We start from the raw sequence: 57,671 nt of genomic DNA, 5'->3' as shown, positions 1-57,671 counted from the left end.
ATCCGATGATCGATGGGTTGAGCCAGGAGCAACGCTTCTTCATGAACTGGGCCACGGTCTGGCGTCGCAGCTTCACTCCGGGTGAGCTCAAGGTGCGGCTCAACACCGATTCGCATGCGCCGGCACCGTTCCGCGCCGTGGGTGCGCCGTCCAACATGGACGGCTTCGCCCGGGCCTTCAACTGCACGGCCGGCGATGCCATGGTGCGCCCGGACGACGTGAAGGTCGTGATCTGGTAGGCGATCGTCGCGGCGGCTGTCCCGCAAGGCAGCCGCCGCGCCAGCGCGCCGCGGTCCGATCGCGGTCGCGCGTCGAACTCAGTGCGCCGACACCACGTCGCAGCCTTCGATCTGATAGCGCTCCCAGAGGCGCAGCGCGATGGCGGCGGCGCGTTCGTCGGCCTCCCGCTTGAGGCGGCGGTTGCCCAGCTCGGCGGTGGTCTGGCCGAACAGCTCCAGCCAGCGCCGGAACAGCACCGGCCTCAGCCCGGGCAGCGCCATGTGCTTGGCCATGGGTGCACCGCGGAAGCGGCGCGTGCCGCGCAGCGTGGCCGACCAGAAGTCGACCAGATTGGCCAGATGCGCGTCCCAGTCGCGGATGTGGCGCTCGAAGATCGGCCCCAGCAGCGCGTCCTGGCGCACGCGGGCGTAGAAGCGATGCACCAGGGCGATCACTTCGTCTTCGGAGCAGACGGCCGCGGGGGCGGCATCGCCGTGGGCGGGGATGCTGGCGGTCTGGTTCATGTCACCGGCCTGCGTTTCATCGCCGCATCGTCCCGCGGCGGCGGGGCGCGGGCCGTGATCCAGGTCAAGCGCGCAGCGGCACGCGCCAGGATCGGTCAACCCGGTTCCGGGTTAAGCTTCCGCGATGCTTTATCTCGCCTCCCGATCCCCGCGCCGGCACCAGCTGCTGGAACAGCTCGGCCATCGTTTCCGCTGCCTGGACGTGGATGTCCCGGAAGTGCGCGCACCGGACGAATCGCCGCGCGACTACGTGCTGCGCGTGGCGCTCGACAAGGCCCGCGCCGGCCTGGCGCGCTGCGCGGACGATCCGGTCGCGGTGGTGCTCGGGGCCGATACCGAAGTGGTGCTCGATGGCCGCGTCTTCGGCAAGCCCGCCGACGCCGCCGATGCCGCCGCGATGCTGCAGCGGCTCTCCGGTCGCACCCACGAAGTCATCTCCGCGCTGTGGCTGGTGGACGGCGAGCGCGAGTCCTGCGCGGTGAACGTGACCGAGGTGACGTTCGCGCCGCTCACCCCGGCGCAGATCGCGGAGTATCTGGCCTGCGGCGAGGCCTTCGGCAAGGCCGGTGCCTACGCGATCCAGGGCCGCGCGGCGGCCTTCATTCCGCGCCTGGCGGGCAGCCATTCGGGCGTGATGGGCCTGCCGCTGCATGAAACCGCCGCGCTGCTGGCACGCTTCGGCATCGCGCCGGCGGCTTCTTTTTCCTGAACATTTCCGGCAGGGCCACGCATGTCCGAAGAAATCCTGATCAACGTCACCCCGCGCGAGACGCGCGTCGCCGTGGTCGAGAACGGCATGCTGCAGGAGGTATTGATCGAGCGCTCCAGCCGGCGCGGCTACGTCGGCAACATCTACAAGGGACGGGTGCAGCGGGTGATGCCCGGGATGCAGGCCGCCTTCGTGGATATCGGGCTGGACCGCGCCGCCTTCCTGCACGCCTCCGACATCCTGCGCCCGGCGGTTCCCGAGCCGCTGGACGGCGAAGAACCGGCCCCGGTGCCGACGACGGCGATCGGCGAGCTGCTGCGCGAAGGGCAGGAGGTGATCGTGCAGGTGGTGAAGGACCCGATCGGCACCAAGGGCGCGCGCCTCACCACCCAGATCAGCATTCCCTCGCGCTACCTGGTGCTGCTGCCGCACGGGCGCGTGCTGGGCGTGTCGGCGCGCATCGAGGACGAGGACGAGCGCGCGCGGCTGAAGGCGATGATGGGTGAGCTGAGCCTGGATGCGCCGATGGGTTACATCGTGCGCACCAACGCCGAAGGCCAAAGCCAGGAGGCGCTGGCCAAGGACGTGGTGTATCTGGACAAGGTCTGGAACGCGGTGCGCGCCGGCATGGCCGAAGCGCGCGTGGGCACCTGCATCTACGAGGACCTGTCGCTGATCCTGCGCTGCGTGCGCGACTACATGCGCGAGGACGTGGAAAAGGTGCGGGTGGATTCGCGCGAGTCGTTCGAACGCATTCAGCGTTTCGTGACCCGGTTCATCCCGGAGTTGGCCGAGCGCGTGGAGCATTACCCCGGCGAGCGCCCGATCTTCGACCTCTATGGCGTGGAGGATGAAGTCCTGCGCGCAATGCAGAAACAGGTGCCGCTGAAATCCGGTGGCTACCTCGTCATCGATCAGACCGAGGCCATGACCACCGTGGACGTGAACACCGGCGCCTTCCTGGGGCACCGCAACCTCGAAGACACGGTGTTCCGCACCAATCTGGAGGCGGCGCAGTCGATCGCGCGCCAGCTTCGCCTGCGCAACCTGGGCGGCATCATCATCATCGACTTCATCGACATGCAGGATGCCGAACACCGCCGCCAGGTGCTGCGCCAGCTCGAAAAATCGCTCGCGCACGACCACACCAAGGCCACGGTCCACGAGTTTTCCCCGCTGGGCCTGGTGGAAATGACGCGCAAGCGCACCACCGACAGCCTGGTGCGCCAGCTGTGCGAACCGTGTCCGACCTGCGCCGGGCGCGGCAGCATCAAGACCGCCGAAACCGTGTGCTACGAGATCTTCCGCGAGATCACCCGCGCGGTGCGCCAGTTCGAGGCGGAAAAGCTGCTGGTGCTGGCGTCCGCGCGCGTGGTCACGCGCATTCTGGAGGAGGAATCGGGCGCGGTGGCCGAGCTGGAGGAATTCATCGGCAAGACCATCCGCTTCCAGGCCGACGAGCAGTATGCGCAGGAGCAGTACGACGTTGTCCTGCTCTGACGGCGGCGTGCGGCGGCCGGCGGCGGCCATCCGGATGCGCGCATGAGCGGCCGGGCGCACGGGCGGATGCGGCGCACGCTCAGGCGCGCCCGCCGCATGCTGGGCTGGAGCCTGCTGGCCGTCGTGATCCTCACGGCGCTTGCGGTGGGGCTGGCGAGCCAGCTCCTGCCGGTGCTGACGCGGCATCCCGATGCCGTGGCGCGCTGGCTGTCGGACCGCATTGATGCGCCGGTTGCGCTGGGGGCCGTCCAGGCGCAATGGAATCGCGCCGGGCCGCGGCTTTCGCTTTCCGGCCTGCGCATCGGGCAGGCACCGGAAGTGCTCGACATCGACCGCGCCCAGCTCCAGGTGAACATCTATTCCGGCCTGTGGCCGGGCATGCCGCTGACCGAGCTTGCGCTGGACGGCCCCGAACTTGAGCTGCACCGCGATGCCGACGGGCGCTGGCGGCTCGACGGCTTCGGCCGCGGTGCGCCTGCTGCCGCGAATCGCTCGCAGTTCCAGCAGCTCGATCGCTTCGGCGCGCTGGAAGTGCGCGCGGCGCGACTGCGGTTCCGCGATGCGATCACCGGACGCCAGCGCGTCGTGCCGCGCATCGACGCGCGCATGCAGCGCGCCGGCGGGCAGCTGCGCCTGGGGGCCTACGTCCATGGCGAGGTGCCGGGCGCGATGCTGCGGCTCGGAGCGGATTTGAGCCCGGACGGGCGGACGGGCACGGCCTATCTTGAGGGCCGCGCGCAGGACTGGGCGATCTGGCTGCGCGAACTGACGATGGGGCAGGTCGGGCTGTCGCAGGCGCGCGGCGACCTGCGCGTGTGGCTGGATTTTGCCGAGGGAGAGCCGATCGGCGTGCAGCTGGATGCCTCCATGGCCCCGTTCGCGCTGCATGCGGCGATCGAAAGCGGAGAGGACGACGGGCGCATCGTCGAACAGTCGGCGCGGTTCGCGGTCTGGCAGATGCAGGCGCGGGTGTGGCGGGAGGGCGGCTCCGGCTGGCGCGCGGTGGTGCCTTCGTGGCAGGTGGTCGATGAACTAGGCAGCCGCTCGCTCGAGGTCGTGCGCCGGGGACATGCGCAGCGCGATGGCTCCGGGCTGGTGCGCGTGGAAGCCGATGCGCTGGCTCTGGGGCCGCCGCTGGCGCTCGCGCGGCTGGTTCCGGCGATGCCGGCGCGGCTGCGGCACTGGCTGGGCGAGGCCGCGCCGCACGGCACGCTGGAGTCGCTGCGAGCGGCCTGGTTCGATGCCGGACGCTACCGGTTCGAAGCGCGTCTGCTCGATGCCGGTTGGCAGCCGGTGGGCGGCATCCCGGCTTTCCAAGGCGTTTCCGGGGTGCTGGGCGGCGATGCGCGCGCGCTGCGCCTGGACGTGGCTCCCGGCGTCTGGACCGTGCAGGCCCCTGGCGTGCTGCGCGCCCCGTTCATGCCGCGCGTTGCCGGAGAGATCCTCGCCTTCGATCCAGGCGATGGCTGGCGCATCGATACGCCGGGATTGCGGCTCAACGAGGACGACTACGCCATCACGCTGGCCGGCGGTGCGCAGTTTCCCGATGGCGGTGGCGTGCTGCTGGACCTGCGCGCCGACGTCGGCGAAGGTCCGCTGGTTGTGGCCAAGCGCTTCTGGCCGGTCAACGTGATGTCTGAAGCGGCCGTGCGCTGGCTCGATACCGCGCTGCTCGGCGGCCGCGTCGCGCGCGGCAGCGCGGTGGTGCGCGGCAATGTGCGCGACTGGCCGTTCCCCGAGGGCGAGGGGCGCTTCGAGGCGCTGGCTGAGCTGGAGGACGCCCAGATCGCCTATCACCCGGACTGGCTGCCCGGGCACCGCGTGCGCGGCACGGCGCGCTTCATCAACGTGTCGATGGAGCTTGATCTGGCGGGCGAGGTGGGCGCTGCGCAGGTGGCCAGCGCGCGCGGCGGCATCGCCGACTTCGGCGATTCGATCCTTGCGCTGGATGTGCATGGGAACGGCAGCGGCTCGGCGCTGCTGCAGGTCCTGCGCAAGAGTCCCCTGCATGAAGCGCACGGCGAACTGCTGGATGGCGTTTCGCTCGGTGGCCGCGGCGAAGTGGCCCTGGCGCTCCACATCCCGCTGGAGGATCACCTGGGCGAGCCGAAGGTCGATGGACAGGTGGACCTGGCGCGCATGGACCTGCGCGATGCGAACTGGGGGCTGGATTTCGAGGGCGCGAGCGGGCGGGTGCGGTTTTCCGACCGCGGATTCCTTGCCGATGAGCTGAGCGTCGGGTTCGGCGGGACGCTGGGCGCGCTCAGCATCGCCGTGGGCGACTACACCTCGCAGCCCGAACACCTCGCTGAAGCCAGCCTGCGCGGGCATTTCCCGGCGGCGCGGCTGGTCCAATCCAATGCGCGCAGCCGCTGGCTGACGCCGTGGCTGGGCGGCGAGTCCGACTGGACCCTGCAACTGACCGTGCCCGAGCCGGACGGCGCTGTCCGCGCCGCGCCCCAGCTGCGGGTGCGCTCGGATCTGGCGGGCGTGTCGATCCACCTTCCGGCCCCGCTGCGCAAGGATGCCGCCGACCGGATGCCGCTGGATCTGGACCTGACCCTGCAAGAGCCGGACGTCGGCATCGACCTGCGCCTGGGCGGACTGCTGCGCCTGCACGGGCGTTCGGGCGTCGATGGCTTCAGCGGCACCGCGCTGTTCGGCGACGTCGTGGACGCCGCGCCGCCGCCGCGCGGCCTGCACGTCGCCGGGCAGATCCCGGTGCTCGATGCCGCGGCCTGGGGCGGCGTCGCCGCGGGGTTGGGGGATGGCGAAGCGGCGCTGCACCTGGCCTCGGCGGACTTGTTCATCGGCGAACTGAACCTTTTTGGCCGGCCGTTCCGCGAAACCCGCGTCACGATGCAGCGCGATGCGGAGCGATTCACCTTCGGCTTTGCCGGCGATGCGCTGGCGGGTGAGCTGTCGGTGCCGCTCGATGGGCTTGCCCAGAAGGGCATCACCGCGCGCCTTGATCGCCTGCACTGGCCGGAGACGGATGCGGCGGACGCCGGGCAGGATGCGGCGACAACGCAGGTGCTTTCCGCGCCCGGCCTGATCCCGCCGATTCACCTGGAGTCGGCCGATACCCGGTTTTCCGGCGCGCACCTGGGCAACGTCTGGCTGGAGACCTGGCCTACCGCCACGGGCCTGCACGTCGAGCGGTTCGATGCCCACTCGGCGGCGCTCGATCTCAAGGCCAAGGGCGATTGGCAGGTGGTGGAAGGGCGCGAATCAACCGCGCTGGCGCTGGATTTTTCCTCGCGCGATGCCGGCGCGATGCTGGAGGCGCTGGGCTTCTCGCGCCTGATCGAAAGCAGCGGCACCCACGGACGCCTGATGCTGGCGTGGCCCGGTGCCCCCGGCGCGTTCGATTGGGCGGTGGCCGATGGCAGGCTCGATGTCAGCGTCGGGCAGGGGCGCGTGCTGGAAGTGGAGCCGGGTGCCGGCCGCCTGTTCGGCCTGCTCAGCCTGACCGAAATCCCGCGCCGGCTGAGCCTTGATTTCAGCGATTTCCTGAAGTCCGGGTTCGCGTTCAACCAGATGGCCGGCAGCTTCCGCATCGAGCGCGGCGACGCCTTCACCGACGACTTCCGGATCAATGCGCCCTCCGCGGAAATCCGCCTGCGCGGGCGCACCGGCCTCAAGGCGCGCGACTACGACCAGACCCTGGAGGTGCTGCCCAAGGCCGGCAGCGTGCTGCCGGCGATCGGCGCGATTGCCGCGGGTCCGGCCGGTGCGGCGGTCGGCGCGGTGGCCCAGGCCGTGCTGCGCCAGCCACTCAAGGACATGACGCGCACGGTGTATCGCGTCACCGGAGCGTGGGATGCGCCGACGATCGAGGCGGAAGCGGCTGCGCCGCGCGACCCCTCACCCTGACGATCGCTGCCCGGCGCGTTCGGCGGCGGCAGCAGCCGGCAGATGGGTTTTCCACAGGCCCTCAGCGCAGCAGCGCCAGGGTCTCCAGCACCGATTCGCCGTAGCGCTCCAGCTTGGCCACGCCGACCCCGGAGACGGTCGCCAGTTCGTCCAGCTCGTTCGGATCGGCCTCGGCGATGCCGCGCAAGGTGGCGTTGCCGAAGATCATGTAGGCCGGCAGGTTCTGTTCGCGCGCCAGCGCCGTGCGCAGCTCGCGCAGTGCCTCGAAGCGCAGCCGCGCCGCGTCACTGAGGGCAATCTCCTCCGTGGCCGCGCCGCGCCCGCGCTCGGACCTGCCGCGCCGGCGCGCCGCCGGCGCGTCGCGGCGCAGGGTCAGGTGGCCTTCACCGCGCAGCAGCGGGCGCGCGGCTTCGGTCAGGCGCAGCGCGCCGAAGCGGGTGTGATCGATGTCGAGCAGCCCGGCGGTGACCAGCTGGCGGAATACACCGCGCCAGGCGATGGCCTCCAGCTCGGCACCGATGCCGAAGGTGCTGAGCGTATCGTGCCCGTGCTGGAGAACCTTCTCGGTGCGGGTGCCGCGCAGCACGTCGATCAGGTGCCCCGCGCCAAAGCGCTGGCCGCAGCGCCACACGCAGGAGAGCGCCTTGCGCGCCGCCTGCGTGCCGTCCCAGGTGGGCGGCGGTTCCAGGCAGTTGTCGCAGTTGCCGCAGGGGTCCGGGTAGGTCTCGCCGAAGCTGGCGAGCAGCGTCTGGCGGCGGCAGCGGATGGTTTCGGCATAGCCCAGCAGCACGTTGAGCTTGTGCCGCTCCAGGCGCTTGCGCGATTCATCCGCCTCGCCCGCCTCGATCATCTGCGAGAGCGTGGCGACATCGCCCATGCCCCAGCACATCCAGGCCTCGGCCGGGTCACCATCGCGCCCGGCGCGGCCGGTTTCCTGATAGTAGCCCTCGATGGATTTGGGCAGGTCGACATGCGCCACGAAGCGCACGTCGGGCTTGTCGATGCCCATGCCGAAAGCGATCGTGGCGCACATCACGATGCCTTCCTCGCGGATGAAGCGGCGCTGGTTTTCGGCGCGCGCCGCGGTCGCCATGCCGGCGTGGTAGGGCAGGGCCGACACGCCGTGCCCGACGAGAAACTCGGCGGTGTCCTCGACCTTGCGCCGCGACAGGCAGTAGACGATGCCCGATTGCCCGGCGCGCATGGCGAGGAAATCGAGCAGCTGCTTCTTGCCGTTGGCCTTCTGTTCCACCCGATAGCGGATGTTGGGGCGGTCGAAGGAACTGACGAACCAGCGCGCCTCGTCCAGCGCCAGGCGCTCGGCGATTTCCGCGCGCGTGGGCGCATCGGCGGTGGCGGTGAGCGCGATGCGCGGCACCCTCGGCCAGCGCTGGTGCAGCACGTCGAGCTGGCGGTACTCGGGCCGGAAGTCGTGGCCCCACTGCGAAACGCAGTGGGCCTCGTCGATGGCGAACAGCGCGATCGGCAGCGCGTCGATTCGATCCATGAAGCGTTCGGTGAGGAAGCGTTCGGGCGAGACGTACACCAGATCCAGCGCGCCGGCGGCGAGCGCGCGTTCGGTGTCGAGCGCCTCGCGCGCCTCCAGCGAGGAATCCAGGCGCGCCGCGCGCACGCCGAGCTGGCGCAGCGCGTCGACCTGGTCCTGCATCAGCGCGATCAGCGGCGAAATCACGATGCCCGTCCCCTCGCGCAGCAGGGCAGGAAGCTGATAGCACAGCGACTTTCCGCCGCCGGTCGGCATCAGCACCAGGGCGTCGCGGCCGGCGACCAGGTGATCGATGATCGCCGCCTGCTCGCCGCGAAAGCTGTCGTAGCCGAAGACGCGCTTCAGCAGTTCAAGAGGTGTCTCGGGCATCGGCTCAGGATAGCCGATGCGCCGCGCCGCTCAGCACACGCCCTGCGCCAGCATCGCGTCGGCCACCTTCACGAAGCCGGCGACGTTGGCCCCCTGCACATAGTTGATGCTGCGGTCCGCGCGGGTGCCGTGGCGCACGCACAGCGCGTGGATCTCCATCATGATCGCGTGCAGCCGCGCGTCGACTTCGGCGTGCGTCCACGACAGGCGCAGCGCGTTCTGGCTCATTTCCAGCCCTGACGTGGCTACACCGCCGGCGTTGGACGCCTTGCCCGGTGCGTAGAGGATGCCGGCCTGCTGGAACACCTCGACCGCCTCCAGCGTGCTGGGCATGTTCGCGCCCTCGGCCACGCAGACCGCGCCGTTGTGCACCAGGGTGCGCGCATCGTTTCCGTCCAGCTCGTTCTGGGTGGCGCAGGGCAGCGCGATCTCGGCCGGGATGTGCCAGGGGCTGCGGCCTTCGAGGTACTCGAAGCGCGCGTCGCCGGCCAGCTCCGACAGCCGCCCGCGTCGCACGTTCTTCAATGTACACACCTCGGCCAGTGCGTCCTCGTCGAAGCCATCCCTGGCGTACAGCGTGCCGCCCGAATCCGAAAGCGTCAGCACCCTGCCGCCGCGCTCCATCGCCTTGATCGCGGCGAACTGCGCGACGTTGCCGGCCCCGGAAATCAGCACCCGCGCGCCGTGGGTCTCGCGCCGCGCGTAGTGCAGCATCTGCTCGACGAAGTAGATCAGGCCGAAGCCGGTGGCCTCCGGACGCATCAGGCTGCCGCCGTAGGCCAGCCCCTTGCCGGTGAAGACGCAGGCGGCCTGGTTGGAGAGCTTCTTCATCATGCCGGCCATGTAGCCCACTTCCCGCGCGCCCACGCCGATGTCGCCGGCCGGCACGTCGGTATCCGCGCCGATGTGGCGATACAGCTCGAACATCAGCGCCTGGCAAAAGCGCATCACCTCGGTTTCGCTCTTGCCCTTGGGGTCGAAGTCCGAGCCGCCCTTGGCACCGCCCATCGGCAGCGTGGTCAGCGCGTTCTTGAAGGTCTGCTCGAAGGCGAGGAACTTGAGGATCGACGCGTTCACCGAGGGGTGGAAGCGCATACCGCCCTTGCAGGGGCCGATGGCGGCGCTGTGCTGCACCCGCCAGGCGCGATTGACGCGGGTCTGGCCGCGATCGTCGAGCCAGGCCACCCGGAACTGCAGGAGGCGCTCGGGTTCCACCAGCCGCTCCAGCAGGCCCTGACGGCGGTACTGCGGATTCTGATCGAGGAACGGCCACAGGCTTTCCATGACTTCACGCACCGCCTGCTGGAACTCGGGCTGGTGCGGGTCGCGGCGCGCGACGGTATCGAGAAAGGACGACAGCGTGCAGTCGTTCATGGCGACGGTTCCCCGGAATCTGGCGATATTGCACCGCAACAATCTGGAGTGTAAGCACAAAAAAGGCCGGGAACGCAATTCCCGGCCTTCGCGTGTGCGAACCGCTGCGCATCATTCCAGCAGCGAGCGCAACATCCAGGCGGCCTTTTCATGCGCCTGCAGGCGCTGGGTGAGAAGGTCCACGGTGGGCTCGTCGCCGGCCTGCGAGGCGGTGGCGAGCACCTTGCGCGCGGTGCGGCACACCGCTTCGTTGCCCGCCACCAGCTGCCTGACCATCTCCTTCCAGTCCGGCACCTCGCCTTCGCGGCCGGGCTCTTCGGCGATGGACGTGAGCTTCACGAACTCGCCATAGGAACCAGGCGCGGGGAAACCGATGGCGCGGATGCGTTCGGCGATCTCGTCCAGCGCCGCCCACTGCTCGGTGTACTGGGTCTCGAACATGACGTGCAGCGAGTTGAACATCGGCCCGGTCACGTTCCAGTGGAAGCTGTGGGTCTTGAGATAAAGCGTGTAGGCGTCGGCGAGGAAGTGCGAGAGGCCATCGGCAATTGCCTTGCGGTCCGCAGACTTGATCCCGATATCGATTTTCATGTCGAACTCCTTGCGTGGTGAATGATGGCGGTTACCCTACGCCGCTTTTCCGGGAGCAGGAAGTTGATTCTCCCGCAGACTTCAATAGATGGGGGCTATGGCCGCTGACATCAACCCGAGCGTGGCGCGCGGCCGCGCGCCCGATGCGCTGTCGCACGCACTCAGCCGCGACCGCGGGCGGCTGCTGCGCCTGCGCGGGCGCGTGCGTGCGCAGGCGCAGGATGCCGCATTGCGCGCCGAGTACGAGGCCGCGCTGGCCGCATCCGTCGCCGCCTGCGAAGCGCGCCGCGCGCGGCTGCCCGTGCCCACTTTCGATGAGACCCTGCCGGTGGCGCGCGAGGCCGCGCGCATCGTCGAACTGATCGAGCGCCATCAGGTGATCGTGGTGGCCGGTGAAACCGGCTCGGGCAAGACGACGCAGCTGCCCAAGATGTGCCTGGCCGCCGGGCGCGGTGCGGCGGGCCTGATCGGCTGCACCCAGCCGCGCCGGATCGCCGCGCGCGCGGTGGCCCATCGTGTCGCACAGGAGCTGCAGGTGGAGCTGGGCGGCGCGGTGGGCTACCAGGTGCGCTTCACCGAGCGCACCTCGGAGTCCGGCTGCATCAAGTTCATGACCGACGGCATCCTGCTGGCCGAGATCCAGTCCGACCGCTACCTCTCCGCTTACGACACGATCATCGTCGACGAGGCGCACGAGCGCAGCCTCAACATCGACTTCCTGCTGGGGTACCTGAAGACGCTGCTGAAGAAGCGCCCGGACCTCAAGCTCATCGTCACCTCGGCCACGATCGACACCGAGCGCTTCTCCCGCCACTTCGACAATGCGCCGGTGGTGGCGATCGAGGGGCGCAGCTATCCGGTGGAGATGCGCTATCGGCCGCTGGATGGGGGAGAGCACGCGGATGACTCCACTCACCCATCGCGGATGGGAGAACGAGCGAAGACTCGTGTCCCGTCGCGGATGGGGGACCAGGGCATGGGCGTTCTCGACGCCCTCGTGCGCGCGGCGGACGAAGCCACGCGCGAGGATCCGATGGGCGACATCCTCGTGTTCCTGCCCGGCGAGCGCGAGATCCGCGATGCGCACCAGGCGCTGGAGCGGCGCAAGTACCGTGAAACCGAAGTGCTGCCGCTGTATGCGCGGCTCTCCGCGCGCGATCAGGACCGCATCTTCTCGCCCGGCCCGAAGCGCCGCATCGTGCTGGCGACCAACGTCGCGGAAACCTCGCTCACCGTGCCGCGCATCCGCTACGTGATCGATCCGGGCTTCGCGCGGGTCAAGCGCTACAGCCCGCGCGGCAAGCTCGAGCGCCTGCACGTCGAGCCGATCAGCCAGGCCAGCGCCAACCAGCGCGCCGGTCGCTGCGGGCGCGTGGCTGCGGGGGTGTGCTTCCGGCTCTATTCGCAGGAGGATTTCGACGCCCGCCCGCGCTACACCGATCCGGAAATCCTGCGCGCCTCGCTCGCCGGGGTGATCCTGCGGATGCTCTCGCTTGGCCTCGGGCGGCTGGAGGAGTTTCCCTTCCTCGAAGCCCCCGATCCGCGCGCCGTCGCCGATGGCTGGCAGCAATTGCAGGAACTGGGCGCGGTTGATCGCGAGCGTCATCTCACCGACATCGGCCGCACCATGGCGCGCTGGCCGGTGGACGTGGCGCTTTCGCGCATGCTGATCGCCGCGCGCGGCCACGGCGTGCTGCGCCAGGTGCTCGCCATTGCCGCCTTTCTCGGCATCCAGGATCCGCGCGAACGCCCCGCCGACCAGCGCCAGGCCGCCGACCAGGCGCACGCCGAATTCGCCGACCCGCACTCGGAGTTCGTCGGCATCCTCAAGCTCTGGGACGCCTACCGCCAGGCCCACGAGGACTTGAGCCAGTCGAAGCTGCGCGACTGGTGCGAAAAGCACTTCCTCGGCTTCCTGCGCATGCGCGAGTGGCGCGAGCTGCACCGGCAGCTGGTGCTGCTGTGCCAGGAGCTGGGTTGGGCGCTGGAAGAGCGCGTCGGGGACATCGCTCCGACCTACGAGAATCCCGCCGCAGGTCGGCCCTGCGCGGCCGACGGCAAGCCCCGGCGCGTCGGGGACGTAGCCCCGACCTACGAGAATCCCGCCGCAGGTCGGCCCTGCGCGGCCGACGGCACCTACACCCTTCTGCACCGTGCCCTGATCGCCGGCCTGCCTACCCATATCGGGCAGAAGAACGACAAGGGCATCTTCGAAGGCCCGCGCGGGCGGCGTTTCCAGGTGTTTCCCGGCTCGGCGCTGGCGCGCCAGCCGCCGCGCTGGCTGCTGTGTGCGACCTTGCTCGACACCCAGAAGGTCTGGGCGCTGACCTGCGCGCGGATCGAGCCGGACTGGGTCATCGCCGAACTTCCCCACCTGCTGGCGCGCCGCCACTTCGATCCGCACTGGGCCAGGTCGCAGGGGCGGGTGACGGGCTTCGAGCAGATCAGCCTGTTCGGCCTGGTGCTCGCGCCCAAGCGGCCGATCCATTACGGCGGGCTGTATCCGCTGGAGGCGCGCGACATCTTCATCCGGCAGGCGCTGGTGCCCGGCGAGATCGATACGCGCGCCGGCTTCGTCGCGCGCAACCTCGCCACCCTGGAAAAGGCGCGCGAGGAAGAAGCCAAGCTGCGCCGCGCCGGGCTGGTGGCCGACGAGGACTGGCAGGCGCGCTGGTACCTCGACCGCATCCCGGCCGACATCAACAGCGCCGCCGGGCTGGATGCCTGGTATCGAAAGCTGTCGGGAGAAGAACGGCGTCGGCTCGAATGGCCGCTGGCCGAACTCCTGCCGGGCGAGGGCAGCGATGCGGAGCGGTTCCCGAAGTACTTCCCGCTGGGCGATGCGCGTCTGGCGCTGCACTACCACTTCCTGCCCGGCGCCGAGGATGACGGCGTCACCCTCGACGTGCCGCTGCATCTGCTCAATGCGCTCGACCCGGCGCGGCTGGAGTGGCTGGTGCCGGGGCTGGTGGAGGAAAAGGCCACCGCGCTGATCCGCGGTTTGCCCAAGGCGCAGCGACGGAATTTCGTGCCCGCGCCGGATTTCGCCCGCGCCTTCGCGCAGGCCTGGCCCGCGCCTTCGGCCGACAGCCTGCGCGGCGAACTGGCGCGGTTCCTGGCCAAGGTCACCGGCGCGCCCATCGCCGCCACCGACTTCGATGAGGCGGCGCTGGAGCCGCACCTGCGCCTGCGGATTCGCCTGCTGGAAGGAAAGGAGCGCTTGCTGGCCGAATCGCGCGATCTCGACGAACTGCGCCAGCGTTTCGGCGACCGTGCGCGCGAAAGTTTCGCCGCGCGCGCCGGGCGCGACCTGGCCGACAGCGGCCTGACCGAATTTCCCGAAACGCCGGTGCCGCTGCAGGTGTCCGGCGAAGCCGGCGTACCGGCGTTTCCCGCACTGGTCGACGAGGGCGAGTCCGTCGCGCTGCGCGTATCCGCCCGCCGCGATGAAGCCGATGCGGCGCATCGGGACGGCGTGCGCCGCCTGCTGCACCTCGCCCTCGCGGATCGCGCGAAGCAGGCGCGCAAGCAGCTTCCCGTCTCGCCCAAGATCGGACTGCTGTACGCTGCCATCGAAACCCAGGAACGCCTGCGCGAGGATATCGTCACCGCCGCCCTGCGCGCCGTGGAAGGCGACGACCTCGGCGCGATCCGCGACCGCGCCGCCTTCGTGCAGCGCGCGGCCGAGGCCGGCAAGCGCCTCTTCGGCGAAGCCGTGCGCCGCCTGGAGCTGGCCGAATCCATCCTCCAGCGCGTGGCCGAACTGCGCCCGAAGCTCGAATCGCCGCTGATGGGCTGGGCCAAGGGCAACCTCGACGACCTGCGCGCCCAGCTCGACGGCCTGGTGCATCCTGGCTTCCTGCGCCACACGCCGCCCGACGCGCTCGCGCACTTCCCGCGCTATCTCGATGCCATGCTCCTGCGCGCGGAGCGCGCCCTGCGCGATCCGGCCAAAGACCAGGCGCGGATGCTGGAGCTGACGCCCTTCGTGCAGGCGCTCGACGCCGCGCGCGCCACCCCGGCCTTCGCCGATCCGCGCTGGCAGGCGCTGCGCTGGGAGCTGGAGGAACTGCGCGTCTCGCTCTTCGCCCAGGAACTCGGCACTGCCATCCCGGTCTCGGCCAAGCGACTGGCGCGACAGCTCGAGCTGCTGCGCGCAGGCGCGGCGCAGCCGTAGGGTGGGAAAAGCCCATTCCATTGGAACCGCCGAAGGCGATTCCATTCCGCCATCGTGCCGTCCCATTGCGCCTTGCCGCCAGGACCGGCGAAGCCTTCACCGTCGCACCCGCGCAGGCGCGCGAGCGTGGGCACAGGCGCGCCCCGGCGACTTCGGCCTGCGAAATTGCGGGGCGGGGCCTCCGGTGACGCGGCTCGCCGCGCCCGGTTTGCCGGTCACAGCCCCCAGCCGGCCGACCGTCGTCTTTCGGAAAAGTTCACGTTCCACTTGACATTCGTGGGCTACAATCAATCAGATGGACGCGCCTTGCGCGCGGCGCGGGTGTCTCCTGCGGTCAGCCCGACCGCATGTTCAAGGCGATGGAATGACGCAATTTTCGCAACGGCTGGACTCGGCCAATCAGTCAAGGAGTGACAGAGTGATGGATGCGATCTGCAATCCCGTGCGCAGCAGGAAGCGCTTCAAGACAAGCCTGCTCGCGCTCGCCGCCCTCGCGGCGGTTGGCATGAGTGGCTCGACCCTGGCCCAGGCGCTGGAGTTCGCGTCCATGGAGCCGCAAGCGCTCGCCGCAGTTCCCGGCGATCGCCTGTGCACCGCCGGATTCAATCCCGACTATGGCTGGTTCGACGTCGCCAGCATCGGTTTCGGCGTGCTGGAGTTCCCCGGCGCGCTGAGCCCGGGGAATTGCGTCAAGGCCACGCCGGCCGGGCTGGGGGTGCAGATGGGTGGCTTGACGCTGCCCTTGGCCGAGCAAGCCGTCTATGCCTTGGGCGTCAATCCGCCGACGCTGAGTCTTTCCCTGCTCGAACCGGCCCTGTGCGAGGACTATTACGCGGGGGCCGCAGGCTCGGGCAACTGGAAGCTTTCCGTTGGCGATGCCAACGGCGAGATCATGCATTTCAACACCGGGCTTGGCTCTGAAGCCATGCCCGGCGTCACGGCGCTGAACTACGTGCTGACCAGCGGCGCGCTGGTGCCGCAGCGCGTCGATGGCGGCGTCCAGTGGCTGCGCTGCCATGCCGGCCTGGCTCCCAATGCCTTTCCTCCCACCACCGGCCCCGGCACGGCAGGCTATCTCTTTGCCGACGGTCTCGAGCCGTCGATGGCGGATCTGCGGGTCGAATTGCTCGATGCGCAGGGCAACCCGATCGTTGGCGACGTGCTGCAGCAATCGACCACCGGCAACGTCACGTTCAAGCTGCGCGTGTCCAACAAGGGCACGGCGGCGGCAAACAACGTGCGCATCCGCGAGTTCGTGCCCACGGCGTCGACGCTGATGGGGCCGACGGTCAGCCGTATTTCGTGTTTTGACCACGGTGCCGGATCGGCCTGCAACAGCGGGTCCGGGTCTTCGAAGCTCGTCGAGAACATCGGCACGCTTGCCGCCGGCGCGCAGCGCGAGTACACCCTGACGCGCAAGTCGTCGAGCGTCGACACCAGCATCAACCAGTCCCTGGCGCTGATCCAGGTCGCGGCCTTCTCGGCCCCGGACAGCTCGCCCGACAGCAACCACGCCGACAACAGCCGCAGCCTGCGGATCGAGGTGGTGGACCAGGTGCAGGTGGCGCGTGCCGTGTCCACCAACAACACGCCCGGTGACGGAACGGGCGGATCGATCACGCGCGTTTCCGCCCCGGCCGGCTGTTCTGCGGAGGCGGGGACGGTAACCACGTGTCCGCCGGGCACGTCCGGGCTGGTGTACAGCGCCACAGCCAATTCGGGTTATACGTTCACCGGTTTCACCGGCTGCGCCGGTACCGCATCGGGTGTGAGCGAAACCGGCGGTACGCTCTCGACGACCTCGACGAGCTCTTGCACCTTGACGGCGAATTTCCAAGGTATGCCGACGGTTACGGCCAGTGTTGTCGGCAGCAACGGAACGATCTCGCCGCCCAGCCAGGTGATTCATTACAACCAGCCTGCGGAGCTGACGGTCGCCCCGAACACCGGTTACGCGGTCGATACGATCACGGGCTGCGGTGGTGTCACGCACGACAGCGGATTGATCTGGAAGACGGCGCCGGTGACGGGTAGTTGTGCGGTAGCTGTGACGTTCAAGGCAAAGACCTCCACCGTGACGGTCAACTCCGGCCCGAATGGCACGGTCACCTCCCAGAATCCGCTGCAAGTCACCTATCCGATGCAGCAGGCGGTATTCACCGCATTGCCCAATACGAGCCACCAGGCCGTGATCCTGCCAACGAGCACCTGCCAGACCAGCGGGCCGGTATCCAACCCGTTTGGCGCGGGGGTTATGTTACAGGCCGAGAATGTGCTGGATGATTGCCAGATCGACCTTGCTTTCAATCTCGTCCAGCACCAGGTGCACGTCGCCAGTGGAATCAATTACGGATACATCACACTGGATGACGACGGCATGGTCGAGGACGGACAGTTTGCAACGTTCACCCTCGAGCCTCAGACCGGCTACCACCTTGTGCCGGGAAGCGTGGAACAGTTGAGCTCTGCCGAGTGCGGAACCATTACGATGACCGGGAACACCGGCACGGCAGGGCCGATCACCAGCGGCGACTGCATACTTTCGGCGGAATTCGAGATCAACCAGTACTCCGTCACGGTGTCCGTTGCGGATCCCTCTGGCACGCATGGCACCATTGGCGCGCAAGGTGCGACCAATGGCGGCGTGAATCCGGTGATCGTAACTCCGGTTCCGCATGGCACCAGTGCAGAAGTCTGGACATTCCCCGAGACTGGCTACCACGCTGATTTCCCGGTGAACCAGAATTGTCAGTTCGCATATGCAGGCATCGCACCGGGTGGGATCATCAAGTACAAAGCAGCCTCTGTTACTGCTGACTGCAATTTGTCGGTGCAATTCTTGCCGGATTGAAGGAGCGTCGGAGCGATTGGGGACGCCATGGATTGGTGCGATCAGCCGCCGCAAGCCTTCTGAGGAATTGACCTGATCACCGTTCCACCGACGCCGGGGACTTCCCCGGCGTTGTCATTTGTAGTGCACTATCGACATGAACCCTCAAGCCCACCGCGTGGACACGCTGGCCGAATGGCTGCGCCTGCCGGCGCGGGCGCAGGCCGGGCTGGTCGAGCCCCTGCCGGCGCTGATCGCGGCGCGGGCGCTGCCCGCTGCGCAGGAAGCGGCGCTGGTGTACACGCTGCGGGTGCTGGAAACGCTCGGCGCCGATTCGGCCACGCTATCGGCTGCGGCGGCCTACCTGGCCCTTCCGGCCGAGGTGATTCCCGCCGGGGTGCCGGCCACCCTCATCGAGGGCCTGCACGAGGCGGAGAAGGTGTGGTCGATCTACGGCGAGCGCGGCGCGCGCACCGGCTCCGAGGGCCTGCGCCGGCTGCTGCTGGCGATCGTGCGCGACCTGCGCGTGGTGCTGATCCTGCTGGCGCGCCAGCTGGTGCGACTGCGCGACTTCAAGACCCTGCCTCCGGACGATCAGCGCCGCCTCGCCGAGCTCACCGCCGACATCCACGCGCCGCTGGCCAACCGCCTCGGGATCTGGCAGCTCAAGTGGGAGCTGGAGGACCTGATCTTCCGCATCCTGCAGCCGGAAACCTATCACCGCCTGGCCGCGCAGCTAGCGGAGAAAAGGGTCGACCGCGAGCGCTACATCGAGGAGACGATGACCGCGCTGCGCGAAGCGCTGGACGGCAGCGGCGTGCGCGCCGAGGTATCGGGACGGCCCAAGCACATCTTCAGCATCTGGAAGAAGATGCAGAAGAAGAAGCTCGCCTTCGACGACCTTTACGACCTGCGCGCGCTGCGGGTGCTGGTGGATGACCTGGGCGCCTGTTACACCGCGCTGGGCATCGTGCACAACCTGTGGCCGCCGATCACCAGCGAATTCGACGACTACATCGCCAACCCCAAGCCCAACGGCTATCGCTCCCTGCACACCGTGGTGCTGGGTCTGCAGGGCAAGGCGATCGAGGTGCAGATCCGCACCGTCGAGATGCACCGGCAGGCCGAACTGGGCGTGGCCGCGCACTGGCGCTACAAGGAGGGTGGCGCGGGCGACAGCGAATTCGAGCGCAAGATCGCCTGGATGCGCCAGCTGCTGGAAACCAGCCGCGAGGACGAGGGCGACGAGCCGCTGCTGGCCGGGCTTTCCACCGAGCTGGTGGAGGATCGCGTTTATGCGCTCACCCCGCAGGGCAAGGTGATCGACCTGCCGCAGGGCGCGACCGTGCTCGACTTCGCCTACCAGGTGCACACCGAAGTGGGGCACCGCTGCCGCGGCGCGAAGGTCAACGGACGCATCGTGCCGCTCAATCACCGTATCGCCAGCGGCGACCGCGTGGAAATCCTCACCGGCAAGGTCTCCGAGCCGCGGCGCGACTGGCTGGTGGCAGGCTCCGGCTTCCTCGCCAGCCCGCGCTCGCGCGAGAAGGTGCGCGGCTGGTTCAACCGCATGGACTTCGCGCGCAACGTGCAGGCCGGGCGCGAGCTGCTGGAAAAAGACCTCAAGCGCACCGGCCAGCACCAGCTCGACCTCGCCCAGGTGCTGCCGAAGCTGCGGCTGGCCAAGCTCGATGATCTCTACGTCGCGGTCGCGCTGGGCGACGTCAGCAGCGGCCAGGTCGCACGCGCCCTGCACGAGGTGACGCGAGCGGCCTCAGAGGTGCCGCACGATCCCTCGCTGACGGGGCTGGGCGGCGCGCTGGCCAAACCGCCGAAGCCGGCCAAGGGCTTCCTGATCGAAGGCGTCGGCAATCTTCTGGTGCAGCTGGCGCGCTGCTGCCAGCCGGTGGCGGGCGATCCGATTGCCGGCTACCTCACGCGCGGGCGCGGCGTTTCCGTGCACCGCAGGAACTGCCCCTCGCTGCGGTCGCTGGCCGCGCGCGCGCCCGAGCGCATCCTGCCGGTGGAATGGGGACGCGAAACCGGACAGAGCTACAGCGTCGATGTGCTGGTGCGCGCCTGGGACCGCAAGTGGCTGCTCAAGGATCTGACCACCGTGATCGGTTCGAGCAACGTCCATATCCTCGGCGTGACCACGCGCGTGGACGAAGGCAGCGGTCGGGCCGAGATTCGCCTGACCCTCAAGGTCGCGGACTTCGAACAGCTCGGCCAGCTGCTGGCGAAGATCGAGGCGGTGCCGGCGGTGCTGGAGGCGCGGCGCACGCAGTAAGCGAAAGAAAGCCGTCGGGGACGTAGCCCCGACCTACGCACCTCCGTAGGTCGGCCCTGCGTGGCCGACGTGGCCAGCGCGGAAAGGAAGCAGTCGGGGACGTAGCCCCGACCTACGAACCGCCATCCGTAGGTTGGCCCTGCGTGGCCGACGTTGCGGGGTATCGAACACCCGTCCGGGCTACGTCCCCGACGAAGATTCTTCGGGTGCGACGGGAGCCCTGCGGACAGGCGAGGATTTCCGCCCTCACGCCTGCGCGGCGCGGGCCTTGATGACTTCCAGCAGCGCCGCCAGGCCGTTGCTGCGGGTGGGCGAGAGGTGCTTGGCGAGGCCGATGGCGGCGATGTAGTCGGGCGTGGTGTCGAGGATTTCCCGGGCGCTGCGGCCCGAATAGACCCGCAGCGCGAGGAAGATGAGGCCCGAGACGATGGCCGAGTCGCTGACGGCATGGAACACCAGCCGCTGCGCGTCGCCTTCCGGCACGATCCACACCATCGACTGGCAGCCGTGCAGGCGGTGCTCTTCGGTTTTCCAGGCATCCGGGAACTCCGGCAGCTTGCGACCGAGGTCGATCAGGTACTGGTAGCGTTCGGTCCAGTCGGAGAAGAAGCCGAACTCCTCGATGATCGCGGCTTGCGCCTCGGCGGCGCTGGGTTCGAGTGGGAATACGGTGTCGGTCATGGGGTTGCCGGATGCGGCGTCATTCCGGCTTGCGCTGGAATGACGGGAGTTCGGATGCGTCACGCGCGCTTCCAGCGCACGCCCTGCGGGGTGTCTTCCAGGATGATGCCTTCGCCGGCGAGCTGGTCGCGGATCGCATCGGCACGGGCGAAGTCGCGCGCCTTCTTGGCGGCGCTGCGCTCGTCCACCAGCGCCTGGATGCGGGCGTCGTCCGCATCGTCCGCGCCGCGCGCAAACCAGGCCGCGGGTGATTGCTGCAGCAGCCCCAGCGCGCGTCCGGCACCCAGCAGGGCGCGCTTGGCGGCCGCGCGCGCCTCGCGGCCTTCGGCCTTGCGCGCGGCGGAGGCCAGGCTGGCCAGTTCGGCCAGCGCCGCCGGGGTGTTGATGTCATCGTCCAGCGCCGCTTCGATCGCGGCAGGGATATCGGCATCGCCGGCGCTCGCCTCGATGTCGTGCAGGTCGCGCAGGGTGCCGTAGAGCCGATCCAGCGTGCGCACGGATTGCTCGATCAACGCATCGGACCAGTCCAGCGGCTGGCGGTAATGGGCCGAAAGCAGGGCGTAGCGCAGCGCTTCGGCGGGATGGCGCTCCAGCAGATCGTTGACGCGGCTGACGTTGCCGACCGATTTCGACATCTTGGCCCCGTCGAACATCAGCATGCCGTTGTGCAGCCAGTAGCGCGCGAACACCTTGCCGCCGTGCGCGCAGGTGCTCTGCGCGATCTCGTTCTCGTGGTGCGGAAACTGCAGGTCGATGCCGCCGGCGTGGATGTCGATGGTCTCGCCCAGGTGCGCCGCGCTCATCGCCGAGCATTCGATGTGCCAGCCCGGACGGCCGCGGCCCCAGGGCGATTCCCAGCCGGGGAGATCGTCGCTGGAGGGCTTCCACAGCACGAAGTCGCCGGCGTCGCGCTTGTACGGGGCCACTTCGATGCGCGCGCCGGCCAGCATCTCGTCGCGGTCGCGGCGCGAGAGTGCGCCGTAGGCCGGAAAGCTCGCCACCGAGAACAGGACGTGGCCTTCGGCCGCGTAGGCGTGGCCGCTGTCGATCAGGCGCTGGATCATCGCGATCATCTGCGCGATGTGCGCGGTCGCGTGCGGCTCCACGTCCGGCGCGGCCACGCCCAGCATCCCCATGTGCTCGCGGTAGGCCTCGGTGAAGCGGGAAGCGATGTCGCCGATGGGAACGCCGGCCTCGCGCGCGGCGGCATTGATCTTGTCGTCCACGTCGGTGATATTGCGCGCGTAGACCACCTGGCCGTAGCGTCGGCGCAGCAGCTCGGCCAGCACGCCGAACACCACCGCGGGGCGCGCGTTGCCGATGTGCACGAAGTTGTAGACCGTCGGCCCGCACAGGTACATGGTCACGCGGGAGGGATCGAGCGGCGTGAATGCCTCGAGTCGTCGGCTGAGGCTGTTGTGCAGGTGAAGGCTCATGGGTCGCGTCGTTCGGAAGGCAAGTCCGCCATTCTAATCGCGACGACGCGATGCTGCCGACGCGGCACGCGCAGGCTGGCAAGGCGCGGTTCGCGCCGTCAGGGAATTGTTAAAGGCGGGATTCAGCCGTCCGGTGCTTGAATCATGCCATTCATTCCGAGCCTGCTGCCGGAGCGCGCGTGGCGCGGAATGGAGGAAGGCCGTCGCGCTGCGGCGGTATCGGGTCATGGAGGATGCGATGAAGTGGAATCCTGCTCTCGTACTTGCGGCCGCGCTTGCCCCCGCAGGTGCCGCGTGCGCGCAGGGCGTGGCCTATGTCGATGTACCGGTGCAGGGGCGCGAAAACGTCAGCTATGCCTATGCCGACGTGCTGCGCGCCATCCCGACCTACGAGATCAACCGGATCGTCGAGCCGGTAGTGCAGTGCGGCGAGGAAACGCTGGACGCCTCCGCCCGGACCAATGCGGGTGATGGCCTGGCACCGAACGGCCCCGCGCAGAAGGCCGCGGCCGATGCGTCCGGCCCGGGCAAAGGCACCGGCACCGAGGCCGCGGCACCGCCCTGCCGCACCGTGATGGTCGAGCGCGAGGAGCGCCGCATCAGCGGCTACGACGTGGAATACCGCTACAAGGGCGAGCTGTACCTGTCGCGCATGGACGTGGACCCGGGCAACAAGCTGCGCATCCGCGTCACCGTCGCGCCGGCGGACTGATGTTTTGCTGCCTTGCAGCATGAGTGCCGTCGTGCGACACTCCGCCGCCATGAACCGCGCGATTTCCTCCGCCGACGTCGTCACCACCGCCCGCATGGCGGCGGGCATGACCTCGCGCGCGCGCCGACCGTTGCCGCCACCGTAGGGCTGGGCAGCGGCGGGGTTCCGCCATTCCGATTCGCAAAGGAAAGCCTGGCCTCCCGCCGGGCTTTTTTCGTTTTCCGCCGCCGTCCGTACCGCGTCCCGCACAGGATTTCCCCCGCATGAGCCCGACCGCCTCCCCGATCCGCCACTTCCTCAACACCCAGGACTGGTCGCGCGCCGACCTCGACGTGCTGCTGGCCGAGGCCGCGCGCTGCAAGCGCGAAAAGCCGGGCGACGCGCTCAAGGGCAAATCCATCGCGCTGGTGTTCTTCAATCCTTCGATGCGTACCCGCACCAGCTTCGAGCTCGGTGCCTTCCAGCTCGGCGGCCATGCCGTCGTGCTGCAGCCGGGCAAGGACGCCTGGCCGATCGAGTTCGACCTCGGCACGGTGATGGACGGCGACACCGAGGAGCACATCGCGGAAGTGGCGCGGGTTCTGGCGCGCTACGTGGACCTGATCGGCGTGCGCGCCTTCCCGAAGTTCGTCGACTGGCAGATCGATCGGCAGGACCGCGTGCTCAAGGCGTTCGCGAAGTATTCGACGGTGCCGGTCATCAACATGGAAACCATCACCCACCCCTGCCAGGAGCTGGCGCACGCGCTGGCGCTGCGCGAGCACTTCGGCACGGAGGATCTTCGCGGCAAAAAGTACGTGCTGACCTGGACCTACCATCCGAAACCGCTCAACACTGCGGTGGCGAACTCCGCGCTCACCATCGCCACGCGCCTCGGGATGAACGTGACCCTGCTGTGCCCGACGCCCGAGTACGTGCTGGACGAGCGCTACATGGGCTGGGCGCGCGACAACGTGGCCGAGTCCGGCGGCTCGCTCACCGTCAGCCACGATATCGAATCGGCCTATGCCGGTGCCGACGTGGTCTATGCCAAGAGCTGGGGCGCGCTGCCTTACTTCGGCAACTGGGGCCCGGAAAAACCCATCCGCGACCAGTACCGGCACTTCATCGTGGACGAGGCCAAGATGGCCCTCACCAACAGCGCCGTCTTCAGCCACTGCCTGCCGCTGCGCCGCAACGTCAAAGCCACCGACGCGGTGATGGACTCCCCGCGCTGCATCGCCATCGAGGAAGCCGAGAACCGGCTGCATGTGCAGAAGGCCGTGATGGCGGCCCTGGTGGGCCGCCATCACGGCCGGGATTTGTGATTGGGGATTCGGGATTTGCAAGAGCGCTTCGATCCACGACCTCGCCAGCTTTTGACTTAGCCATTTCCAGAGAACCCTCATGTCGCCACAGCCCGCTTCAACGAATCCCGAATCCCGAATCCCGAATCCCGCCTCCGCTGAAGGCCAGGACATCGTTCTTGCTTTCAGCGGAGGCCTGGACACCAGCTTCTGCGTGCCCTGGCTCAAGGAGCGCGGCTGGCGGGTGCATACGGTGTTTGCCGACACCGGCGGGGTGGATGCCGCCGAGCGCGCCTTCATCGAGCAGCGCGCCGCCGAGCTGGGCGTGGCGAGCCATCTCAGCGTCGATGGCGGGGCGGCGCTCTGGGAAGATTTCGTCAGGCCCTTCGTGTGGGCCGGGCAGGGGTATCAGGGCCAGTATCCGCTGCTGGTATCGGATCGCTACCTGATCGTCGATGCCGCGCTCAGGCGCGCCGCCGAGCTGGGCACCAACGCCATCGCGCACGGCTGCACCGGCATGGGCAACGACCAGGTGCGCTTCGATCTGGCGGTGAAGGCGCAGGGCAGCTACCGGATCGTCGCGCCGATCCGCGAAATCCAGAAGGAGCACACCCAGACCCGCGCCTACGAGCAGGCCTACCTGGAAGAACGCGGCTTTGGCGTGCGCGCCAAGCAGCAGCAGTACACGATCAACGAAAACCTCCTGGGCGTGACGCTCTCGGGCGGCGAGATCGACCGCTGGGAAGCGCCCGGCGACGGCGCGCGCGGCTGGTGCGCGCCGCGCGAGGCGTGGCCCGCGGAACCGCTGCGCGTCGCGCTGCGCTTTGTCGAAGGCGAGGCCGTGGCGCTGGATGGTGAAATCCTGCCGGGTGCGGAGATTCTGGCGCGGCTCAACGCGCAGTTCGCGCGCTACGGCGTCGGGCGCGGCATGTACACCGGCGACACCACCATCGGCCTCAAGGGCCGCATCGTGTACGAGGCTCCCGGCCTCACCGCGCTGCTGGCCGCGCACCGCGCGCTGGAAGAAGCGGTGCTGAGCAAGCAGCAGAACCGCTTCAAGCCGGACGTGGCGCGGCGCTGGGTGGAGCTGGTGTACGAGGGCTTCTTCCACGACCCGCTGAAGGCCGATCTGGAAGCCTTCCTCAAGTCCTCGCAGGCCAAGGTGAATGGCGAGGTGGTGCTGGAAACCCACGGCGGCGTGGTGAACGCGGTCGCGTTGCGCTCGCCGCATATCCTGCAGTCCAAGGGTGCGACCTATGCCCAGAGCGCCGACTGGGGCGTGGAGGAGGCCGAGGGCTTCATCAAACTGTTCGGCATGAGCTCCACGCTGTGGGCCGAGGTGAACCGGTGAGCGCGGGAACAGCTTTCCGTCGGGGACGTAGCCCCGACCTACGGCGCATCCGCCGCGCCGTTTGCGCAGGTCGGCCCTGCGCGGCCGACGTTGGCTACGCGGCCGACGTGGGTGATCGGGATGATGGTGCATTCCGTCGGGGACGTAGCCCCGACCTACGGCGCATCCGCCGTGCCGTTTGCGCAGGTCGGCCCTGCGCGGCTGACGTTGAACCACACGCGCGAAATTGCACATGACCACATTGTTGGAAGCGACGCTCGATCACCTCGGGAAGCTGGTGTCCTTCGACACCCGCAATCCGCCGCGCGCGATTTCTGCACGGGGCGGGATCTTCGACTACCTGCGCGCGCACCTGCCCGGCTTCACGGTCGAGGTGGTCGACCACGGTGCCGGCGCGGTGAGCCTGTACGCGGTGCGCGGTGCGCCGAAGCTGCTGTTCAACGTGCACCTGGATACCGTCCCCGATTCGCCCGCCTGGAGCGCCGATCCGCTGGTGATGCGCCGGCTCGACGACCGCGTGGTCGGGCTCGGGGTGTGCGACATCAAGGGCGCGGCGGCGGCGCTGCTGGCGGCGGCCAGCGCCACGCAGGGCGACGCGGCGTTTCTTTTTTCCAGCGACGAGGAGGCCAACGATCCGCGCTGCATCGACGCTTTCCTCGCGCGGAAGATTCCGTACGCCGCCGTGCTGGTGGCCGAGCCGACGCGGGCGCGCGCGGTGCTCGCCCATCGCGGCATCAGCGCGGTGTCGATGCGCTTTGCCGGCCGCGCCGGCCACGCCTCGGCGCGCCTCGCGCCCAGCGACAGCGCGCTGCACCAGGCGGTCGAATGGGGCCATCGCGCGCTGGCGCTGGTGGCGCAGATGGAAAACGAAACCTTCGGCGGGCTTTCGGGCCTGCGCTTCAACATCGGCCGCATCGAGGGCGGCATCAAGGCCAACGTGATCGCGCCGCAGGCGGATCTGCGTTTCGGCTTTCGCCCGCTGCCCTCGATGGACATGGACGATCTGCTCGCGCGGTTCCGCGCGCTGGCCGAGCCTGCGCCGGTGCTGTTCGACGAAACCTTCCGCGGCCCGAGCCTGCCGTCGGGCGATCCGGCGCAGGCCGAGGCGCAGCGTCTGCGTGCCGAATCCATCGCGCGCGGGCTGGATCTCGAAATTGGCGAGGCGGTGGACTTCTGGACCGAAGCCTCGCTCTTTTCCGCCGCCGGTTACACCACCTTCGTTTACGGCCCCGGCGACATCGCCCAGGCGCACGCCGCCGACGAGTGGGTGGCGCTGGACCAGCTCCGGCGCTATGCCGATTCCCTTCTCCGCATCCTCGGAAACTGATCCGTGACCCCGATCCTCAAGCCGGACGCCGTGCACGACCCGCAGACCCGCCAGACCATCGTGCGGCTGCTTTCCAGCATGGCCAGCCCCAAGGAAATCAGCCAGTACCTCAAACGCTTCTCGCAGCTCGACGCGGCGCGCTTCGCGGTGGTGAAGGTGGGCGGCGCGGTGCTGCGCGACGACCTCGATGCGCTGGTGTCCTCGCTCGCCTTCCTGCAGGACGTCGGCCTGACGCCCATCGTCATCCACGGTGCCGGCCCGCAGCTCGACGCCGAGCTGTCCGCCGCCGGCATCGAGAAGCAGACCATCGACGGCCTGCGCGTCACCTCGTCGCAGGCGCTGGCGATCGTGCGGCGCGTCTTCCACGCCCAGAACCTCATGCTGGTCGAAGCCCTGCAGCGCGCCGATGCGCGCGCCACCAGCATCGTCTCGGGCGTGTTCGAGGCCGACTACAAGGATCAGGCGCGCTATGGCCTGGTGGGCGAGGTCCGGCGGGTGGAGCGCGCGCTGATCGAAGCCAGCCTGCAGTCGGGTTCGATCCCGGTCATCGCCTCGCTGGGCGAAACCGCAGGCGGGCAGATCCTCAACGTCAACGCGGATTTCGCCGCCAACGCGCTGGTGCGCGAACTGCAGCCCTACAAGATCGTGTTCCTCACCGGCACCGGCGGGCTGCTGGATGCGAGCGGCAGGATCATCGATTCGATCAACCTCTCCACCCAGTACAACCAGCTCATGTCCGAGCCGTGGATCGATGGCGGGATGCGGGTGAAGATCCAGCAGATCAAGGATCTCCTCGACGGCCTGCCGCAGGCGTCCTCGGTGTCGATCACCCAGCCGGCGGAGCTGGCCAAGGAGCTGTTCACCCACAAAGGCTCGGGCACGCTGGTGCGTCGCGGCGAACGGGTGCTGACGGCAGACCGCTGGGACGAGCTCGATCTGGTGCGCCTGCGCGAGCTGATCGAATCGGCCTTCGGGCGACGTCTGGTGGCCGACTACTTCGAGCGCACCGCACTGCATCGGGCCTACGTCAGCGAGAACTACCGCGCCGCGGTGCTCCTCACCCGGGAATCGGCGGGCACCTATCTCGACAAGTTCGCCGTGCTCGACGAGGCCCAGGGCGAAGGGCTGGGGCGCGCGGTATGGCAGGTGATGCGCGACGAGAACCCGCGCCTGTTCTGGCGCTCGCGCCACGGCAATCCGGTCAACCCGTTCTACTACGCCGAGTCCGATGGCTGCATCAAGCGCGAAAAGTGGAAGGTGTTCTGGTATGGCCCGGCCGAATTCCCCCTGATCGAACGCTACGTCGCCCTGTGCGCGCAGCGCCCCGCCACGCTGGAGGAGTCGGCATGAAGAAGACCGTGGGCATCATCGGCGCGCGCGGCCATACCGGTGCCGAGCTGATCCGCCTGATCGCGGGGCATCCGGGGCTGGAGCTGGTCTTCGTGTCCTCGCGCGAGCTGGCCGGCGAGCGCGTAGCCGACCACAACCCGGATTTTCCCGGGGAATTGCGCTACGAGAATCTTGATCCCGAAGCCACCGCTTCGCGCGGTGCCGACGCGGTGATCCTGGCCCTGCCCAATGGCAAGGGCGAGCCGTTTGTCGAGGCGATCCGGTCCGCTGCTGTCAATGGCGGGGAAAACTCCGGCCCGGTCATCATCGACCTCTCCGCCGACCACCGCTTCGATGCCGCCTGGTACTACGGCCTGCCCGAGCTCACCCGGCAGCGCTACGCGGGCCAGCGCCGGATCAGCAATCCGGGCTGCTACGCCACCGCCATGCAGCTGGCGATCGCGCCGCTCGCGGGCGAGCTGGCCGGGCCGCCGCAGTGCTTCGGCGTGTCCGGCTATTCAGGGGCGGGCACCACGCCTTCGGACAAGAACGACACCGAAAAACTGCGCGACAACCTGATGCCCTACGCGCTCACCGACCACATCCATGAGCGCGAAGTCACCGCCCATCTCGGCATGCCGGTGGAATTCATGCCGCACGTCGCACCGCACTTTCGCGGCATCACCATGACGGTCAACCTGTGGCTGCGCCAGCCGATGAGCCGCGAGGCGGTGCGCGCGAAGTACCTGGACTTCTACGGCAGCGAGCCGCTGGTGGCGATCCAGGACGATGCGCCCTGGGTCTCGCGCATCGCCGGGCGGCACGGCGCGGCCATCGGCGGCTTCACGGTGTCGCCGGACCGCCGCCGCGTGGTGGTCGTGGCCACGCTCGACAACCTGCTCAAGGGCGCGGCCACGCAGGCGATGCAGAACCTCAACCGCGCGCTGGGTTTCGACGAACTGACGGGGATCGAGGCATGAGCGGACTGCTGTGGCAAAAGCCCGGCGTGGCGGTGGATGCACAAATCCAGCGTTTCCTTGCCGGCGACGACGTGATCCTCGATCGCGAGTTCTTCCTGCACGACATCGCCGCCAGCCGCGCGCACGCCGAGGGCCTGCAGCGAATCGGCATGCTCGGTGCCGATGAGCTTGAAGGGCTGAGGCGCGAGCTGGCCCACCTCGCCGAGGATTTCCGCAGCGGCACATTCGTCCTCGACGGGCGCTACGAGGACGGCCACTCCGCCATCGAAGCCCGCCTGACCGAGCGCCTCGGCGACGCCGGCCGCAAGATCCACACCGGGCGCAGCCGCAACGACCAGGTCCTCGTCGCCACGCGGCTGTGGCTGAAAGAGAAGCTGGCCCGCGTGGCGTCGCTGTCGCGCGAGATCGCGGGCGTCGCGCTGGATCGCGCGCAGGCCGAGCGGCACCTGCCGATGCCCGGCTACACCCATATCCAGCGCGCCGTGGTGTCCAGCGCCGGGATGTGGTGGGCGGGCTGGGCGGAGGCCTTCATCGACGACGCCGTGCGCGCCGCCGACACGTTCGCCCTGATCGACTGCAATCCGCTCGGCACCGCCGCCGGCTACGGCGTGAATCTCAGGCTCGACCGCGACCACACCACCGCCGCGCTCGGCTTTTCGCGCCTGCAGGTGTCGCCGGTCTACGCCCAGCTTTCGCGCGGCAAGTTCGAGCTGGCCGCGCTCGAAGCGCTCGGCAGCGCCACGCTGGATCTGCGCCGCCTCGCCTGGGATCTCTCGCTCTTCACCAGCGCCGAATTCGGCTTCGTCGCCTTGCCGGCGCAGTACACCACCGGCTCGTCGATCATGCCCAATAAGCGCAATCCCGACGTGATCGAGCTGATGCGCGCCACCCACGCCAGCGTCGCCGCGGCGCGCACCGAGATCGAGCAGCTGCTGTCGCTGCCTTCGGGCTATCACCGCGACCTGCAGGCCAGCAAGGGCGCGATCTTCCACGGTTTCGGGCGCGGCCTGGCGGCGCTGGAGCTTTTGCCCGCGCTGCTGGCGAACCTGGAATGGCGCGAAGAGCGCCTGCGCGCGGCGATCGATTCGGGCATGTATGCCACCGATGTCGCGGTGGATGCTGCCATTGCCGGCGTGCCGTTCCGCGACGCCTACAGGGCCGCGGCGGCGAGCAGCGACAGCGCCGGGCAGGGGCGCACGCCCGAAGGCAGCCTCGCCGCACGCACCTCACCCGGTGCCGCCGTGGATCTGCGCCTCGATGTGCTGCGCGAACGCCTGGCGCGCGCTTCTTGATGCAATCCGCGCACCGCCAGCGACAGATCCGCCGCGCAGGGCGGAACCCGCGCAGCGGTTTCCGCCGTGATTCCCGCTCCATCCATCGCGTGAAGCCTGTCCCGCCGATACCAATGCCATGACCGCATCCGCATCGTCCTTCACCGAACGCCCCCTGCCGCGCTGGAAGCGCGCCGTGCTCAAGGTCGGCAGCAGCCTGGTGGCCGCGCCCGGCGGCGGGCTGACGCCGCGCTATGCGCTGGCGCTGGCGCAGTTCGTGTCGAGCAGCCGGCAGGCCGGGCGCGAGGTGGTGATCGTCTCCTCCGGCGCGGTCGCCGCCGGGCGCGCGATCGTGCCCGGCGCGCTCGAATCCGGTGCCGTGATGGCGGCGCGCCAGGCGCTGGCGGCGCTCGGACAGGCGCAGCTCATCGGGCTGTGGCAGCGCTTCTTCGAGCGCCCCGTGGCGCAGGTGCTCCTGACCCACGACGACCTGCGCAACCGCCGCCGCTATCTCAACGCGCGTGCGACGCTGCTGGAGCTGCTGCGCCTCGATGCCATTCCCGTGGTCAACGAGAACGACACGGTTTCGGTGGATGAGCTCAAGCTCGGCGACAACGACAACCTCGCCGCCTTCGTCGCGGCCCTCGTCGATGCCGACCTGCTGCTGATCGCCAGCGACGTGCCCGGCCTCTACACCGCCAACCCGCGCGACGATCCGTCCGCGCGGCCGGTGGACGAGGTGGCCGAAGTGGGCGAATCGATACTGGCGATGGCCGGCGGTGCCGGCAGCGTGATCGGCACCGGCGGCATGGCGACCAAGCTGCAGGCCGCGGCCAAGGCCGCCGGCGCGGGCATCCAGACCGTGCTGTTCGACGGCACCGACGCCGACGCGCTGCGCCTCATGGCGCACGGCGCGATGCGCGGCACCCTCGTGCGCGCCAGCCTCTCGCGCACGGCGGCGCGCAAGCACTGGCTGCGCCATGCGCCGTCCGCGCCCGGCGCGGTCCTCGTCGATGCCGGCGCGGCGCGCGCGCTGTCGGAGAAGGGCGCCTCCCTGCTGCCCGGCGGCGTGGTCGAGGTGGAAGGCGACTTCGCGCGCGGCGACATCGTGGATGTCCGCGCCGCCGAGGGCGCAGGCGCGCGCCCGGTCGCGCGCGGCATCGTGCAGTATTCGGCCCGCGACATCCGCCGCATCGCCCGCCGCCACAGCCGCGAAATCCAGGCCCTGCTCGGCTACACCTACGACGACGCCGTCGTCCACCGCGACGACCTGGTCGTGCTGTAGGCCGCGCCCGCGTAGAACACCGCGTCGGGGGCGTAGCCTCGACCTGCGAACCGCCACCCGTAGGTCGGCCCTGCGTGGCCGACGTTGCCGGGCGTCAAACGCTCCGTGCGCTCATCGGGCAGGCAACGCGACGCGCACGGATTCGCCCTGCGGCAGCGCTGCGTCGCTTTCGAAGCTGTCGTTCAGAAGCGCCTGCGGCCGGGTGCTGGTCTTGGCCAGCTCGCCGAGGAAGGCCAGACCGAACTGCGCGAAGGGAACGCTGCTGTTGGCGCTGCCGCCGATAAAGGCGAGGGTGTCGTTGGCGGAGTGCAGGTACGGGAAGAACTCGTAGTCCGTATCGCCCGACTCGCTGGCCATGACGGCGGGGAATCCCTTGCTGGTCCACGAGGCGTGGTCGGAACAGGCGTAGTTGCAGGTGATGCTCCGGCGAATCAGCCCCAGCGGCGCGAGATAGGCATCGAAAAGCGTGTAGGAAAAGCTCAGCAGCGGACCGTTGACGTAGTCGGTGATGAACTGCAGGTGGTACGGCACGCCGACGCGGTAGTTGGTCATGTCGAACTGCAGCACGCCGACCACGTTGATGCCGGCGGACTGGAACTGGCCGGCGAGGGCGGCCGAGCCGCGCAGCCCGACTTCCTCGGCGGCGTAGCCGATGAACTTCACCGTGCGTCGCGGCCTCCAGCCGTCGGCCAGGGCGATGCGCAGGACCTCGGTCAGGGTGGCGATGCCCGAGGCGTCGTCATCGGCACCGGGGGCGAACTGCTCGGTATTGGAGCCGGCCCCCGAGCGGATGGAATCCAGATGCCCGCCCAGCACGACGACTTCCTCGGGCAGCTCGGCACCGTCGATGGTCAGGATCACCGAGGGCTGGGTGGAGCAGCCGGTGCACCCGACCAGTTCGACGCGCACATCGCGGCGGCCATGGCCCAGCGCCAGCCAGGTATCGCGTATCCAGTGCGCCGCAGACAGACCGTACGCGCTTTGGTAGTAGCGGTTCTGGTAGCTGGAGAGGTGGGCGATGGTGGCGCGGATGTTGGCTTCGCTCACCTGCGGCAGCCAGGGCGCGACGGTAGGCTGGCTGTCGATCACATAGCTTGCGGCGGCTGGCTGCAGCACGCCTTCGAGCGAGCGGTCCCGCGCGAGGAAATCGAGCGCCTCGCCGCGGCTCGGGAAGGCGAAGTAGCCGCCGCAGCGCGATTCCTCCTCGTGCACGAAATCGCTCAGCCAGGCGCGCTGCGTGGCATCGAGCTCGACCAGCTTGAGGCGCGTGCCGAGGCTGTCGCTGGCGTCTTCGGCAGGCAAATGGCGCAGCGGACTGGCAAGGAAGGTATCGGCCGAGGTGAGCGCGAACACCGGCGGTTCGGCGGCCTGCGCGAGCGCCGTCATGGCAAGGCCGCCGGCCAGCGCGAGCAGGCGGTGGAGGACGTGGAAGGCCGGCAGTTTCATGGGCAACGATCGGGCGCGCGAAGGCGCAAAGCCTAGCGCATCCGCCCCGCACGGGTAAAAAAATTGTCACGGGACCGCCGTGCGCATCGTCCCGACGTGGCGGCCGGCACACGGCGGAAACCGCTGTGCGGGTTCCGCCCTACCGGATGGGCTTTCGCAGGGCGGAACCGCCGCAGGCGATTCCGCCGCGACGTCATCCGGCAGCGTCGCGCTCCGCGGCAAGGAAGCGATGCGCCTCACTCATCCAGCACCCGTCCGGCTTCGTCCACCACGAAGCGGGCGCGCTTGCCGGCGTAGTAGAAGCTGGCGCGGTAGCGGCCGGCGTCTTCGCCGGTGCCGCGCTCGCACAGGACGGAAATCTTTCCGTCGTTCATGAGCTTGCGAAACGCCTCCACATCCATTTCCAGGGTGCGGGCGACGAGTTCGCCGTCGATGTCGATGGCCGGGTTGCTCATGGACAGTCATCCTCCTGCGCGATGGCGGCACGATGCCACGGGGCGACGCGACGCGTGCTGACCTGGGTCAGCCGCGCGCGGCCGATTCCAGCATCCAGGCGATCTGCGCACCGATGGCCAGATCGCCGACCTGCCCGAAATGCCGGTGCCGCAGGCGGCCCTGCGGGTCGATCAGGCACAGCGTGGGCGTGCCCTGCATGCCGTAGGCGCGCATGGTCCTGGGGATCGGATCGCCGTCGCCGGCGCGGTCCACGCCCACGGGGAAGTCGATGCGGTACTCGTGCAGGAAGGCTTCCAGCGACACCGGCGTCATCGCGGCGTGGTGCTCGAACACGGTGTGCAGGCCGATCACCGCCACATGCTCGGGCGGAAAGGTCTCGCGGATGCGCCTGGCCTGCGGCAGGCCGTGGGAGACGCAGCCGGGGCAGAGCATCTGGAAGGCTTCCAGCACCACGACCCTGCCGCGCAGCGCGGCGAGGGTGGGCGGTTCTGCGGCGTTGAACCAGCGCTCCACCTGCCACTCGGGTGCCATGGGAAGGTCGGTGTTCATTGCGGTTCCTCGTGGGTGTGGGGTCGGTTCGCGGGCGGCAGCGTGTCCCGGAAGCTCCTCGCGCGACGCAGCGCGCGCGCAAGCGCCGCGAGCGTGGCCGCATGCGCGAGCGCCAGCGCGCCGCCGCCGATGCGCGCGAGAGCGGCGGGCCAGAGTACTGCGGCGGCGAGCGCGACGGCGGCGACGAGATGCAGGGCGAGCACCGCGCGCTTGTCGGGCTCGGGCACGAGCAGGCCGACGCCGGGAATGCGCAGCCCGCGCGGGCAGTCGCGGCGCAGCGCGATCCAGGCCAGAAAGGCGCTGATTTCCAGCAGCATGCCGGTCACGATCAGCGGCAAGCCGACGCCGAGCGCGAGCGCGCCGGCGGCAAGTCCGCCGCGTTCGGAAAGCCATCCGGCCGCCGCCAGCGGCGCCAGCGCGCAGGCGGCCCCGAGCGCGATGCTGCCCGCGCGCCAGAACTGCACCAGCGCCGCGTCGCGCCGGCGCGCGGTGGCCATCGGCAGGAGCAGCGATGCCAGCACCCAGAGCGCACCGGGCAGGGCGAGCGCCAGCGCCAGGCCGGTTTGCGAATCGACCAGAAACCGCAGCGCCGCGCCGGTCACCAGCGCCGCGCCCGCGAGCATGAACCAGCCGGCCAGCGCCCGCTCGGGGACGCGCCGTGCGCCCTGGAACATCGGCTGCGTGAGGCTGCCCACGGCGGCCATCAGCCCCAGCACCCAGCCGAGCAGGCCAAGGCCCGCGTGCACATCGACGAGGGGTTCGAGCGCGAGTGCGGCGTCACCGCGCAGCGCGAATGCCGCCAGCGCGCCGGCGGCGACGGTGAGCAGCAGCGCGATAAGGGCAAAGCCGATGCCGCCGCGCAGCGCGCGCCGCGCGCCGCGCGCGAGCAGCGACGGCAGTGCGGCCCAGGCGAAACCGAGCGGTGTCAGCGCCAGCAGCAGCGGCGCGAGCGCCAGCGCACCGGCGCTCGGCGCACACAGGCCCACGGCCAGCGCAAGGATGCCGAGGTTGAAGGCGACGTGCAGCGCGTCGGCCGCGCGCCCGAGCCGCAGCGGGCAGCCCGCCGCCACCGGCAGGAATTGCAGCAGCGCGCCGAACATCGCATTGCCCAGCACGCCCAGGGCGAAAACATGCGCCAGGGCCGCGGTTTCCGGCACCCAGCGGCCCATCAGCGCCGCCTCGCCGCGCCACGCCAGCCACGCGCCGGCGGCGATGCCCCAGAGCGGCGACAGCAGCAGCCAGCGCAGCGGGCGCGCCAGCGGCGGTGCCTGCGCGAAATCGAGCGCGCTCATTCCAGATCGTCCAGCCGCGCCTCGTCCTCGCGCCGGCAGATCGCGATGCGCGCGTGGCCGTCCGGCGTATCCTCGATCCTCCAGCAAAAGCCCCACGCCTCCAGCATCGGCAGCAGCGGCAGCGGCCGGAACGGCGTCAGCGCCACCAGCGCCGCGCCGGGCGGCAGCGCGTCCAGCGCCGCGACGATGCGCTCCATCGGTTCGGGCGGCGGCAGGTGGCGCAGGTCGAGTGGCGAGCTCATCGGGCAATGATGCCGCAGATGGGGGCGGCGCGTTCCGTCGGGGACGTAGCCCCGACCTACGAATCGGCAGCGTGGTTCCGTAGGTCGGCCCTACGTGGCCGACGCTGCGCGCGAATCAGCCGCCCATCCAGCGCAGATAGGCACCGAGCAGGTCGCCGCCGTACATCATCTGCACCCATCCGGCGGCCGCAAGATAAGGGCCGAACGGGATCGGCGTGGCGCGGTCGCGGCCCTGGATGATGATGAGTGCGAGCCCCACCACCGCGCCGATCACCGAGCTCATCAGCACCACCGGAAGGATCGCCTTCCAGCCGCAGAGCGCGCCGATCGCGGCCAGCAGCTTGAAGTCGCCAAAGCCCATGCCTTCCTTGCCGGTAAGGAGCTTGAAGCCCCAGTACACGCTCCACAGCGAGAGATAGCCCACCGCCGCGCCGAGGATGGCCTCGCCCGGCGTCACGAACACCGGCACCAGGCTCGCCAGCAGCGCGAACCACAGCAAGGGCAGGGTGAGCACGTCGGGCAGCAGCGTGGTGCGCGCGTCGATGCCGCTCATGGCGACGAAGAACCCGGTGGCCACCAGCATCGTGCCGCCCTGCCAGCTGATCCCGTAACGCCACACCACCAGGGCGAACAGCAGCCCGGTGAGCGCCTCCACCGCCGGATACTGCCACGAAATGCGCGCCTTGCAGCCGCGGCAGCGCCCGCCCAGCAGGAGGAAGCTCACCAGCGGAATGTTTTCCCACGCCGCGAGGCGGTGGCCGCACTTCAGGCAGTGCGATCCTTCCACCACGATGCCGGGCGGCTGCGATCCGCCTTCATCCGTGGGGGCAGGAAGGGCGACGCCGGGTTCTGGCGAAGCGAGATGGAGCGACGCGCGCACCGCCTCCTCGTTCTCGCGCCCATCGGCGGAGTCGGGTGGGGCGGGAGAGCGCTCCGCATCCGCCAGCACCTCGCGCGCATCGCGCAGCCACTGCCACTCCAGGCGCGCGGGCAGACGCAGGATCACCACGTTGAGGAAGCTGCCGACCAGCAGCCCGAACACCGCGGCGCAGGTGATCGCCAGCGCCGGGAAGTCCAGCAGGAGGGTCAGCACCTCAGATGGCCATGCCCAGCTTGAAGATGGGCAGGTACATGCCGACCACGATGCCGCCGACCACGGTGCCGATGAACACCATGATCATCGGCTCCAGCATGGAAGAGAGCGCGTCGACCGCGTTGTTGACCTCCTGCTCGTAGAACTCGGCCACCTTGAGCAGCATGGTATCGAGCGCGCCGGCCTCTTCGCCGATGGCGGCCATCTGGATCACCATGTGCGGGAACACGTCCACCTGGCGCATGGCGGTGTTGAGCTGATAGCCCACCGAGACATCATCCTTGATGCGATGAACGGCCTGCTCGTACACGATGTTGCCGGTGGCGCCGGCCACCGTGTCCAGCGCTTCCACCAGCGGCACACCGGCCTTGAAGGTGATGGCCAGGGTGCGGGCAAAGCGCGCGATGGCGGAGTTTTTCATGATCTCGCCGATCACCGGCACCTTGAGGATCAGGCGGTCGAGAAGCCGCGCGAAGCTCTTTGAGCGCTTCTTGGCCTGTACCAGTCCGATGATTGTGCCGACGGTGACCAGAAGCATTGCCGGCCACCAACTCACCATGAATTCCGATGCATTGACCAGCATCTGGGTAAAGGATGGCAGTTCGGCGCCAAAGTTCTTAAATACTTCCTTGAACTGCGGGATCACGAAGATCAGCAGGATGGCGCTGACGAGGATGGCCACTGCGATTACGATCGTTGGATAGAACAGCGCCTTCTTGATCTTGCCCTTGAGCGCCTCGGTGGCTTCCTTGTAGTTGGCGATGGTGTCGAGCACGGTGTCGAGCACGCCCGCGCCTTCGCCGGCCTTCACCAGGTTGAGGTAGAGCGAGTCGAACTGCATCGGGTGCCTGCCCAGCGCCTCGTGCAGGGTGCTGCCGCCCTCGATGCTGGCGCGGATGTCGTCCAGCATGTTCTTCATGCGGGGGTTCTTCTGCCCGCCGCCGATGATTTCGAACGAGCCGACGAGCGGCACGCCGGACTGCATCATGGTGGCGATCTGGCGGCTGAAGACGGCGATGTCGCGCGCGGTGATCGTTTTTCCTGCGGCACCGAACAGCGGCTTGGCCTTGGGCTTCACCACCGTGGGGGTGATGCCCTGCTTGCGCAGCTCGGCCTTGAGCAGGTTGGCGTTCTTGGCGAGTGTCTCGCCCTTCATCCGGGTGCCGCGCTTGTCCGTGCCCGACCAGACAAAGGGCTGGAGCGGGTTGGGGTTGCGCGGCGCGGCCTTGGCGGCGGCTCGTGTGGCTGACATGGCGGGAATCCCCTCCGACCTCAAAAGGTTTGCATCTTCCGAAGCTTCGGCCCGGCCCCAAACGGGCGGCGGCACCCGCCGCCGGCTTCACGGTGGCAACATTACCACGCCGTTCAGGCATTTGGAGCATCTCCCTCACAATCCGCAAGCAATAGAACCCGTCGGGGGCGTAGCCCCGACCTACGGACTGCCGCACCGAATCCACCATTGCCGCCGCATTCGGCCAACCCGCCGCCCACCGTAGGTCGGCCCTACGCGGCCGACGTTGCCGGACATCGAATACCGCCGGACGCTGAAAACCGCCTCATGTTCGGTCACCGAGCCCGTCGGGGACGTAGCCCCGACCTACGAGTTGCTGGGGCATAACCGGGCGTTGGAACGTCGAGGGCGTGGCCCCGACCTACGAACCGCCGCCACCCCAACGCACCGATGAGTCTCCCGGGTTGGTAAACGGAAGGGGCACATATGCAACGCGTACACACGCATCAGATGTCATCATGATGCGATTTTGATGGTTTGATGCTAAATTCGCTTCCTGCAAAGGAGGCCTAATCATGCGTACCACACTCAATCTGGAAGAAGACGCTCTGTTGGCGGCCCAGGCGTTGGCACGTCGCCAGAGGATTTCCTTGGGCAGTGCCGTCTCCAGCCTGATCCGGGCTGCCGCCCAGGCCACACCATCGCCCGCCCTTGCCACGCCCTTGCGTGGCCGCTACGCACTCGCGCCCGTGCGGGATGAAGTCATCACCACCGAGCATGTCCGCGAGCTGATGGTGCGAGAAGGCATCTGATGCGCCTGCTGCTGGATGCCAATGTCTGGATCGCCTTGCTCGACGATGCACATGTTCATTCGGCACTGGCCAATGCCTTGCTGGAACAACCTGGCCTGCGCATTGCCACCTGCCCTCTGGTGGAAAATGCCGTCATCCGCATCCTGAATCTACCGGCCTATGCCCGCATCGGCCCATTCGGTTTTGCGCGCGTTCGGGATCAGATGGCGCGCGTGTGCGCCGACTTCGATCACGCCTTCTGGGCCGATGACATCAGCCTGCGCGATCACAATCTGGTGAACTTTACCCGCGTACACGGCCACAACCAGATCATGGATCTGTACCTTCTGGCGTTGGCCGTCAAACATGGCGGCAGCCTGGCCACCTTCGATCAGGGCATCGCGCTGGGTGCGGTGGTCCATGCCGAATCCAAACACTTGACGGTACTGTGATGTTGCCGAGGTACCGAACCCGTCGGGGCCGTAGCCCCGACCTACGAACCGCCGCGTCGAATCCACCGTTGCCGCCACCCACCGTAGGTCGGCCCTACGTGGCCGACGCCGCCGGGCGTTGAATGTCACGGGACCGTCGGGGTCGTAGCCCCGACCTACGAACCGCCGCGTCGAATCCACCGTTGCCGCCACCCACCGTAGGTCGGCCCTACGTGGCCGACGCCGCCGGGCGTTGAATGTCACGGGACCGTCGGGGACGTAGCCCCGACCTACGAACCGCCGCGTCGAATCCACCGTTTCCGCCACCCACCGTAGGTCGGCCCTACGCGGCCGACGCCGCCGGGCGTTGAACATCGCATCGTGGCGTTGAGGCACAACTGGGCGTTGGACCGTCGGGGGCATCGCCTCGACCTGCCAGCCAGCAACGAAGTATTCTTACCAAATCTGCATCGATCAATCCGGAGTACGAAATGACTGCCACAGCGACGTTGTCGAGCAAGTTCCAGATATGTATCCCCAAGGCCGTGCGCGAGAGGCAGGCGTGGCAGGCAGGGCAAGAGCTGGTGTTCATCCCCAAGGGTGAAGGTGTGCTTGTGATGCCGGTGCCGCGGCTGGGGCAGCTGGCCGGCATCGCCAAGGGCGCACGCAAAGACGGCTACCGTGATCGCAAGGATCGATTCTGATGACTGACCGCTTGCGCGTGGTGGACACCTCGGCCTGGATCGAGTGGCTCATCGGCAGCGCGCTTGGCGAGGCGCTGAAAGAACACCTCCCCGAGCATCACCGCTGCATCGTGCCGACCATCGTGCAACTGGAGCTTGCGAAATGGCTCACCCGCGAGGCGGGCGAGGAACAGGCCGACAAGATGCTGGCCTACACGCAAACGTGCATCGTGGTGCCACTGGATACCCCCATTGCCTTGCGCGCCGCCGAAATGCACCGCGAGCACAAATTGGCCACCGCCGATGCAATCGTCTACGCCACTGCACAACAGCACGGTGCCGAGCTTCTGACCTGCGACGCACATTTCCAGAACCTGCCCGCCGTGGTGCCACTCCCGAAGAAACCCTGATCGACCCGGATCGCCACCCACCGTAGGTCGGCCCTACGCGGCCGACGCCGCCGGGCGTTGGACACCGCCGTGCATTGAACACCGCCGCGCACCCAACACCACCCCATGCCCGGTCACCGAACCCGGTCGTAACCGATCACCGAATCCGTCGGGGACGTAGCCCCGACCTACGAACCGCGCCGGATCCACCGTTGCCACCGCATCCGACCACCGCCACCCACCGTAGGTCGGCCCTACGCGGCCGACGCCGCCGGGCGTTGAATGTCACGGGAACGTCGGGGACGTAGCCCCGACCTACGAACCGCCGCACCGAATCCACCGCTTCCGCCACCCACCGTAGGTCGGCCCTACGCGGCCGACGTTGCCGGGCGTTGAATGTCACGGGACCGTCGGGGGCGTAGCCCCGACCTACGAACCGCCGCGTCGGATCCACCATCCCGCCACCCACCGTAGGTCGGCCCTACGTGGCCGACGCCGCCGGGCGGTGGGCATCGCCGTGCACCGTGCCGGGCGTGACGCGCCGCTTCCGGAGGTTTGCCTTACGCGGCCTCCCCGTCCAGCCGCAATGCAACTACATGCGCGAACGCCCTGAAATCTCCCAGGTGCCGTGACGCAATTGCGAATACGATGTCCCAGTCGATGGCGTCATAGGCGTGTACGGCGATGTTGCGGAAGCCCACGGCCTTCTTCATCCGCAGCGCCAGCGCCGCATCCATCAGGCTGCCTTCCACCAGGCGATCGAAGGCTTCGCCCATGGTGCCAGGAGGTGCCAGCGGGAGATCGGCGATGAGGTGGGTGGCCAGATCCACGCACATCTGCACGGCGCGGCTGATGTTCAACACCAGCACGTCTTGCAGGTCGACGTCGGCCTTCAGTGCATCGGCCGTTTCCGGGCACTTGGCCGCAATGCGCGCCAGGCAGCGCTGCAGCGAATCGAGCTTGCGCTCGACGATCAGCCTTTCCATGCTCGCCGCCTTTCACCCAGCATGCGACTGACGTAGGGTTGGAAATCCGTATTGTCGAAGAGGTGGCGGCGCATGAGGGCCGCGTGATCGGCAGGGCTGCCCAGCACGCGTTGGCCGAATCGGAGAATCTGGCCCAGCAGCGGCTCGCCGACGGTTTTCAAGTCGATCAGGTCGATCGGCCTGCCTGTGGCGGCGGCCAGTTCAGCCATCAACTGCGCCTTTTCGACTGCGCTCAAGGGATGCTCCGCCTCCAACGCGACATCCAGATCGCTGTCGGCCCGCGCCGTGCCGGCAGCCACGGATCCGAACACCAGCGCCTGGCGGATGCCGGGCTGGCGTTCCAGAACGTGGCGCAGACTCGCTGGCATGGTGGTCATGATGGTGCAGCCGGAGGGCGGGGAGTCCATATTACTTCAGCGCCATCGACACCGCCCCCGGACTGATACATCCTACGTGGCCGACGCTGCCCGGCGTTGAACACCGCCGTGCATTGAACACCGCCGCGCACCCAACACCACCCCATGCCCGGTCACCGAACCCGGTCGTAACCGATCACCGAATCCGTCGGGGCCGTAGCCCCGACCTACGAACCGCCGCGTCGAATCCACCGTCGCCGCCACCCACCGTAGGTCGGCCCTACGCGGCCGACGCTGCCGGGCGTTGAATGTCACGGGACCGTCGGGGACGTAGCCCCGACCTACGAACCGCCGCGTCGAATCCACCGTTTCCGCCACCCACCGTAGGTCGGCCCTACGCGGCCGACGCCGCCGGGCGTTGGACACCGCCGTGCATTGAACACCGCCGCGCACCCAACACCACCCCATGCCCGCCCACCGATGCCCGGGGCACAACCGGGCGTTGGACCGTCGGGGCCGTAGCCCCGACCTACGAACCGCCGCGTCGAATCCACCGCTTCCGCCACCCACCGTAGGTCGGCCCTACGTGGCCGACGTTGCCGGGCGTTGAACACCGCCGTGCATTGAACACCGCCGCGCACCCAACACCACCCCATGCCCGCGTACCGAGCGATTGCGAAAAAACGGATACGGTTCCGGGGCGAACGCCGATGCCGCCGCTTGCGCGCCGCATCGATCCTTCCGCCATGCCTCGCTACCGACGCTACTACCGTGACGGGCAAACCGTCTTCCTTACCCTGGTCACCCAGGGCCGGCGCCCGTGGATGAGCGATCCCGCCGCATGCCGGGAAGTCCTTGCGGCGCTGCGCGCGACGCGCGGACTGCACCCGTTCTCTCACCACGCCCACGTGCTCCTGCCCGACCATCTTCACCTCGTGCTGAGCCCACACCCCGGAATACGCGTTCCGGATCTGGTCGGATGCTTCAAGCGGGCCGCCCAGGCCGGGTTGCACCGGGCCGGCCTCGCATCCTCCGGGCTTTGGCAGGGACGCTACTACGACCATGTCGTGCGCGACCGCGAGGATTTTTCCCGCCACCTGGATTACGTACATTTCAACCCCGTCAAACACGGCTTGATCGCCCACGCCGCCTCCTGGCCGTGGTCGAGCCTTGCGGCATGGCAGGCGCGAGGGGTTTATCCGCCGACATGGGGCGAGACAGCACCGGAGCGCATCCGCGGCATGAGCGAATCGTGAGCGTCGGGCGTTGAACCACCACCGCCGCATATCGGCCAATCCCACCGTAGGTCGGCCCTACGTGGCCGACGTTGCCGGGCGTTGAATGTCACGGGACCGTCGGGGCCGTAGCCCCGACCTACGAACCGCCGCGTCGAATCCACCGCTTCCGCCACCCACCGTAGGTCGGCCCTACGTGGCCGACGCCGCCGGGCGTTGAATGTCACGGGAACGTCGGGGACGTAGCCCCGACCTACGAACCGCGCCGGATCCACCGTTGCCATCGCATCCGACCACCGCCACCCACCGTAGGTCGGCCCTACGCGGCCGACGCCGCCGGGCGTTGAATGTCACGGGACCGTCGGGGACGTAGCCCCGACCTACGAACCGCGCCGAATCCACCATCCCGCCACCCACCGTAGGTCGGCCCTACGCGGCCGACGCCGCCGCGCACCCAACACCACCATGCCCCCAACACCACCCCATGCCGCCCACCGAGCCCCGGGGCATAACCGTGCATTGGACCGTGCATTGAAACGTCGCGCACGTAACCCCGACCTACGGTTTGCCTCACCCCACGCCACCGCACCCCGAAATTCCGCCCCACCACGTCACAATCTGACGCAAACAATCACCTTCATGGCCTTGTCACACGCCACATACGCGATCCCCATCACACTGTCGCGCCTGACTCCGAAAACCTCCCCCAACCCATCCTGACCCGTGTCACACTTCCCGCGCAAAACGGCTGTCCGCAACACTTGGCACGCCCCTTGCACTGTTCCACTTGCCGGTGCAACGTCTGGCCTCCCGGCCAAGGACACGGCGCACGAGCCAGTCCGAGCACCCAGGCAGTTAGCTAACCACAACCTGTTGAACACACAAAGGAAATTTCCCATGAAGACCATCCAGAAAGGCTTCACCCTGATCGAACTGATGATCGTCATCGCGATCATCGGCATCCTCGCCGCCATCGCGCTGCCGGCCTATCAGGACTATGTGATCCGCACCAAGGTTTCGGAAGGTCTGGTGCTGGCCAGCGCCGCCAAGACCGCCGTAGCCGAAACCTTTGCCACCCGCAACTCGGGTGCGGTCGCGGCCTATACCGGCACCGGCGCTGCCGCTGCTGGCTCCTACGGCTACGAGTACACCGCGGGCGAGAAGGTGGCCTCCATCGCCATTGCGGCCATTGCCAATGTCCAGACCCCGGTAGCTGGAGACGGAGTGATCACCGTGACCTACGCCGGCCAGTTGGCCACCGCGCTGGGCGGACCGATCCTGCTCACCCCGGGCAGCGGTGCCGTGAGCGCGACTACGGGATTGCCTGCCGCCGCGATGGCCGTGGGTGCTCCGGTGGTGTGGGGCTGCACGCACGGTACCGCCGCCGCGTTCAAGTACCTCCCGGCCAACTGCCGCTTCTGATCGGTTACGTGCAGGCTGTCGGGTTTATGCCCGCCAGCCTGCAACGATCCACCGAGCCGCCTTGTATCATGCAAGGCGGCTTTTTGTTGTCTTGAATCTGTGTGGAATAGCGTTGATGGCAGATTTCAATTTTCTGATTCGGCTCAAGGCATTGCTGGTTCACTTGGCAGGCTCCATCGTCCTGGCCGCGCTGGCCCTGGGGCTGATTTACGGACTGTGGTATCCGGCCCCGCTGGCCACTGCCGTGGGGGTGAGCAGCATCGTGCTGCTGATGCTGGCGGTGGATGTGGTGCTGGGGCCGATGCTCACCTTTGCGGTGTATCAACCCGGCAAGAAGTCCCTGCGCTTTGATCTGGCGGTGATCGTGTTCATCCAACTCGCCGCCTTTGCCTACGGCATGGCCACCATCGCCCAGGGCCGCCCGGCCTGGCTGGTGTTCAATGAGGATCGGTTTGATGTGGCACAGGCCAGTGATCTGGATACCCGGTATCTGGCCGATGCACTGCCCGAGTTCCGCCATCCGCCTTGGAGCGGGCCAGCCTGGGTGGCTTCGGTCAATCCGGAGGATGTGGAGAAACGCAACCAGCTAGTAATGGAGTCTGCGCTCGGCGGCTCGGATTTGCCGCAGCGCGTGGATTTGTACCGCCCGCTGGTGCAGGAGGCTGACAACATGCTCGCGCGCGCGAAGCCATTGAGTGATCTGGAGCAGTTCAACACCCTCGAGGCGGTTGCCGACGCTGCTGGAAAGTGGCCGCAGGCCGATGCCTGGCTGCCACTGATGAGCCGTTCGCAGCCGATGGTGGTGTTGATTGAGCGTAAAGTCGCCAGCCCGGTCGCGATCGTTGATCTTCGCCCTTGGGATTGATCCTGTCGGCAGGCATCCAGCGCTGAATCACTGGCCCCGATGTTTTCGCGTGGGCAGATTGCCAAGCCGATGATCTGGGTTTTCCGCGGCGCCGCGTGCGGCAGCGATGAACTCAACAGCACGATCCGACACATTGGCATGTTTAATGCATGTTGGTTTGGCGGACAGTCCAGCATCGCTGGCTGACATTCCTACTGCATCTGCGCTGGGGGCGAGTCATGCACAAGGGTCGTGTGGAGCAAGGATTTACCCTGATCGAATTGATGATCGTAATCGCGATCATCGGCATATTGGCTGCTATCGCGCTACCCGCCTATCAGGACTACATTGTCCGCACCCGCGTCTCCGAGGGGTTGGTTTTGGCCAGTCCTGCCAAGCTTGCCGTGACGGAAACCATTGCCACTCGTAACTCCGGACCCATTGTCGGCTACTCGGGCAGCGGTGCCGCGCTTGCCGGCTCGTATGGCTACGAGTTCACGCCCGGATCTAATGTTTCATCAATAGCAATCGCCGCCATCGGAAATGTGCAAAGCATCGCCGCGAACGAGGGGCGCATCACCGTCACCTATGCCGGCAGCCTGGCCACGGTGCTCAATACACCGATTTTCCTTACCCCGGGCAGCGGCAGCATCAACACGACCACGGGCTTGCCTGGCGCACCGATGGTGATTGGCTCACCAGTGGTCTGGGGTTGCACTGCTGGCGCTGTGGCTGCCGCATTCCGATATATACCAGCTAACTGCAGGTACTGATCCGGGGTCGCAAAATAATGATCCCACATCATGCTTGTCCTTCGGGATTGGATTTGAGCAAACGTGATTCTTGTTGATGCTGGGTTTTTATCGCTTCTTTGGGTTTTTTGAGGTTTGAGATGATTGATGTGAATAGTTGATGCGCATGGCGCGGGGTGGTGCGCGGCGGCATGGGGTGGATGTGCAATCGGACATGGCGCGCGCGATCGTGCGAGGGGCGGCGTCGGCCGCGTAGGGCCGACCTACGGAGCGTTGCGGTGGTGGGTGTGTAACGGTGGTTCGTAGGTCGGGGCTACGTCCCCGACGGGTTGGTGTGCATGGCGTGTGGCGGTGCGCGGTGGCATGGGGTGGATGTGCAATCGGGCATGGCGCGCGCGATCGTGCGAGGGGCGGCGTCGGCCACGTAGGGCCGACCTACGGGGTGTTGCGGTGGTGGGTGTGTAACGGCGGTTCGTAGGTCGGGGCTACGTCCCCGACGGCTTCGGTGCGCACGGTGCGGTGGTATGTGGTTGCGTCGGGTGGATGCGCGATCGGCATGGGGCGGCGTCGGCCACGTAGGGCCGACCTACGGGAGCGGGGCACGTCGGCATCGGGCGGCGTCGGCCTCGTAGAGCGGAATTACGCGAGCAGGTATCCGCTCCCTGACAGCGACACAACCGGGGTTCAGATGAAAAACGTAAGCCATTACTTGCAAAAGTGAAGAATTTGCGCATAAATGCAAGTTATGGCTGACACTATCTATACGCCATCCGACCTGGCCGAGTTGATCAAGGCCCGGCGCAAGGCCGCCGGATTGAGCAAAACCGCCCTTGCCAGGCAGGCCGGCAAGGTGCGCGAAGTGATTTACCGGCTGGAAGCTGGCGAGGATGTGACGGTGTCATCCCTGCTGGCGGTACTGGCCGCGCTGGGGCTGGCATTGCACACTGAACCGGCAGGCTTGCCCAGCCCGCAGGAAATGGCCGCCCGCTTTGCGCGGGACGAGGATTGAGGCCCATGCTGCCGGAAAAGATTCCGCTGTTGCAGGTTGCCATCCATGGCGCGATGGCCGGGCAGTTGCTCAAGCAGTCGGTGTACGAGTTCCGCTATCTGCACGCCCATCCGGACCAGCCTGAAGTCGCACTGCTCATGCCCGCCAGCCGCCAGCTGACGTGGCAGGATGGCGACCTGTTCCCGGTGATGGATCAGAACCTGCCGGAAGGCGACCTGTTCATGCGCCTGCGGGCGCTGTTCCCCAAGCAGGCGCTCAGCCCCATGCACCTGCTGGCCCTGATCGGAGACAACGGCATCGGACGCCTTGGATACGCCCTGCCGGATTGGCCTGCCCCGCCACCAGCACCCCCCATTGACCGCGCCACGCTGCTGGAAACCGCCTACAGCCCGCGCGTTTTCGACGAGCTGGTTCATGCCTACCTTGCCACCGGCGCGGGCATTGCCGGCATGCAGCCCAAGATCATGCTGCCGGCGCTGGAAACCGAGCGCACCACCATTCCCATCCCCTCACTGATCGTCAAGGCTGCCAGTGCCGCCTATCCCGGGCTGGCCGCCAACGAATACCTCTGCCTGAAGGCAGCACGTCGGGCGGGCATCCTTACACCGACATTCGAACTCTCCAACGACGGCCACATGCTGGTGCTTGATCGCTTCGACCTGGTACGGCAGCCGGATGGTTCGTTGGAACGCCTGGGTTTCGAAGATATCGCCGCACTGGCCGGGCTGCGCGTGCGCGACGTGCTCTCAGACCGCAAGTACCAGGGCAGTTACCAGCGCGTGGCGGAGTTGTTGCGCATGCTGCAACTGCCGCGCGAAAACCTGCATCGTTTCTTCGAACACGTGGCGTTTTCCGTGATGGTGCGCAACGGCGATGCGCATTTGAAGAATTTCGGCGTGCTGTACCGCTCATCTGCTGATGCCTGGCTGGCCCCGATGTTCGACGTGGTGACCACCACCATCTACCGCTACACCCGCTATGACGGCGGCCCCGAACTGGAAGACCGCACACTGGCGCTCAGGCTGTTTGCCGGCAAACACGGCAGCAAGGCCTACCCCACCACCGAGGAACTGCTGCGTTTCGGCAGCAAGGTGTGTGGAGTGAGCCATCCGCAGGCCGTACTGAACCGCATTGCCGCCGCCCTGCGCGAAACGATGGACGAGGCCCGCCAGGACGAACGCATCCCGGCAACGGTGCGCACGCAGATGGCCGAGGCCTGGGCGCAAGGCGCATTGCATGGCACAAAGTCATGACAGATGGATTTCCAAGGTGCGGCACGCGATCGGCATGAGGCGCGTCGGCCACGTAGGGCCGACCTACGGGGGATGTGGCGCGCGGGGCAAAAAATCGGGCCGCGCGAGGCGGCCCGATGGGGGGATTTACTGTGGTGCTGGAGGTGCTACCAGCATTTGCCGTTGGATTCGGTGCCGGCGAAGCCCTTGTTGCCGCTATTGGTGAGGGTGAGATTGCCGCACTTGTCGCCGACCTGCGAAGAAGCGGGCGTGGCGGTGAGGGTGTAGGTCTGGTTGCTGTTGGCCAGTGCGATGCCGATGGTGTAGTAGCCCTTCTCCGATACCAGTGGATCACCCAGGCCCAGTTGCGCGACGGTCGCGTAGCTGTTGAGGTTGGTGTAATAGCGCTCCTGCGCGGCGGCCACGCGCATCATCATTTCCTTGCCGTCGACGCGGCGGGCGCGGAAGGCGTAGTCGGAGTAGCTCGGGTAGGCGATGGCGGCGAGGATCGCGACGATCGCAACCACGACCATCACTTCGATCAGGGTGAAGCCGCGTTGGATGGGGTGACGCATGGTGGGTTCCCTCTGTCTGGTGCGCCTTCGGGCACGCGAGGTGCCCGAAGGGTGGATGCCGTCAGATTACCATTCCAGCAGGTTGCGCCAGGCGCCGCGGTGCCAGGGCGGGACGACGCTCAGGGCCTGGTTGACTGCATCGCTGAGTTCGTCGCTGAGGCCGGGGATGACGATGGCCGGCTGCTGCACGACGTTTCCATCGGGATCCGTGTAGGTTCCGCCGCCGCCGCCGCGAACCACAGCGGGATCGGCCGGAGGCGATTCGGCCTGCGCAACGCCGCCGACGATGCCCACGCCGCTGCCGGCCACTTCGCCCGAGCTCATGGCCAGCGCCGCGCCGGTGCCGCCGTCGATGGCCATGACCGAATAGCGGTTGCCCGGATCGCAGGGATCGTCGCTCTTGGGGATGAGCCCGTAGACCAGGGCCACGTTGGCGGTGACCATGGGAACGGCGCGGCGCTGCGCACGCTCGCCCTTTTCAGTGGCGATGTTCAGCCGCACGCGCCAGCCCTGCGCGCGTACGCTGTCCGTTACCGCGACACTGCCGCTTTTCCTCCCGACGCGCATGAATGGCGCGCTGGATGGCACGGTGCCGGTCGGACCCGTGTAGCCGGAGACGGTGCGATCGCTGCCGGACTGCGTCAGCGTCTGGGTAATCAGCTGGTTGACGCGGATCGGGTAATGGCTGGATGCCGTGCCATAGTCGCGAATGCCGTACCACGCCTGCTCCTTGATGGTGCTGGTGCGATCCTCTTCTCCCAGGTACTTGCCGGTGCCCACCACGATCATCGCGCGGCGGGTGGACGGATCGCGCAGCGCGGTCGGGTTGTAGGCAATCGGCTGCTCGCCCGCATTGGCGGCGCCACCGTTGCCGTAGCTGGTGAACATCAGGTCCACCTTCCAGTTGGCGGGATCGGTTCCGTCGGAAAGATCGAAGCGCCACAGGTTGCCGGCCAGGTCGCCGGCGTACACGATGTCGTCCACTTCGTTCGAGCCTTCGTCGTACACCATCGGGGTGGAAAGGCCGAAGGTCTTGAAGCCGGGGGGAAGAGTCTGCGGCGCGGCGCTGGTGCGGATTTCCCGGATCAGCTTGCCGGTGGCGATGTCGATCACCAGAAGCGAGGTGCGCGAGGCGGCGGCTTCGTTGATGTCGTTGGCATTTGCCGCTGATTCGGCCTTGTTGGGGAAGTAGCCGCTGGAAACCACCGCAACCCATTTGTCCTGGTACTTGATGCGCGCCACGTTGGCGGAATCATAGGTGTAGCCCAGGGACGCGCAGGTGCGCGAGCCCGCCGCGCAGGGCGGATCGCCCGCCGCGCTGGCGGTGGTGCCGCTGGTGAACTCCCACAGCGCGATCTTGCCGGTACCGCTGGCGGCGCTTTCGCTGCCAGGGTTGGGATCGGTGACATCCAGCGCATAGATGCCGCGCCCGCCCAGGCGGGCCGAGCCCAGCAGGATGGTGCGCCACTTGCCGTTGATGAACACGTCGGCTTCGCGTGCCGGGGAGTCGACGCCGGGGACGAGATCCGAGTTGCGGTCGGTAATGGCAGAGAGGCGGCCATTTTCGATCAGGAAGTTGGGGATGTAGGCCCACAGCTCCTTGCCTGACGCCGCATCGAAGGCGTGCAGCATGCCGTCGTTGGCACCCGCGTAAACGGTGGGCGCGCGCGCGCGCTCGGCGTTCTGGTAGCCGGCGTAGCTGTCATCCTCGTTCGCGGCCGCCGCAATGGCCTCCGGCGAGCTGGGCGGAAATACGTCGTGGAAGCCCGAGCGCGGCGCGGAGACGTACGCCGGCTCGCCGTTGATGATCGCACCCAGCACCGAGGTGCGCAGGCGCATCAGCGGCGTTGCGGGGAGTGACTCCTGGGTACGGTCGCCGCGAATATAGTCCACCCGCTTGGCGCCGTGCCCGTCCGAATCAAGCCCGGCTCTTTGCGCGGTGGTCAGCGAGGTGAGGCGGAACGGAATGCCGGTGCCCTGGCCATCGGAGGTGATGATCACGCGCGAGTTCGGATCGCGCGCGGTGCTGGAGCCGGTCGGGTCCGGGCACTGGCCACCCGTCAGGATGCAGGCCGCATTCCATTCCGACTCGCCGGGCTGGCCGGTGGCGTCGATCTTGCGACGAATCAGGCTGCCGGCCCATCCGCTGCTGTCGTAGCCGCCCTGGTAGATCGAGTTCCCACCGGTAAGGATGGGAAGGGATACGGCCGCCGGTGTGGAGGAGGTGCTCTGCGCCACCACGCTGGCGATGATCTTGCGCATGGCGTCGATCAGCTCGTCGGGGTTGGCGGCGGCGAAGAACTGGCCGCGACTGTTGACGGCCGCGTGCCACATGTCGTCGATTTTTTCAGCTATGTCACTGCTCGGGATGTTGGGCCATGCGGCCTGCCCCTTGCGCAGGCGCAAAAGGTTGGCATCGGTTGCGGGAATGGTGCCATCCACGCCGAAGCCGATTATGTATTGAACCAGGTGCGGCCAGGTCGCTGGGTTGTTGGCGGGATTCCAGTAGACCTCGGGATTGTCCAGCCAGTTGTCGCCCGGATTCAGCGGCGTGCTGCCGGTGACGCCGGTGGTGCGATCGGCCAGATAAGGGCGCACCTTGAGCTTGGTCTGGGCATTGGTCTGGAAGTCCGGACGCAGGTCTGTGGCCCAGAAGTGGAAACCGATGTCGGCCATGCCGCGGGTGTTTGGCGTGCCCTCATTCCAGTAGAGGGTGGTCGGACCGCCTAAGGTGCCCTTTCCGTATGTCCTGCCGTCCGGAAGGGTGCGGGGTAGGGGGGAGTTGTCGTTGCTGGTGGTGGTAACGGAGCCGCCGTTCCACATGCCGTCGGTCATCTGGATGTGGAAGTTCTTGCGGCAGGCCAGCTCGCGCCCGGAATCGGGGTCGTAGTAAGGGTTCTTGGTTGTAAGGCGATTGCTGTTGTTGCCGTAGGTGAACAGGGTTCCCACGCGGTTGGCAGCGGCCTGATTTGGAGTACCACCGCTTGCCGGGTTGTTGAACAGCCAGTTGTAGAATTTTGTCCGGGTGGCACCCTGGAAAGGAGAAAGAATCGTGGTGCCGCCTGCAACGAAGGGGTTGGCTGTGGTGTTGGAGTTGATGTTCTGCCAGGCGACCCGGATCCCGTGGTCGAAATCGGCGAAAGCGTGCGAGGTGCCGCTGATGGCTGCGATCTTGCGGTAGCGGTAATAGGAGTACCAGTTGGCGAAGTTCTGTCGTTCCGCCGCGGGAAGGGGCACCCAGGTCCAGTTGTTGGTGGTGTAAAGCGTTCCCGTGTTGGATATCTTTCCGTTGGCATCGGCAGTCAATGCCGGGCCGGTGTAGCGGTAATAGCCGGCACCCGTCGCCCCGCAAAAGCTCAGCGTCGACAGATTGCTCGTTGACGAAGCAGTTCCTCCGGGACGATTGTGTTGAATGCCCTCACGCCATGCGGCGGTAAAAGATGCGGCGGGAAAGCTGGTGCCGTTCTCGTACAGCGGTGGTCGGTAGATGGTGTTGGGGTTGTAATAGACACCGTTCATCGGCAGCGCCTTCAGCGTTCCGGCCGCAGCCTGCGGGTCGATGACGCCGGCACACTTCCATCGGTTGCTTCCCCAGGAGGTATTGTTCGGGTCGTAAGGTCGCCTGTCAGGCATGTAATCCCAGGCCATCGAACCCGAATCATCGAAGGTCAGCACCACGTTCGGCGCCACTTTGGCGGTGAGCTCGGGCGGCGTGGTCAGCAGATCCACGGTGCCGGCTGCCGGTGCGGCCTGCGACAGGCCCGACAGCGCGCTGGCAAAGGTGATGGCCGCGGCCATCAGGGAAGTCTTGAGGTGCATCCTGTTCATGACGAGGCTCCTTGGAGGGTGCGCGGATCAGGGCGACGCATTGGACTGGGTGCCGGTATTGGTGAGGTCGCTGGAGGAGAACACGCTTTCCAGCACGCGGATGGATGCGTTGTTGCCGCCCTGGCTGCGCGCGGTGATGCGGTAGAAGTTGGACTTGCCGGCCTGGCTGCGCAGTTCGCTGTCGATGGCACCGGCCTGGTTGCCAGAGCCGGGGGGCACGTTGGCACCCATGTCTTCGATCATGATGGCCGGCTGCTGGGCCAGTGAGGCCGTTTGCAGGTTGCCGGTCAGGCCCGTGAGCGTGTGGTTGTAGGTGAAAGCACCCGCTGGCGGCGTGACCCAGTTTCGCGCGGTGCGGAATGACTGCACTCCGGCCTTCAGCGTTCCGTCCACCTGCGGACGCTGCACGCAGGTCCCGGTGCTGCTGCCGATGCAGGGCGGCAGGGGCTGGCCTGTTGCGGCGTTGAAGTCCAGGTTCCACAGCCAGGATTCGGCTCCGCGCAATCCGCTGTCGGCGCCCATGGCGCTGAGCTGCTGGTTGCGCATGCCGCCGACCATTTTTTCCTGCAGCATGGAGGAGCTGCTGGCCGCCAGGGCGATCAGGGTGATGAGTACCAGCATGATGAGCGCGATGAACAGCACGGCGCCGCGCTGGCGGGCCGGGATGAGGCCGAGCTTGGAGAAGTTGTGAATAGCCATATGCGACCTACAGGTTGCCGTTGCGTACGGAGAAATAGCCGATGAATTCGCGGCGGTTCATGTTTCCGACCTGAAGGCCGGAGGGAAGCGTGTCCGAGGCTGCCGGGATGGGGTAATCGGTTCCATCGAAACGGTAGCTGCGGCCGATTGCGTCGATCGTGTTCACTTCGTCCACCGAATTGACCAGAAGATGCGGCTCGATGGTGCGGACAGAGCGCCACAGGCAGCCCGGCTCCATGGTGGTGCCAGGCGGTGCCACGGCGCATCCGACCGGGCTGGTGGTGGTGATTTCCGCCGCGGTCATGAGGCGTGTATTGCCGTCGCCCTGCAGCACCCCGAAGCGGAAGGCCAATAGATCCACGCCGCGCACCAGCTCCTGGGCCACGCCGTTCTCGCTCCGTACCAGTACCGGGATCAGGCGCTGGGATGCGGCGCTGTTGGGGCGGGCATCCGGGCTATCGTCGCCGCGGAATACCAGGTAGTAGCTGACGGTGACGAAATCGTTGGTGAAATCGAACAGACGCGCGTCGCGCAGCGAGCTGCCGTTGCAGAGCTGGCCGGGGGCGCCGGCGAGGACGTTGCCGTCTACCGTCAGTGTCTTGCTGCCCACGTTGACCGCGCTGATCGGCAGGATCGCGGGCGCAATGCAGTCGGACACCAGCGCAAGGCCGGCCGTCATGTTGAACGGGTCGTCGCCGGTCTGCGGGGCGACGGTGATCACGGTGCCTCCGGCGATCGTGCCTCCCGTGGGCGTGGAACAAGTGTTCAGCGGAACCGTCCAGCCCGAGCCGCGCAGGTAGCGCACGGTGAGTACGTCCGAACCCGGTACGCGGCTGCCGACCGCAAGGCCCATGTCGGGGATTCCGGTATTTGCGGCAGTGAGAGCCGGCGTGCAGGCCGTTGTGGTGCAGGTGTAGCCCTGGATGAACCAGCGCGGGCTGAGCACGTAAGCGGCCGCGGCCGATGCCGTGGTGGGATTGCCGGTCGCGTCGATGCTGTTGATGTTGCTGTCGGGCAGATTCAGATCCCTGGCGTACACCATGGGCGCGCGGCTCGGCAGGACCGGGACCGTGGTGCCTTTCACGCTGGCGCCGGTGGTGGAGCTGCAGTACTGGCCGGCCGCCATGCGCATGTCGGTTTCCATGCGCATCAGGGCAAAACGGCCGTTTTCCTGCAGGCGGGCCAGGCCGCTCTGCACCTTGTTGGTGCCGCTGATGCCGCTGAACAGGGTGATGATGCCGGCCATCAGCAACAGGCCGAGTGCCACCGCGACGAGCACTTCCACCAGGGTGAAGCCGGAGTGCTGCGGGCGATGCGCGCGCATGGCGGAGAATGAGATGCTCATGGCTGGAACACCCATGCGAAGGTCTGGGTGGCGGGCGTGCCGCCGGTTCTGGACAGGTCGGCCTCGGTCCAGGTGATGGTCATTCTGCAGAGCCCCCCATAAGGCTGGGAGCCGGCGTAGCCCGGATTGGGCGGCAGGTTGTCGCAATTGATGACGGCGGTGGGCGCCGGGAGGTGTTCGACAAGTTGTTGACTCCACATCAGCCGGTCATAGGCGGCGAGCTGGGTGGGCGTGCAGCTGGCGGTTCGGCAGTCGGCGGTGCCCGTTGCGGTGCTGGCGTTGTAGGTGCCGTTGTACTGGTCGATCCAGCCGAGGTTGGTGCGCATGCGGTCGGCCATGGATTCGCCCAGGAAGGAGGCCTGGGTGCGCAGGAACGCGCTGTGGTTGGTGCGAACGGAAAGCACCATCAGGCCGGCGACTCCCAGCAGCCCTATGCTGAACACGAGGATGGAGATCAGCACTTCGAGCAGGGTAAAGCCGCGCTGGCGGGGAAAGATTCGCATTGGGCCGCTCTCCATTTAGTTGCATTCACCCGCGGGGGCGCCGGTCGTGTCGCGCCGCGCATCGATGATTCCGCTGGGAGCCACGTGGACGCGCCGGGACTGGGCTGGATCTTTCATGTCCGTGGGGCGGCAGATGCTGAAGTCGAATTCGGTCGCGCCGCGCAGGGCGCCGGTCGGGGAAAAGACCACGATGCCGTCGTCTCCACCTGAGCCGGTGGCGAACGCCAGCAGGGTGAATCCGTTTTCCATGGCGCCGCGGTGCTGGACGCACATGGAAACGCCATTCTCGATCGAGGCCGCGCATGCCGCCGCCGTGGCACCCGGCGAGGTGGGAGGGTCTTCGAGGACGCCGCCGGTTACCTTGGCAGCCACGACCTGCCAGCCATCGTTCCAGTTTCCGCCGTTGGCCACGACGGCGACGCTGCGACCACGGCGTACGGCTTCGGCGCGGGCGGTGTTGAGCGCGCCGACCAGTTCGTTGGTGTTGGTGGTGGCGGTCATCCGCAGGCTGAACTCCCGGAAGCTGGGGAGCGCAATGGCCGCGAGGATGGCGACGATTGCAATCGTCACGATCAGTTCCACGAGGGTGAAGCCGAGCGTTCGTTGGGGTTGTCCGAGGCGGGAATGCATCTCAGGCTCCTGTTTTCACTGGTACAGGCTAGTGTGGCACTTGGGCGTGAGGCCAGTCTTGCCCGATGATCGGTTGGCCCGACCCGATGGCCGTTCGGTGACGTGGGATGTGTGGCGCAGCGTCGGCCGCGTAGGGCCGACCTACGGGGGGTGTGGGGTGTGGCGTCGGCCGCGTAGGGCCGACCTACGGGGGGGTGTGGCGTCGGCCGCGTAGGGCCGACCTACGAGGGGGCGTAGGTCGGGGCTACGTCCCCGACGGGGTGTGGGTGGTGTGTGTGCGGTGTGGCGTGGCGCAGCGTCGGCCGCGTAGGGCCGACCTACGAGGGGTGTGGGGTGTGGCGTCGGCCGCGTAGGGCCGACCTACGAGGGGGCGTAGGTCGGGGCTACGTCCCCGACGAATGCTTGTGGCATCCTTGCCGGCCGATTTGGCTGAACGAGACGAATGCCTCCGATGAGCAGCACCCCCGCGACCGTCAATGCCCGCGTGTTCCCGCGCGCCGGGCTGGATATCCTTTCCCGCCAGGAGGTGAGTCGCCTGCGCGATGCCTCCAGGGGCGGGCTGCATGACCTCCTGCGCCGCTGCACCCTGGCGGTGCTGACGTCCGGCAGCGCCACGGATGACCCGCGTGCGGCGCTGATCCGCTATCCGGATTTCGACGTGCAGGTACAGCAGCAGGATCGCGGGGTGAAGCTGGAGCTGTCCAACGCGCCGGCCGAGGCGTTCGTCGATGGCAGGATCATCGTGGGCGTGGCCGAGCTGCTGTTCGCGGTGGTGCGCGACATCGCCTACGTCTCTTCGGAGATTCAGAACAACGGCGACTTCGATCTGAGCAACCCGGAGGACATCACCAACGCGGTGTTCGAGATCCTGCGCAACGCGCGCGTGCTGCGCTCGCACGTGGACCCGAACCTGGTGGTGTGCTGGGGCGGCCATTCGATCGGTCGCGCCGAGTACATCTACACCAAGGATGTCGGCTACCAGCTGGGCCTGCGCGCGCTGGACATCTGCACCGGCTGCGGGCCGGGGGCGATGAAGGGGCCGATGAAGGGCGCGACCATCGCGCACGCCAAGCAGCGCCGCCGTGCAAACCGCTACATCGGCATCACCGAACCGGGCATCATCGCGGCCGAGTCGCCCAATCCGATCGTCAACGAACTGGTGATCATGCCGGACATCGAGAAGCGCCTCGAAGCCTTCGTGCGCCTCGGGCACGGCATCATCGTGTTCCCCGGCGGCGTCGGCACGGCCGAGGAAATCCTGTACCTCCTGGGCATCCTGCTGCATCCGCAGAACGCCGACGTGCCCTTCCCGCTGGTGTTCACCGGCCCGCGCGAGTCGGCGGCCTATTTCGACCAGATCGACCGCTTCCTGCGCCTGACGCTGGGCGAGAGCGTAGCCGAGCGCTACCACATCGTGGTGGACGATCCGCGCGAGGTGGCGACCCACATGCAGCGCGGCTTCGAGAAGGTGAAGTCGCATCGGCTCGACAGCAAGGATGCGTTCTTCTTCAACTGGTCGCTCAAGATCGAGCCGGAATACCAGCATCCGTTCGGCCCGACCCACGAGAACATGCGCAAGCTGCACCTCTACCGCGACCGGCCGGCGCACGTGCTCGCCGCCGACCTGCGGCGGGCGTTCTCGGGCATCGTGGCGGGCAACGTGAAGGAGGAGGGCATGCAGGCGATCGAGCAGCACGGTCCCTTCATCATCGACGGCGAGCCGGAAATCATGCGCGCCCTGGACGAACTCCTGCAGAGCTTCGTGGCGCAGAACCGGATGAAGATGTCGGGCGACTACAAGCCCTGCTATCGGCTGCTGACCTGAGCCGTCCCTGTCTGCGTTGCGCTGGCAGGGCGGGAGCCGCATAGCGGATTCCGCCGAGGGTGCGGTGCCGTGGGACGGGGTGATGGTGGAGTCGCCTTCGGCGATTCCACCCTGCGATAGATTCGCAGGTCGGGGCTACGTCCCCGACGCAGTGTTCGATGCCCGGCAGCGTCGGCCACGTAGGGCCGACCTACCGAGATGTG

The 57,671-nt window shown here is 67.7% G+C and carries 46 protein-coding genes and 1 pseudogene (1 of these 47 running past the window's edge); 26 read left to right on the top strand and 21 right to left on the bottom strand.

The annotated features are described in order from the left end of the window. Positions 1-239: the 3' end of a M13 family metallopeptidase gene (locus WB794_RS11380; protein ID WP_337335974.1), read on the top strand. Its footprint begins 1,867 nt before the window's first position; 239 of the gene's 2,106 nt are visible here — the last part of the coding sequence; the start codon falls outside the window, past its left edge; the stop codon is at positions 237-239. A gap of 78 nt (positions 240-317) precedes the next feature. On the opposite strand, the gene WB794_RS11375 is transcribed toward WB794_RS11380, so the two are convergent. Further along, positions 318-743, bottom strand: a complete 426-nt coding sequence (locus tag WB794_RS11375) for a group III truncated hemoglobin (protein ID WP_337335973.1) — start codon at positions 741-743, stop codon at positions 318-320. Positions 744-867: 124 nt separating this feature from the next. Here WB794_RS11375 and WB794_RS11370 point away from each other — a divergent pair, with 124 nt between their 5' ends. From WB794_RS11370 to WB794_RS11360, 3 genes are read left to right on the top strand one after another with little or no spacing between them, the layout of a single operon-like run. After that, positions 868-1,452 carry a Maf family protein gene (locus WB794_RS11370; RefSeq protein WP_337335972.1) on the top strand — a complete coding sequence of 195 codons (585 nt, stop codon included), beginning with the start codon at positions 868-870 and terminating at the stop codon, positions 1,450-1,452. Between the two features lie 21 nt (positions 1,453-1,473). Further along, positions 1,474-2,952, top strand: coding sequence for a ribonuclease G (gene rng / locus WB794_RS11365; protein WP_337335971.1), 1,479 nt, complete (start codon positions 1,474-1,476; stop codon positions 2,950-2,952). 42 nt (positions 2,953-2,994) lie between these two features. Then, positions 2,995-6,828 (top strand): YhdP family protein, encoded by a 3,834-nt coding sequence (locus WB794_RS11360; protein WP_337335970.1) that lies wholly within the window; start codon positions 2,995-2,997, stop codon positions 6,826-6,828. Between the two features lie 61 nt (positions 6,829-6,889). Here WB794_RS11360 and recQ read toward each other — a convergent pair whose 3' ends face one another. From recQ to WB794_RS11345, 3 genes and pseudogenes are all read right to left on the bottom strand, one after another. Continuing rightward, positions 6,890-8,704, bottom strand: a complete 1,815-nt coding sequence (gene recQ, locus WB794_RS11355; RefSeq protein WP_337335969.1) for a DNA helicase RecQ — start codon at positions 8,702-8,704, stop codon at positions 6,890-6,892. Positions 8,705-8,734: 30 nt separating this feature from the next. Then, positions 8,735-10,078, bottom strand: coding sequence for an NADP-specific glutamate dehydrogenase (gene gdhA / locus WB794_RS11350; protein WP_337335968.1), 1,344 nt, complete (start codon positions 10,076-10,078; stop codon positions 8,735-8,737). Between the two features lie 111 nt (positions 10,079-10,189). Continuing rightward, positions 10,190-10,663: pseudogene (locus WB794_RS11345) on the bottom strand (Dps family protein); the annotation flags it as partial. A 94-nt stretch (positions 10,664-10,757) separates the two neighbouring features. On the opposite strand from WB794_RS11345, the gene hrpA reads away from it, so the two are divergent. The 3 genes from hrpA to WB794_RS11330 all read left to right on the top strand — a co-directional run bounded on the left by hrpA (position 10,758) and on the right by WB794_RS11330 (position 19,966). Further along, complete coding sequence (hrpA, locus tag WB794_RS11340) at positions 10,758-14,846, top strand: ATP-dependent RNA helicase HrpA (RefSeq protein WP_337335967.1); 4,089 nt, start codon at positions 10,758-10,760, stop codon at positions 14,844-14,846. Positions 14,847-15,267: 421 nt separating this feature from the next. Continuing rightward, positions 15,268-17,697, top strand: coding sequence for an InlB B-repeat-containing protein (locus WB794_RS11335; protein WP_337336007.1), 2,430 nt, complete (start codon positions 15,268-15,270; stop codon positions 17,695-17,697). A 136-nt stretch (positions 17,698-17,833) separates the two neighbouring features. Then, positions 17,834-19,966 carry a RelA/SpoT family protein gene (locus WB794_RS11330; RefSeq protein ID WP_337335966.1) on the top strand — a complete coding sequence of 711 codons (2,133 nt, stop codon included), beginning with the start codon at positions 17,834-17,836 and terminating at the stop codon, positions 19,964-19,966. Positions 19,967-20,212: 246 nt separating this feature from the next. Here WB794_RS11330 and WB794_RS11325 read toward each other — a convergent pair whose 3' ends face one another. Next, positions 20,213-20,647, bottom strand: coding sequence for a SufE family protein (locus tag WB794_RS11325; RefSeq protein WP_337335965.1), 435 nt, complete (start codon positions 20,645-20,647; stop codon positions 20,213-20,215). Positions 20,648-20,706: 59 nt separating this feature from the next. Continuing rightward, positions 20,707-22,083: a cysteine--tRNA ligase gene (gene cysS, locus WB794_RS11320; protein ID WP_337335964.1), complete on the bottom strand. Its 1,377-nt coding sequence runs from the start codon at positions 22,081-22,083 to the stop codon at positions 20,707-20,709. A 238-nt stretch (positions 22,084-22,321) separates the two neighbouring features. Between cysS and WB794_RS11315 the strand changes: the two genes are divergently transcribed. From WB794_RS11315 to proB, 8 genes are all read left to right on the top strand, one after another. Continuing rightward, entirely contained in the window at positions 22,322-22,795 is a 474-nt protein-coding gene (locus tag WB794_RS11315; RefSeq protein ID WP_337335963.1) for a hypothetical protein, read from the top strand. A gap of 263 nt (positions 22,796-23,058) precedes the next feature. Next, on the top strand, positions 23,059-24,102 hold the full coding sequence (locus WB794_RS11310) for an N-acetylornithine carbamoyltransferase (protein WP_337335962.1): 1,044 nt from the start codon (positions 23,059-23,061) through the stop codon (positions 24,100-24,102). A 79-nt stretch (positions 24,103-24,181) separates the two neighbouring features. Continuing rightward, a complete protein-coding gene (locus WB794_RS11305) occupies positions 24,182-25,432 on the top strand; it encodes an argininosuccinate synthase (RefSeq protein WP_337335961.1) in 1,251 nt (416 codons plus the stop codon). 232 nt (positions 25,433-25,664) lie between these two features. Beyond that, a complete protein-coding gene (locus WB794_RS11300) occupies positions 25,665-26,759 on the top strand; it encodes an acetylornithine deacetylase (RefSeq protein ID WP_337335960.1) in 1,095 nt (364 codons plus the stop codon). Positions 26,760-26,837: 78 nt separating this feature from the next. Further along, positions 26,838-28,109, top strand: coding sequence for an acetylglutamate kinase (locus WB794_RS11295; protein WP_415926687.1), 1,272 nt, complete (start codon positions 26,838-26,840; stop codon positions 28,107-28,109). Beyond that, complete coding sequence (gene argC / locus WB794_RS11290) at positions 28,106-29,068, top strand: N-acetyl-gamma-glutamyl-phosphate reductase (protein WP_337335959.1); 963 nt, start codon at positions 28,106-28,108, stop codon at positions 29,066-29,068. The genes WB794_RS11295 and argC overlap by 4 nt, the downstream gene beginning before the upstream one ends. Beyond that, the gene (gene argH / locus WB794_RS11285) at positions 29,065-30,360 is read left to right on the top strand and encodes an argininosuccinate lyase (RefSeq protein ID WP_337335958.1); all 1,296 of its coding nucleotides are present in this window, start codon (positions 29,065-29,067) and stop codon (positions 30,358-30,360) included. Before argC ends, argH begins: the two co-directional genes overlap by 4 nt. 118 nt (positions 30,361-30,478) lie before the next feature. Continuing rightward, complete coding sequence (gene proB / locus WB794_RS11280) at positions 30,479-31,624, top strand: glutamate 5-kinase (RefSeq protein WP_337335957.1); 1,146 nt, start codon at positions 30,479-30,481, stop codon at positions 31,622-31,624. A gap of 111 nt (positions 31,625-31,735) precedes the next feature. Here the strand turns inward: proB and WB794_RS11275 are convergent, their stop codons facing one another. From WB794_RS11275 to WB794_RS11245, 7 genes are all read right to left on the bottom strand, one after another. Next, positions 31,736-33,070, bottom strand: a complete 1,335-nt coding sequence (locus tag WB794_RS11275; RefSeq protein WP_337335956.1) for a M20/M25/M40 family metallo-hydrolase — start codon at positions 33,068-33,070, stop codon at positions 31,736-31,738. A gap of 236 nt (positions 33,071-33,306) precedes the next feature. Continuing rightward, positions 33,307-33,525 carry a DUF6522 family protein gene (locus tag WB794_RS11270; protein ID WP_337335955.1) on the bottom strand — a complete coding sequence of 73 codons (219 nt, stop codon included), beginning with the start codon at positions 33,523-33,525 and terminating at the stop codon, positions 33,307-33,309. A 67-nt stretch (positions 33,526-33,592) separates the two neighbouring features. Beyond that, the gene (locus tag WB794_RS11265) at positions 33,593-34,075 is read right to left on the bottom strand and encodes a redoxin domain-containing protein (RefSeq protein WP_337335954.1); all 483 of its coding nucleotides are present in this window, start codon (positions 34,073-34,075) and stop codon (positions 33,593-33,595) included. Continuing rightward, positions 34,072-35,367 carry a hypothetical protein gene (locus WB794_RS11260; RefSeq protein ID WP_337335953.1) on the bottom strand — a complete coding sequence of 432 codons (1,296 nt, stop codon included), beginning with the start codon at positions 35,365-35,367 and terminating at the stop codon, positions 34,072-34,074. The genes WB794_RS11265 and WB794_RS11260 overlap by 4 nt, the downstream gene beginning before the upstream one ends. Continuing rightward, on the bottom strand, positions 35,364-35,609 hold the full coding sequence (locus tag WB794_RS11255; protein ID WP_337335952.1) for a DUF2249 domain-containing protein: 246 nt from the start codon (positions 35,607-35,609) through the stop codon (positions 35,364-35,366). Before WB794_RS11255 ends, WB794_RS11260 begins: the two co-directional genes overlap by 4 nt. A 115-nt stretch (positions 35,610-35,724) precedes the next feature. Beyond that, positions 35,725-36,699: a prepilin peptidase gene (locus WB794_RS11250; protein WP_337336005.1), complete on the bottom strand. Its 975-nt coding sequence runs from the start codon at positions 36,697-36,699 to the stop codon at positions 35,725-35,727. 4 nt (positions 36,700-36,703) lie between these two features. Further along, positions 36,704-37,954 carry a type II secretion system F family protein gene (locus WB794_RS11245; protein ID WP_337335951.1) on the bottom strand — a complete coding sequence of 417 codons (1,251 nt, stop codon included), beginning with the start codon at positions 37,952-37,954 and terminating at the stop codon, positions 36,704-36,706. A gap of 554 nt (positions 37,955-38,508) precedes the next feature. Between WB794_RS11245 and WB794_RS11240 the strand changes: the two genes are divergently transcribed. From WB794_RS11240 to WB794_RS11225, 4 genes are all read left to right on the top strand, one after another. Then, complete coding sequence (locus WB794_RS11240) at positions 38,509-38,745, top strand: hypothetical protein (RefSeq protein WP_337335950.1); 237 nt, start codon at positions 38,509-38,511, stop codon at positions 38,743-38,745. Then, positions 38,745-39,176, top strand: a complete 432-nt coding sequence (locus WB794_RS11235; protein ID WP_337335949.1) for a TA system VapC family ribonuclease toxin — start codon at positions 38,745-38,747, stop codon at positions 39,174-39,176. The genes WB794_RS11240 and WB794_RS11235 overlap by 1 nt, the downstream gene beginning before the upstream one ends. Positions 39,177-39,646: 470 nt before the next feature. Beyond that, positions 39,647-39,859, top strand: a complete 213-nt coding sequence (locus tag WB794_RS11230; RefSeq protein ID WP_337335948.1) for an AbrB/MazE/SpoVT family DNA-binding domain-containing protein — start codon at positions 39,647-39,649, stop codon at positions 39,857-39,859. Continuing rightward, positions 39,859-40,248, top strand: a complete 390-nt coding sequence (locus WB794_RS11225) for a type II toxin-antitoxin system VapC family toxin (protein WP_337335947.1) — start codon at positions 39,859-39,861, stop codon at positions 40,246-40,248. The genes WB794_RS11230 and WB794_RS11225 overlap by 1 nt, the downstream gene beginning before the upstream one ends. Positions 40,249-40,787: 539 nt before the next feature. Here WB794_RS11225 and hepT read toward each other — a convergent pair. Together hepT and mntA are read right to left on the bottom strand one after the other, a co-directional pair. Next, positions 40,788-41,213 (bottom strand): type VII toxin-antitoxin system HepT family RNase toxin, encoded by a 426-nt coding sequence (gene hepT, locus WB794_RS11220; RefSeq protein WP_337335946.1) that lies wholly within the window; start codon positions 41,211-41,213, stop codon positions 40,788-40,790. Beyond that, the gene (gene mntA, locus WB794_RS11215) at positions 41,201-41,590 is read right to left on the bottom strand and encodes a type VII toxin-antitoxin system MntA family adenylyltransferase antitoxin (protein WP_337335945.1); all 390 of its coding nucleotides are present in this window, start codon (positions 41,588-41,590) and stop codon (positions 41,201-41,203) included. Before mntA ends, hepT begins: the two co-directional genes overlap by 13 nt. A gap of 689 nt (positions 41,591-42,279) precedes the next feature. On the opposite strand from mntA, the gene WB794_RS11210 reads away from it, so the two are divergent. The 6 genes from WB794_RS11210 to WB794_RS11185 all read left to right on the top strand — a co-directional run bounded on the left by WB794_RS11210 (position 42,280) and on the right by WB794_RS11185 (position 48,084). Then, positions 42,280-42,825, top strand: a complete 546-nt coding sequence (locus WB794_RS11210; RefSeq protein ID WP_337335944.1) for an REP-associated tyrosine transposase — start codon at positions 42,280-42,282, stop codon at positions 42,823-42,825. 876 nt (positions 42,826-43,701) lie between these two features. Continuing rightward, on the top strand, positions 43,702-44,226 hold the full coding sequence (locus WB794_RS11205; RefSeq protein WP_337335943.1) for a pilin: 525 nt from the start codon (positions 43,702-43,704) through the stop codon (positions 44,224-44,226). A 115-nt stretch (positions 44,227-44,341) separates the two neighbouring features. After that, positions 44,342-45,091: a TfpX/TfpZ family type IV pilin accessory protein gene (tfpZ, locus tag WB794_RS11200; RefSeq protein WP_337335942.1), complete on the top strand. Its 750-nt coding sequence runs from the start codon at positions 44,342-44,344 to the stop codon at positions 45,089-45,091. A gap of 218 nt (positions 45,092-45,309) precedes the next feature. Then, complete coding sequence (locus WB794_RS11195; protein WP_337335941.1) at positions 45,310-45,843, top strand: pilin; 534 nt, start codon at positions 45,310-45,312, stop codon at positions 45,841-45,843. Positions 45,844-46,567: 724 nt separating this feature from the next. After that, complete coding sequence (locus WB794_RS11190) at positions 46,568-46,831, top strand: helix-turn-helix domain-containing protein (protein WP_337335940.1); 264 nt, start codon at positions 46,568-46,570, stop codon at positions 46,829-46,831. A gap of 5 nt (positions 46,832-46,836) precedes the next feature. Next, positions 46,837-48,084, top strand: coding sequence for a type II toxin-antitoxin system HipA family toxin (locus tag WB794_RS11185; RefSeq protein ID WP_337335939.1), 1,248 nt, complete (start codon positions 46,837-46,839; stop codon positions 48,082-48,084). 146 nt (positions 48,085-48,230) lie between these two features. On the opposite strand, the gene WB794_RS11180 is transcribed toward WB794_RS11185, so the two are convergent. The 6 genes from WB794_RS11180 to WB794_RS11155 all read right to left on the bottom strand — a co-directional run bounded on the left by WB794_RS11180 (position 48,231) and on the right by WB794_RS11155 (position 55,643). Beyond that, the gene (locus tag WB794_RS11180) at positions 48,231-48,638 is read right to left on the bottom strand and encodes a type IV pilin protein (protein ID WP_337335938.1); all 408 of its coding nucleotides are present in this window, start codon (positions 48,636-48,638) and stop codon (positions 48,231-48,233) included. A gap of 66 nt (positions 48,639-48,704) precedes the next feature. Continuing rightward, positions 48,705-52,466 (bottom strand): pilus assembly protein, encoded by a 3,762-nt coding sequence (locus WB794_RS11175; protein WP_337335937.1) that lies wholly within the window; start codon positions 52,464-52,466, stop codon positions 48,705-48,707. 27 nt (positions 52,467-52,493) lie between these two features. Further along, positions 52,494-53,165, bottom strand: coding sequence for a pilus assembly PilX family protein (locus tag WB794_RS11170; RefSeq protein ID WP_337335936.1), 672 nt, complete (start codon positions 53,163-53,165; stop codon positions 52,494-52,496). A gap of 7 nt (positions 53,166-53,172) precedes the next feature. After that, positions 53,173-54,510, bottom strand: a complete 1,338-nt coding sequence (locus WB794_RS11165; protein WP_337335935.1) for a PilW family protein — start codon at positions 54,508-54,510, stop codon at positions 53,173-53,175. Further along, positions 54,507-55,013, bottom strand: a complete 507-nt coding sequence (gene pilV, locus WB794_RS11160; protein ID WP_337335934.1) for a type IV pilus modification protein PilV — start codon at positions 55,011-55,013, stop codon at positions 54,507-54,509. The genes WB794_RS11165 and pilV overlap by 4 nt, the downstream gene beginning before the upstream one ends. Positions 55,014-55,028: 15 nt before the next feature. Further along, positions 55,029-55,643, bottom strand: coding sequence for a GspH/FimT family pseudopilin (locus WB794_RS11155; protein ID WP_337335933.1), 615 nt, complete (start codon positions 55,641-55,643; stop codon positions 55,029-55,031). A 442-nt stretch (positions 55,644-56,085) separates the two neighbouring features. Between WB794_RS11155 and ppnN the strand changes: the two genes are divergently transcribed. Continuing rightward, entirely contained in the window at positions 56,086-57,468 is a 1,383-nt protein-coding gene (gene ppnN / locus WB794_RS11150) for a nucleotide 5'-monophosphate nucleosidase PpnN (RefSeq protein WP_415926686.1), read from the top strand. Positions 57,469-57,671: the final 203 nt, after the last annotated feature.

This window comes from Denitratimonas tolerans (assembly GCF_037203605.1).
In the GTDB taxonomy this organism is placed as follows: domain Bacteria; phylum Pseudomonadota; class Gammaproteobacteria; order Xanthomonadales; family Xanthomonadaceae; genus Denitratimonas; species Denitratimonas tolerans.
Note: the sequence above shows the minus strand (reverse complement) of the source record. Positions and strands in the feature narration are given on the sequence as shown.

Coding starts and splice junctions, on each gene's coding strand:
- WB794_RS11315 (WP_337335963.1), top strand. CDS start 22,322: ATGAAGTGGAATCCTGCTCTCGTACTTGCGGCCGCGCTTGCCCCCGCA.
- hepT (WP_337335946.1), bottom strand. CDS start 41,213: ATGGAAAGGCTGATCGTCGAGCGCAAGCTCGATTCGCTGCAGCGCTGC.
- tfpZ (WP_337335942.1), top strand. CDS start 44,342: ATGGCAGATTTCAATTTTCTGATTCGGCTCAAGGCATTGCTGGTTCAC.
- WB794_RS11185 (WP_337335939.1), top strand. CDS start 46,837: ATGCTGCCGGAAAAGATTCCGCTGTTGCAGGTTGCCATCCATGGCGCG.
- WB794_RS11195 (WP_337335941.1), top strand. CDS start 45,310: ATGCACAAGGGTCGTGTGGAGCAAGGATTTACCCTGATCGAATTGATG.
- WB794_RS11175 (WP_337335937.1), bottom strand. CDS start 52,466: ATGAACAGGATGCACCTCAAGACTTCCCTGATGGCCGCGGCCATCACC.
- WB794_RS11360 (WP_337335970.1), top strand. CDS start 2,995: ATGAGCGGCCGGGCGCACGGGCGGATGCGGCGCACGCTCAGGCGCGCC.
- WB794_RS11155 (WP_337335933.1), bottom strand. CDS start 55,643: ATGCATTCCCGCCTCGGACAACCCCAACGAACGCTCGGCTTCACCCTC.
- argC (WP_337335959.1), top strand. CDS start 28,106: ATGAAGAAGACCGTGGGCATCATCGGCGCGCGCGGCCATACCGGTGCC.
- WB794_RS11270 (WP_337335955.1), bottom strand. CDS start 33,525: ATGAGCAACCCGGCCATCGACATCGACGGCGAACTCGTCGCCCGCACC.
- WB794_RS11335 (WP_337336007.1), top strand. CDS start 15,268: ATGGATGCGATCTGCAATCCCGTGCGCAGCAGGAAGCGCTTCAAGACA.
- WB794_RS11275 (WP_337335956.1), bottom strand. CDS start 33,070: ATGAAACTGCCGGCCTTCCACGTCCTCCACCGCCTGCTCGCGCTGGCC.
- WB794_RS11245 (WP_337335951.1), bottom strand. CDS start 37,954: ATGTCAGCCACACGAGCCGCCGCCAAGGCCGCGCCGCGCAACCCCAAC.
- WB794_RS11225 (WP_337335947.1), top strand. CDS start 39,859: ATGACTGACCGCTTGCGCGTGGTGGACACCTCGGCCTGGATCGAGTGG.
- pilV (WP_337335934.1), bottom strand. CDS start 55,013: ATGCGAATCTTTCCCCGCCAGCGCGGCTTTACCCTGCTCGAAGTGCTG.
- WB794_RS11375 (WP_337335973.1), bottom strand. CDS start 743: ATGAACCAGACCGCCAGCATCCCCGCCCACGGCGATGCCGCCCCCGCG.
- WB794_RS11165 (WP_337335935.1), bottom strand. CDS start 54,510: ATGAGCATCTCATTCTCCGCCATGCGCGCGCATCGCCCGCAGCACTCC.
- WB794_RS11170 (WP_337335936.1), bottom strand. CDS start 53,165: ATGGCTATTCACAACTTCTCCAAGCTCGGCCTCATCCCGGCCCGCCAG.
- hrpA (WP_337335967.1), top strand. CDS start 10,758: ATGGGGGCTATGGCCGCTGACATCAACCCGAGCGTGGCGCGCGGCCGC.
- mntA (WP_337335945.1), bottom strand. CDS start 41,590: ATGACCACCATGCCAGCGAGTCTGCGCCACGTTCTGGAACGCCAGCCC.
- ppnN (WP_415926686.1), top strand. CDS start 56,086: ATGCCTCCGATGAGCAGCACCCCCGCGACCGTCAATGCCCGCGTGTTC.
- WB794_RS11235 (WP_337335949.1), top strand. CDS start 38,745: ATGCGCCTGCTGCTGGATGCCAATGTCTGGATCGCCTTGCTCGACGAT.
- gdhA (WP_337335968.1), bottom strand. CDS start 10,078: ATGAACGACTGCACGCTGTCGTCCTTTCTCGATACCGTCGCGCGCCGC.
- WB794_RS11370 (WP_337335972.1), top strand. CDS start 868: ATGCTTTATCTCGCCTCCCGATCCCCGCGCCGGCACCAGCTGCTGGAA.
- WB794_RS11260 (WP_337335953.1), bottom strand. CDS start 35,367: ATGAGCGCGCTCGATTTCGCGCAGGCACCGCCGCTGGCGCGCCCGCTG.
- recQ (WP_337335969.1), bottom strand. CDS start 8,704: ATGCCCGAGACACCTCTTGAACTGCTGAAGCGCGTCTTCGGCTACGAC.
- WB794_RS11180 (WP_337335938.1), bottom strand. CDS start 48,638: ATGCGTCACCCCATCCAACGCGGCTTCACCCTGATCGAAGTGATGGTC.
- WB794_RS11295 (WP_415926687.1), top strand. CDS start 26,838: ATGGCCAGCCCCAAGGAAATCAGCCAGTACCTCAAACGCTTCTCGCAG.
- rng (WP_337335971.1), top strand. CDS start 1,474: ATGTCCGAAGAAATCCTGATCAACGTCACCCCGCGCGAGACGCGCGTC.
- WB794_RS11210 (WP_337335944.1), top strand. CDS start 42,280: ATGCCGCCGCTTGCGCGCCGCATCGATCCTTCCGCCATGCCTCGCTAC.
- argH (WP_337335958.1), top strand. CDS start 29,065: ATGAGCGGACTGCTGTGGCAAAAGCCCGGCGTGGCGGTGGATGCACAA.
- WB794_RS11190 (WP_337335940.1), top strand. CDS start 46,568: ATGGCTGACACTATCTATACGCCATCCGACCTGGCCGAGTTGATCAAG.
- WB794_RS11240 (WP_337335950.1), top strand. CDS start 38,509: ATGCGTACCACACTCAATCTGGAAGAAGACGCTCTGTTGGCGGCCCAG.
- WB794_RS11265 (WP_337335954.1), bottom strand. CDS start 34,075: ATGAACACCGACCTTCCCATGGCACCCGAGTGGCAGGTGGAGCGCTGG.
- cysS (WP_337335964.1), bottom strand. CDS start 22,083: ATGAGCCTTCACCTGCACAACAGCCTCAGCCGACGACTCGAGGCATTC.
- WB794_RS11325 (WP_337335965.1), bottom strand. CDS start 20,647: ATGACCGACACCGTATTCCCACTCGAACCCAGCGCCGCCGAGGCGCAA.
- WB794_RS11230 (WP_337335948.1), top strand. CDS start 39,647: ATGACTGCCACAGCGACGTTGTCGAGCAAGTTCCAGATATGTATCCCC.
- proB (WP_337335957.1), top strand. CDS start 30,479: ATGACCGCATCCGCATCGTCCTTCACCGAACGCCCCCTGCCGCGCTGG.
- WB794_RS11255 (WP_337335952.1), bottom strand. CDS start 35,609: ATGAGCTCGCCACTCGACCTGCGCCACCTGCCGCCGCCCGAACCGATG.
- WB794_RS11330 (WP_337335966.1), top strand. CDS start 17,834: ATGAACCCTCAAGCCCACCGCGTGGACACGCTGGCCGAATGGCTGCGC.
- WB794_RS11310 (WP_337335962.1), top strand. CDS start 23,059: ATGAGCCCGACCGCCTCCCCGATCCGCCACTTCCTCAACACCCAGGAC.
- WB794_RS11300 (WP_337335960.1), top strand. CDS start 25,665: ATGACCACATTGTTGGAAGCGACGCTCGATCACCTCGGGAAGCTGGTG.
- WB794_RS11305 (WP_337335961.1), top strand. CDS start 24,182: ATGTCGCCACAGCCCGCTTCAACGAATCCCGAATCCCGAATCCCGAAT.
- WB794_RS11205 (WP_337335943.1), top strand. CDS start 43,702: ATGAAGACCATCCAGAAAGGCTTCACCCTGATCGAACTGATGATCGTC.